The sequence below is a fragment of the Sphingobacterium multivorum genome (assembly GCF_039511225.1).
GTDB lineage: Bacteria > Bacteroidota > Bacteroidia > Sphingobacteriales > Sphingobacteriaceae > Sphingobacterium.
This window is the reverse complement of sequence record NZ_CP154261.1, coordinates 1,324,008-1,381,678: the sequence shown is the minus strand read 5'-3', so window position 1 is coordinate 1,381,678 and position 57,671 is coordinate 1,324,008. Positions and strand designations below refer to the sequence as shown.

At 38.7% G+C, this 57,671-nt stretch carries 53 protein-coding genes (1 of these 53 only partly in view); 23 read left to right on the top strand and 30 right to left on the bottom strand.

Annotated elements, in window-relative coordinates:
- Positions 1 to 42 precede the first annotated feature (42 nt).
- From AAH582_RS05700 to AAH582_RS05655, 10 genes are all read right to left on the bottom strand, one after another.
- Complete coding sequence (locus AAH582_RS05700; RefSeq protein WP_343321467.1) at positions 43 to 2,199, bottom strand: IPT/TIG domain-containing protein; 2,157 nt, start codon at positions 2,197 to 2,199, stop codon at positions 43 to 45.
- 61 nt (positions 2,200 to 2,260) lie between these two features.
- A complete protein-coding gene (locus AAH582_RS05695; RefSeq protein ID WP_343321466.1) occupies positions 2,261 to 5,512 on the bottom strand; it encodes a TonB-dependent receptor in 3,252 nt (1,083 codons plus the stop codon).
- Between the two features lie 100 nt (positions 5,513 to 5,612).
- The gene (locus AAH582_RS05690; protein WP_046671715.1) at positions 5,613 to 6,611 is read right to left on the bottom strand and encodes a fasciclin domain-containing protein; all 999 of its coding nucleotides are present in this window, start codon (positions 6,609 to 6,611) and stop codon (positions 5,613 to 5,615) included.
- Positions 6,612 to 6,614: 3 nt separating this feature from the next.
- The gene (locus AAH582_RS05685; RefSeq protein ID WP_343321465.1) at positions 6,615 to 7,958 is read right to left on the bottom strand and encodes a fasciclin domain-containing protein; all 1,344 of its coding nucleotides are present in this window, start codon (positions 7,956 to 7,958) and stop codon (positions 6,615 to 6,617) included.
- Positions 7,948 to 9,069, bottom strand: a complete 1,122-nt coding sequence (locus AAH582_RS05680) for a fasciclin domain-containing protein (RefSeq protein ID WP_343321464.1) — start codon at positions 9,067 to 9,069, stop codon at positions 7,948 to 7,950. Before AAH582_RS05680 ends, AAH582_RS05685 begins: the two co-directional genes overlap by 11 nt.
- A gap of 11 nt (positions 9,070 to 9,080) precedes the next feature.
- Complete coding sequence (locus tag AAH582_RS05675) at positions 9,081 to 10,286, bottom strand: hypothetical protein (RefSeq protein ID WP_343321463.1); 1,206 nt, start codon at positions 10,284 to 10,286, stop codon at positions 9,081 to 9,083.
- Complete coding sequence (locus tag AAH582_RS05670) at positions 10,286 to 12,019, bottom strand: DUF4397 domain-containing protein (protein WP_343321462.1); 1,734 nt, start codon at positions 12,017 to 12,019, stop codon at positions 10,286 to 10,288. Before AAH582_RS05670 ends, AAH582_RS05675 begins: the two co-directional genes overlap by 1 nt.
- A gap of 4 nt (positions 12,020 to 12,023) precedes the next feature.
- On the bottom strand, positions 12,024 to 15,488 hold the full coding sequence (locus AAH582_RS05665) for a TonB-dependent receptor (RefSeq protein ID WP_343321461.1): 3,465 nt from the start codon (positions 15,486 to 15,488) through the stop codon (positions 12,024 to 12,026).
- A 131-nt stretch (positions 15,489 to 15,619) separates the two neighbouring features.
- Entirely contained in the window at positions 15,620 to 16,813 is a 1,194-nt protein-coding gene (locus AAH582_RS05660) for a FecR family protein (protein ID WP_343321460.1), read from the bottom strand.
- A 60-nt stretch (positions 16,814 to 16,873) separates the two neighbouring features.
- Complete coding sequence (locus tag AAH582_RS05655; protein ID WP_343321459.1) at positions 16,874 to 17,494, bottom strand: RNA polymerase sigma factor; 621 nt, start codon at positions 17,492 to 17,494, stop codon at positions 16,874 to 16,876.
- A 198-nt stretch (positions 17,495 to 17,692) separates the two neighbouring features.
- On the opposite strand from AAH582_RS05655, the gene AAH582_RS05650 reads away from it, so the two are divergent.
- A complete protein-coding gene (locus AAH582_RS05650) occupies positions 17,693 to 18,166 on the top strand; it encodes a DinB family protein (RefSeq protein ID WP_046671722.1) in 474 nt (157 codons plus the stop codon).
- Positions 18,167 to 18,170: 4 nt separating this feature from the next.
- On the opposite strand, the gene AAH582_RS05645 is transcribed toward AAH582_RS05650, so the two are convergent.
- Positions 18,171 to 18,557, bottom strand: a complete 387-nt coding sequence (locus AAH582_RS05645) for a winged helix-turn-helix transcriptional regulator (protein WP_046671739.1) — start codon at positions 18,555 to 18,557, stop codon at positions 18,171 to 18,173.
- 167 nt (positions 18,558 to 18,724) lie between these two features.
- Between AAH582_RS05645 and AAH582_RS05640 the strand changes: the two genes are divergently transcribed.
- From AAH582_RS05640 to AAH582_RS05615, 6 genes are all read left to right on the top strand, one after another.
- On the top strand, positions 18,725 to 19,717 hold the full coding sequence (locus AAH582_RS05640; protein ID WP_343321458.1) for an NADP-dependent oxidoreductase: 993 nt from the start codon (positions 18,725 to 18,727) through the stop codon (positions 19,715 to 19,717).
- Positions 19,714 to 20,181 (top strand): cupin domain-containing protein, encoded by a 468-nt coding sequence (locus tag AAH582_RS05635; RefSeq protein WP_112373615.1) that lies wholly within the window; start codon positions 19,714 to 19,716, stop codon positions 20,179 to 20,181. The genes AAH582_RS05640 and AAH582_RS05635 overlap by 4 nt, the downstream gene beginning before the upstream one ends.
- A 102-nt stretch (positions 20,182 to 20,283) precedes the next feature.
- Entirely contained in the window at positions 20,284 to 20,850 is a 567-nt protein-coding gene (locus AAH582_RS05630; RefSeq protein WP_343321457.1) for a Crp/Fnr family transcriptional regulator, read from the top strand.
- 58 nt (positions 20,851 to 20,908) lie between these two features.
- Positions 20,909 to 21,490 (top strand): NAD(P)H-dependent oxidoreductase, encoded by a 582-nt coding sequence (locus tag AAH582_RS05625; RefSeq protein ID WP_046671726.1) that lies wholly within the window; start codon positions 20,909 to 20,911, stop codon positions 21,488 to 21,490.
- A 122-nt stretch (positions 21,491 to 21,612) separates the two neighbouring features.
- Positions 21,613 to 22,887, top strand: a complete 1,275-nt coding sequence (locus AAH582_RS05620) for an adenylosuccinate synthase (protein ID WP_343321456.1) — start codon at positions 21,613 to 21,615, stop codon at positions 22,885 to 22,887.
- 12 nt (positions 22,888 to 22,899) lie between these two features.
- Positions 22,900 to 23,466 (top strand): Crp/Fnr family transcriptional regulator, encoded by a 567-nt coding sequence (locus tag AAH582_RS05615; RefSeq protein ID WP_070565150.1) that lies wholly within the window; start codon positions 22,900 to 22,902, stop codon positions 23,464 to 23,466.
- Positions 23,467 to 23,579: 113 nt separating this feature from the next.
- Here AAH582_RS05615 and AAH582_RS05610 read toward each other — a convergent pair whose 3' ends face one another.
- The 8 genes from AAH582_RS05610 to serS all read right to left on the bottom strand — a co-directional run bounded on the left by AAH582_RS05610 (position 23,580) and on the right by serS (position 42,616).
- A complete protein-coding gene (locus tag AAH582_RS05610; protein ID WP_343321455.1) occupies positions 23,580 to 24,815 on the bottom strand; it encodes a porin in 1,236 nt (411 codons plus the stop codon).
- A gap of 302 nt (positions 24,816 to 25,117) precedes the next feature.
- A complete protein-coding gene (locus AAH582_RS05605) occupies positions 25,118 to 26,659 on the bottom strand; it encodes a RagB/SusD family nutrient uptake outer membrane protein (RefSeq protein ID WP_343321454.1) in 1,542 nt (513 codons plus the stop codon).
- 3 nt (positions 26,660 to 26,662) lie between these two features.
- Positions 26,663 to 29,896 carry a SusC/RagA family TonB-linked outer membrane protein gene (locus AAH582_RS05600; protein ID WP_343321453.1) on the bottom strand — a complete coding sequence of 1,078 codons (3,234 nt, stop codon included), beginning with the start codon at positions 29,894 to 29,896 and terminating at the stop codon, positions 26,663 to 26,665.
- Between the two features lie 476 nt (positions 29,897 to 30,372).
- Entirely contained in the window at positions 30,373 to 31,923 is a 1,551-nt protein-coding gene (locus AAH582_RS05595; RefSeq protein ID WP_343321452.1) for a SusD/RagB family nutrient-binding outer membrane lipoprotein, read from the bottom strand.
- Positions 31,895 to 35,032, bottom strand: coding sequence for a SusC/RagA family TonB-linked outer membrane protein (locus tag AAH582_RS05590; RefSeq protein ID WP_343321451.1), 3,138 nt, complete (start codon positions 35,030 to 35,032; stop codon positions 31,895 to 31,897). The genes AAH582_RS05595 and AAH582_RS05590 overlap by 29 nt, the downstream gene beginning before the upstream one ends.
- Positions 35,033 to 35,992: 960 nt before the next feature.
- Complete coding sequence (locus AAH582_RS05585; protein ID WP_046674014.1) at positions 35,993 to 37,453, bottom strand: SusD/RagB family nutrient-binding outer membrane lipoprotein; 1,461 nt, start codon at positions 37,451 to 37,453, stop codon at positions 35,993 to 35,995.
- 13 nt (positions 37,454 to 37,466) lie between these two features.
- The gene (locus AAH582_RS05580; RefSeq protein ID WP_046674013.1) at positions 37,467 to 40,697 is read right to left on the bottom strand and encodes a SusC/RagA family TonB-linked outer membrane protein; all 3,231 of its coding nucleotides are present in this window, start codon (positions 40,695 to 40,697) and stop codon (positions 37,467 to 37,469) included.
- A 647-nt stretch (positions 40,698 to 41,344) separates the two neighbouring features.
- A complete protein-coding gene (gene serS / locus AAH582_RS05575; RefSeq protein ID WP_046674012.1) occupies positions 41,345 to 42,616 on the bottom strand; it encodes a serine--tRNA ligase in 1,272 nt (423 codons plus the stop codon).
- Positions 42,617 to 43,141: 525 nt separating this feature from the next.
- Here serS and AAH582_RS05570 point away from each other — a divergent pair.
- From AAH582_RS05570 to AAH582_RS05510, 13 genes are all read left to right on the top strand, one after another.
- Positions 43,142 to 43,561 (top strand): helix-turn-helix domain-containing protein, encoded by a 420-nt coding sequence (locus AAH582_RS05570; protein ID WP_343321449.1) that lies wholly within the window; start codon positions 43,142 to 43,144, stop codon positions 43,559 to 43,561.
- Entirely contained in the window at positions 43,561 to 43,797 is a 237-nt protein-coding gene (locus tag AAH582_RS05565) for a hypothetical protein (protein WP_343321448.1), read from the top strand. Before AAH582_RS05570 ends, AAH582_RS05565 begins: the two co-directional genes overlap by 1 nt.
- Positions 43,798 to 43,814: 17 nt before the next feature.
- Positions 43,815 to 45,335 carry an A1S_2505 family phage non-structural protein gene (locus tag AAH582_RS05560; RefSeq protein WP_343321447.1) on the top strand — a complete coding sequence of 507 codons (1,521 nt, stop codon included), beginning with the start codon at positions 43,815 to 43,817 and terminating at the stop codon, positions 45,333 to 45,335.
- A gap of 45 nt (positions 45,336 to 45,380) precedes the next feature.
- A complete protein-coding gene (locus AAH582_RS05555; protein ID WP_343321446.1) occupies positions 45,381 to 45,635 on the top strand; it encodes a hypothetical protein in 255 nt (84 codons plus the stop codon).
- Between the two features lie 2 nt (positions 45,636 to 45,637).
- A complete protein-coding gene (locus tag AAH582_RS05550) occupies positions 45,638 to 46,312 on the top strand; it encodes a hypothetical protein (protein ID WP_343321445.1) in 675 nt (224 codons plus the stop codon).
- A 98-nt stretch (positions 46,313 to 46,410) separates the two neighbouring features.
- Positions 46,411 to 46,596, top strand: a complete 186-nt coding sequence (locus AAH582_RS05545) for a hypothetical protein (protein ID WP_343321444.1) — start codon at positions 46,411 to 46,413, stop codon at positions 46,594 to 46,596.
- On the top strand, positions 46,589 to 47,053 hold the full coding sequence (locus AAH582_RS05540) for a YopX family protein (RefSeq protein ID WP_343321443.1): 465 nt from the start codon (positions 46,589 to 46,591) through the stop codon (positions 47,051 to 47,053). The genes AAH582_RS05545 and AAH582_RS05540 overlap by 8 nt, the downstream gene beginning before the upstream one ends.
- Before the next feature lie 132 nt (positions 47,054 to 47,185).
- Complete coding sequence (locus tag AAH582_RS05535) at positions 47,186 to 47,371, top strand: hypothetical protein (RefSeq protein ID WP_343321442.1); 186 nt, start codon at positions 47,186 to 47,188, stop codon at positions 47,369 to 47,371.
- Between the two features lie 217 nt (positions 47,372 to 47,588).
- Positions 47,589 to 47,843, top strand: coding sequence for a hypothetical protein (locus AAH582_RS05530; RefSeq protein WP_343321441.1), 255 nt, complete (start codon positions 47,589 to 47,591; stop codon positions 47,841 to 47,843).
- A 151-nt stretch (positions 47,844 to 47,994) separates the two neighbouring features.
- Positions 47,995 to 48,357: a hypothetical protein gene (locus tag AAH582_RS05525; protein ID WP_343321440.1), complete on the top strand. Its 363-nt coding sequence runs from the start codon at positions 47,995 to 47,997 to the stop codon at positions 48,355 to 48,357.
- 1 nt (position 48,358) lies between these two features.
- Positions 48,359 to 48,685 (top strand): hypothetical protein, encoded by a 327-nt coding sequence (locus tag AAH582_RS05520; protein ID WP_343321439.1) that lies wholly within the window; start codon positions 48,359 to 48,361, stop codon positions 48,683 to 48,685.
- Positions 48,682 to 48,879 carry a hypothetical protein gene (locus AAH582_RS05515; protein ID WP_343321438.1) on the top strand — a complete coding sequence of 66 codons (198 nt, stop codon included), beginning with the start codon at positions 48,682 to 48,684 and terminating at the stop codon, positions 48,877 to 48,879. Before AAH582_RS05520 ends, AAH582_RS05515 begins: the two co-directional genes overlap by 4 nt.
- 320 nt (positions 48,880 to 49,199) lie before the next feature.
- Positions 49,200 to 49,559: an HNH endonuclease gene (locus AAH582_RS05510; protein WP_343321437.1), complete on the top strand. Its 360-nt coding sequence runs from the start codon at positions 49,200 to 49,202 to the stop codon at positions 49,557 to 49,559.
- On the opposite strand, the gene AAH582_RS05505 is transcribed toward AAH582_RS05510, so the two are convergent.
- The 3 genes from AAH582_RS05505 to AAH582_RS05495 form a co-directional block, all read right to left on the bottom strand.
- The gene (locus tag AAH582_RS05505) at positions 49,556 to 49,753 is read right to left on the bottom strand and encodes a hypothetical protein (protein WP_343321436.1); all 198 of its coding nucleotides are present in this window, start codon (positions 49,751 to 49,753) and stop codon (positions 49,556 to 49,558) included. The genes AAH582_RS05510 and AAH582_RS05505 overlap by 4 nt on opposite strands.
- A gap of 83 nt (positions 49,754 to 49,836) precedes the next feature.
- The gene (locus tag AAH582_RS05500) at positions 49,837 to 50,259 is read right to left on the bottom strand and encodes a hypothetical protein (RefSeq protein WP_343321435.1); all 423 of its coding nucleotides are present in this window, start codon (positions 50,257 to 50,259) and stop codon (positions 49,837 to 49,839) included.
- Entirely contained in the window at positions 50,256 to 50,531 is a 276-nt protein-coding gene (locus AAH582_RS05495) for a hypothetical protein (RefSeq protein WP_343321434.1), read from the bottom strand. Before AAH582_RS05495 ends, AAH582_RS05500 begins: the two co-directional genes overlap by 4 nt.
- Positions 50,532 to 50,564: 33 nt before the next feature.
- Here AAH582_RS05495 and AAH582_RS05490 point away from each other — a divergent pair, with 33 nt between their 5' ends.
- Positions 50,565 to 51,251, top strand: a complete 687-nt coding sequence (locus tag AAH582_RS05490) for an SOS response-associated peptidase (RefSeq protein WP_343321433.1) — start codon at positions 50,565 to 50,567, stop codon at positions 51,249 to 51,251.
- Here the strand turns inward: AAH582_RS05490 and AAH582_RS05485 are convergent.
- On the bottom strand, positions 51,244 to 51,429 hold the full coding sequence (locus AAH582_RS05485; protein ID WP_343321432.1) for a hypothetical protein: 186 nt from the start codon (positions 51,427 to 51,429) through the stop codon (positions 51,244 to 51,246). The two genes, AAH582_RS05490 and AAH582_RS05485, sit on opposite strands and share 8 nt — an antisense overlap.
- A 132-nt stretch (positions 51,430 to 51,561) precedes the next feature.
- Between AAH582_RS05485 and AAH582_RS05480 the strand changes: the two genes are divergently transcribed.
- The gene (locus tag AAH582_RS05480) at positions 51,562 to 51,954 is read left to right on the top strand and encodes a hypothetical protein (protein ID WP_343321431.1); all 393 of its coding nucleotides are present in this window, start codon (positions 51,562 to 51,564) and stop codon (positions 51,952 to 51,954) included.
- A complete protein-coding gene (locus AAH582_RS05475) occupies positions 51,951 to 52,175 on the top strand; it encodes a hypothetical protein (protein WP_343321430.1) in 225 nt (74 codons plus the stop codon). Before AAH582_RS05480 ends, AAH582_RS05475 begins: the two co-directional genes overlap by 4 nt.
- A gap of 515 nt (positions 52,176 to 52,690) precedes the next feature.
- Here the strand turns inward: AAH582_RS05475 and AAH582_RS05470 are convergent.
- The 7 genes in view from AAH582_RS05470 to AAH582_RS05440 are tightly spaced (at most 48 nt apart) and all read right to left on the bottom strand, a layout consistent with a single transcriptional unit that may run on beyond the window.
- Complete coding sequence (locus AAH582_RS05470; RefSeq protein WP_343321429.1) at positions 52,691 to 52,870, bottom strand: hypothetical protein; 180 nt, start codon at positions 52,868 to 52,870, stop codon at positions 52,691 to 52,693.
- A gap of 48 nt (positions 52,871 to 52,918) precedes the next feature.
- Positions 52,919 to 53,545: a hypothetical protein gene (locus tag AAH582_RS05465; RefSeq protein WP_343321428.1), complete on the bottom strand. Its 627-nt coding sequence runs from the start codon at positions 53,543 to 53,545 to the stop codon at positions 52,919 to 52,921.
- Positions 53,529 to 53,684 (bottom strand): hypothetical protein, encoded by a 156-nt coding sequence (locus AAH582_RS05460; RefSeq protein WP_343321427.1) that lies wholly within the window; start codon positions 53,682 to 53,684, stop codon positions 53,529 to 53,531. The genes AAH582_RS05465 and AAH582_RS05460 overlap by 17 nt, the downstream gene beginning before the upstream one ends.
- Before the next feature lie 5 nt (positions 53,685 to 53,689).
- Positions 53,690 to 54,001, bottom strand: a complete 312-nt coding sequence (locus AAH582_RS05455; RefSeq protein ID WP_343321426.1) for a hypothetical protein — start codon at positions 53,999 to 54,001, stop codon at positions 53,690 to 53,692.
- Complete coding sequence (locus AAH582_RS05450) at positions 54,001 to 54,618, bottom strand: glycoside hydrolase family 19 protein (RefSeq protein ID WP_343321425.1); 618 nt, start codon at positions 54,616 to 54,618, stop codon at positions 54,001 to 54,003. The genes AAH582_RS05455 and AAH582_RS05450 overlap by 1 nt, the downstream gene beginning before the upstream one ends.
- Positions 54,619 to 54,639: 21 nt before the next feature.
- Positions 54,640 to 57,588 (bottom strand): SGNH/GDSL hydrolase family protein, encoded by a 2,949-nt coding sequence (locus AAH582_RS05445; protein ID WP_343321424.1) that lies wholly within the window; start codon positions 57,586 to 57,588, stop codon positions 54,640 to 54,642.
- 16 nt (positions 57,589 to 57,604) lie between these two features.
- Positions 57,605 to 57,671: the final stretch of a hypothetical protein gene (locus AAH582_RS05440; protein WP_343321423.1), read on the bottom strand. It continues 2,159 nt past the right edge of the window; the window shows 67 of its 2,226 coding nt (coding positions 2,160–2,226); the start codon falls outside the window, past its right edge; its stop codon occupies positions 57,605 to 57,607.

Below are 57,671 nucleotides of genomic sequence, written 5' to 3'. Positions count from 1 at the left end.
TCCTAAAAAACAATACGGTTGCATCGGGGATTTGTATAGTTATTATTTCAGAAACAGTTTCCGAATAGCTTTATTACCAACATCCAGAAGATAGATATTACCATCCTTATCTACGACTATATCTTTTATCAGACCAAACCGCGCTGTAGACAAAGTTCCATCCACATATCCATTCGTTCCCTTTATCAAAGTAGTCACTTCCCGTGTTGACATATTGACCTCCCGAATAGCATAGTTGTAGTTATCAGCAACAATCAATCTGTTATTTAATCCTGCTGTGATACCGCCTATTCCGTTGAAATATGTGTTCGTTCCAATCCCATCTTGATAACCTGCATCCGAACCTCCTACCCAACGTTCCCCACGTGTAACACCCGGTCTTACAATTTCAATCCCGTTATTGCTGCTCGTATTCTGATCCGAATAATACAAAACTCCTTGACTATCCACAAAGGGCTTTGCCATTACCCAACTAGGTCCAGGTACCTTAGTATAACCTCCAGCCAGGTTGACTTTGTTTATTCCCTGCGCAAAACCAGCTACTGCCACATATAAATTCCCTGACAGATCTAAACACATTGCACCCGGAGAAAATCCTTTTGCGTGTATAGTGCGTTTGCCCGCAGCTGTAATTTTAAAAATCTGATTTGATCGCTGATCGCTGACATAAATATTATTTTGCGTGTCAACAACTATTCCTGTAGGATAGTCGAATACAGCATTGGCACCATCTACCTGCAAAATAGATACACTTCCAGTCGGAGATACCTTTTTAACTTGTTTATTCTCTGGATCTGCGACATATAAATTTCCCTGCGCATCTATCGCCATTCCAGCTAGGTTATTGCCGAATACCGTACTTCCTGCCCCCCCTACGAATGTCATTACACCTGCGCGACGGAACGGTTGCGGTGCTAAAGCATCCTGACCGCCAACGATTACCTTCACCTCGCCTGTTGCAACACCCTGTGGTGCCTCCATAACCAACTTATTCTCACTAGCACTTGTCACAGGGGCCAAAACACCGTTGAAATAAACCCTATTTTCGGCAGCATTTGTACTAAATCCAGTGCCCAATAACGTTACACTTGTTCCCGCCAAACCATTGTCCGGACTTATAGAACGAATACCAAGCGTCTGATCTTTAAACTGTGGTCCTTCCACGGATTGATCGTTGACTACAACCCTTACCTTTCCAGATCCAGTTCCGCCAGGAATGATCAACTTCAGTTGATTTTCACTACTTGAAGAAATAGCAACTTGCTTCCCATTTATAAAAACCTGATTTTCGTCAAGTTCTTTACTAAATAATAGCCCGCTTATTGTCATTTCAGCCCCTTTAGGGCCACTCAAAGGAGAGACAGCACCGATTTCAGGCTTGCCTACAACCGTAAATTTCGGACCCGAAATCTTCTGTTCATTGATATTCACGGATAGAGGTCCGGTACTGACACCAGCTGGAGCCACTACCACAATTTTTTCAGGACTAGACTCCAATACGACCGCGATCTTTCCATTGAAATCAACGATATTCCCCGAACTGACTTTTTCGAAGCCTTCACCCATTAGGGTAACTTTGGTTCCCGCCCCACCTGTTAATGGTTTAATACTGCGGACGACCTGATAAGTAAAATTCTGTCCTTGAGACTTTTTACCATCCACACGAACTTCTACAGCACCATACCCCGCATCTTCTGGAATTTCTGCAACGATTAATTTATCTGTAACACTCACAACCAAAGCTTTTTTGCTATTAACATAGACTTCTGCAGGTTTATCTGTACTACCAAACCCCTCCCCATCAATCCGTAGCTGGGTGCCGCCTGTACCATTTGTCGGAAAAATTTTTGAGACTGAAAGATCTTGATAGGTATACGTACCGACATCAAAATTATTACTTCCATACTTCAAGACAATTCCGCCACTTTTGTCCCCTTTTGGCACACGTAAAACAACCGATGTTGAAGTAGCGCTAATGACCTCTGCTGCCCCCCCTGCAACTGTTGCAGAAAATTCTGTAATTGCCCCGCTGAAGCCCTGTCCTTCAATCGTAACTAGTGTGCCAGCTTTACCAGAATTGGGGTAATAACTATCCACTTTAGCCGGAATTTTATCGACCAATTCTTCCTTTTTACTGCAACTGATCGTCGCAATAGCCATCCAAATAGATATGATGACTAGATTAATTGTATTTTTCATTGGAATAATTTCTTATAACTATATATCCGCTATCCTTTTAGGTTTTTCCCAAATGACCAAACTAGAATGTATATCGAACCCCACATTGTATTTGTGCTCTTGAGTTAAAATAATCGATGCTATAAGGCTGCCCAGGATCACTAAAGGTAAATACGGGCCAGCTATCAGCATTTTGCCTCGGCGGAAATAATGATGGGGTAAGCCCCACACTACTCGTCGAATTAAATGTATTGGGCGAAAAATATTGAATACCCCATTTCTTGGAGATTAGATTAGTCAAGTTCATAACATCCACCGAAAATGTTATAAATTGTTTCTTTGACTTCTGAAGAAAGAGATCATGCGCAATTCGTAGATCTGCCTGTACATTCCATGGCGTACGTCCCATATTACGCTCTGTAAAATCTCCTCTACGAGAGCTCAGATAATCATTACCATCAATGAACCGATTAAAAGCATCTGCTTGCTGCTGAGCAGAAAGACCATTTGCAAGATCTTTAAAGTAATGAATTGTTTCCGTCTGTCTTGGAATATAAACCAAACTTACTTGTTGTGGCAAGCCTTGTATGCTATTATTGACGATACCATAGGTAAATGGACTTCCAGATTGCGCACTGATATACAAGGTAAAATTCGTACGTCCTGCATTACGCCAAATTTGTTCGTAATTTATACTCGAAACGATACGGTGACGGATATCGAAATTACTGTAAGCTAACTTTGGATTATTAGGAATAAGTGACTGATTCAGTTGCCAGTTACTTTCCATAGAATTACGTACGCCATTACTTAAATCCTTCGATTCTCCATAGGTATAACTCAGCGTAGCATTCATTTTTTCTTTGATCGTTTTTCCAATGGTCCCTGTTATACTGTAGCGGTAGCCTTGATTGGTATTACTCAGAAGATATACATTCGAGAAACGATTATCCACAGTACCGCTATAAACAGGTTGTTGTTTATTGACGTCATATCCATACCATAATGGGTTATCCTTGTTGTTCAGCTGCTGAAATAGAACATCTTTAATATTCTTTGTATAAATACCTTCAACCGTAAATTTCCAGCTTTCAACCTTGTAATCTATACCCAAGCTGGACCGCAGCACCTGCGGCAGTACAAAATTGTTATCGACCAGATCAACCTGCGTTTTTCCGGTACTTGGATCATTAATGACAGCGCCATTCTGCGCTATAAACTCACCTATTCCAATCGGACTTGGCTTTATAGGGTCAGACCCAGGTGCAAATGGTTTCTGATCTGTTTTTTGATCGAAAGCGCCGTAACTGTTCCCCGTATTATAGTATGCATAAGCCAGCCAAGCAAATGGTATACGCCCTGTAAACAAACCGGCACCACCCCGGACAGTCAGTTGTTTATCGTCCATTGCCTCCCATCGAAAGCCAATTCTCGGAGACAACTGTATCCTATTTAGAAACTCATTTCTTAACCGATTCGGTGGTGTATAGGTGTAGGTTGTACCAAAAGTGGGGTCAGACCACATGTCATTGACTTTATCACTTCGTGTCGGCATTGTTGGCAAAGCTGCCAAATCCGCACGGAGTCCAGGTATGATTTGGAAACGATCATTTATACGGATTTCATCCTGAATGTAGAGACTATACATATTAACAGAGAAGTTAGCCGCGGGATGATCCAAAATGTAAGAGTGTGAATTATCCTTATAGTTGTAACTTCCTCTTACGCGATACGGAACATTCGCGACGAAATCGGCAATACTATTGTAATCAACCCGGCCATTCCAGCTGTTAACAAACCCATACCGAATGCGATAAAGCTCATTATGTGTTCCAAATAACAATTTATGCCTGCCTTTTGTCCAATTTAGATTGGCCGTAATCTCCCAGGTACCTTGTCGCATGTTAAATATACTAGCTTCACGATCAGTTCCAAGATAAATTGTTGTGCCCGGTGTACGCCCTTGTATCTGTACCTGAGGTAAGGAAGGATCACTTAAAGGGTCGCGTCGATCATTTACCTGTGTATATCCCAACACAATATTGGAAGAAAGATTATTACTAAATCTACTTTTCAATTCTGCAACGGTACTTGTTTGGTTGTTCTCTTGTTCAAAGGCCATACTACTGAACCGAAAATCCTGTTGATCCCGATCCATATGAGTTGCCTTACTAAAGATTGTATTGTTACGGATTGCCAACTGATGTTTGGCATTTATATTCCAGTCTAAACGATTGAAAAACTTGGTTGACCGGGACCAATTTGTATAATTACCTGCGGTTCCAATATTAAAAATATCACCATAGCGAGAACGAGCGGCTTCGGCTATTGCTTCTACATCGCGCTGCTCCAAAATATGAGCTGTTTCGATAGTCCCAACACGCAACTGCGTAGGATCTTGACGCCTGGTAAACTCCTCATTACTGAAAAAGAATAATTTATCTTTTATTAAAGGAAACCCTATTCGGAAACCTGTTTGATAATCATAAAAATCTTTATTCATTTTCCCCAAAGTTCCCACCCGGTCCTTACCCGTTAACGCGGCATTCCGTCCATAGGCGTAAACCGATCCTTCAACTTGGTTTGTACCACTTCGCGTGACAGCATTGACCGAACCGCCTGTAAAATTTCCGATCTTGACATCGTAGGGAGCCAAATATACTTGCATATCCTGAATGGCGTCTATTGATATGGGGTTTGTTCTTGTACTGCTCCCTGCCATTCCTGAGGTCCCGGTTTGTCCGCCAAGAGAGGGGCTAAAACCTATTGCATCATTATTGATGGCACCGTCTATCGTGACATTATTATACCTAAAGTTTGTACCACCGAAACTATTATCGCGACTTCCTTGCGGTGTAAGCCGAGTTACATCGGTAATCGAACGGTTGACTGTAGGCATATTCCTTACTTGCGTGCCACTGAAATGATTTCCTGTCCCTACTGTCCCAGCCCTTGTATCACCTTTCCGGCTAGTGACAACGACCTCACTAAGTGTTTCATTACGCTGTTGCATAATAAAATCCGTCTGCAAGGTTTCTCCCAAACGCACAAATATATTTTCTTTACGTTCTGTTTGTAATCCAATGCTACTTACATCAACTGTATATGGACCGCCAATACGAATATTATTTAAAGTAAAACGTCCATCTTTATCAGTCGATTGCACATAACGGGTCCCTGTTGGTGTGTGTATCACAGTAACGGTCGCCTTCTCCACAAGAGTTCCACTGCTACTTTGCACCTTTCCGTTAATTGTACCCGAAGTTTCCTGCGCAAAAGAATTGAGCGCTTGCAAAAGAAACAAAAAGAGTAAAATTAGCTTTAGTATTGACATTATAGGATAGAAAGTCATGGTTGATCTTCCTATGCATATACTGTCATTTTGATATCTATTCATTGCTATGTTTCATTAATTCGTTAGATAAATCTTCTTATTACTGTGTTAGCCGGAGCCCCTGATCAACAATATGTAGTACCCCATCTCCGGTAAGGATATCCTGTTTCTGTAATAAGACATCATTTGTATTCCCCAAACCCCGAAGTGTTATGCCGCTAAAAGAGCCCGGAGAACTGGTATTTGGAACCAACTTAATGTCAACACTGTTACCATCTAGCATGGTTTGCTTAGACATATTTGTATTACCCGTACTCAAGATATAGTCGTACACAAAACGACGGTCATGGAGAATATGATAGCGGACTATTTTTTTCAGATCGTCTAAATTGGCCAGCTCCACATCCTGCACGGATTGAAATCCCAGCAGATTCATAGCAGCATTATTCGGTGCAAAAACCGTATAGGCTCCCTGATTTGTTTTTTCAGATAAAATGCCGGTCCTTTTTATAGCACGAGCAAATATGCTGATACTCGCATCTGCGTTGATAGCATCGACAATCTTATCATGTACATAGGGGGTCATAACGCGGTCGAGCACTTGAATCAGTCCATTAGATGCAGGCAAATTTTGTGTCAATATACGTGCTCCATTCAGCGTCAGTACTGTATCGGCTCCTTTGACCCAGTGTGTGGCATAGACCTTACCGCGACGTGTTTTCAATTCTTGATTAAACAGAAAAGGAAGCTTATTGAGCTCATATTTTCCATCCAGTATGTGATAATTAGCGATATTAGAAACTATTGCTGCGCGTTCAGACAGCATGCTCACCACAGTTGGATAACCCGCCTTTCCAAAGGCATTGTCGGATGGAGCAAGCAAAGTATAGGGACCTTCGCCCTTTTGCAGCTCTTTATCCATATTACTGACGCGCAATGCAGCATTAAATACCGATAAATTAAAATTATCGGCAACGACCAAGTTGACCTTATTATTGTCAAAATTCGTCGTGTTTTCTTCCTTTTTACAAGCAAATAATAGATTGATCGTCAGCAAAAATAGGCTACACTTGCTATAACTAAAATTATGTCGTCTCATCTTTTATTTAAGTTTAAATCCTTTTGGAAGCAGTAGGTTATCAACAACGTGGATCGGTCCATTAACCGTATTGATATCTGTCTCAATAATATTTATCGGTGCTTGCTCGGCTTCTTTGATTTTCATTTGGATCTGGTTTCCATTTTTAGAAAAAGCTAAAGGCATCTTATAAGCGTATCGAACCTGACTACTCCCCCCTATATTCACATAATAATCGTTTAACAAGGCAGGATCCAGATCATTACTATAAAAGACTGTATTATTGGACATCGCTATGCCATAAGCAGGATCCTCAGTTGCAAACACTCTGCCCCAATTGCGATGAAAACTGAATAAAGTATCTGTCGGATATGATCCACGTGGTTCAAAATACAAGTCGTCGTATCTTACATCTCCCCGTTTAGCATTAAAAGCTAGAATATCGGCCACGCTATTAAACCCTGCTTTTCGAAAGGCATCATCTGTTGGTGCAAATGTGGCTGTCAGGTTGAGATTAGGTAACTCATTGTAAAATGGATCCCTATCGATATCCCATCCTCGTTGATAGGAAACTCTGGCCTCTGGATAATAGCTCAAAAACTCCTCTTTACTCATACGATATCCCCATAGAGGCTCAATATCATCCAACATTTTTTCATAAAACATTTCCTCGGATAAACGTTGGGATTCCACAAGGAAAGTAAACCTTCCGTCAGCTATTAGCGCCTCCAATATGGTCATAGTAGGCTTTTCGATCACTTTTTCCAACATATAGATACCGCCATTTGTCGCGGGCTCATAAGCTAATTTTCCTTTAGACTTACCATTGACTAGCAAATCGCCATCTTTCAAAGCGAGATAATGACGATAAGCATAGATGTCGTAACGTCTGCCGACTGGCTCGGTATTATCATAAAAAGGTACTCGATAATTTTGATTTTTTAACATCGATCGAACCATGAGACTATATTTACCAAGTTTAATTTGGTTAAGTTCCCCTAAAAAACTGTAAAATTGAACGAAATCGGCAGCTTCCTCAGTAGTCATTTTTTGAATAGTCTCTAGTGTTATTCCAACTTGCTTTAACGCATTATCGGTTGGCACCAATACGGTCACTTTTGTATTGACTCCAGCAGCCTTAATCAGTGCTACAATGTTACTTTTCTGCCATGCTGCTAAAAAAACTTTTGCTTCGTTATGCTTTGTCAATAGTTGCGTAACATCCTGTGAAGCTTCGTTTTTATAGAGAACTTCCTCCCCCACAAGCTCCGGCATAAACTCAGTTTTTTGGCAAGATAGCAGTACAAACACAGCAGTAGTACATAACAATAGCATATACCAAACGGCATTTATTGATTTATTTTTCATCTTTTCCTTTTTTTATCGCTTGATCTGGGCTTACCAGCCCTTGATCTAAATCATGTACCAGACCATTACTACACAAATAGTCCATTTTAGCGCCGACAGCATACGTTACATCAGCGAGTATAATCGAATAGAAAGTATCATTGTCCCGGAGTCTCATATTATAACTCAATTTCCAAGTCGGATAGACTTCATTGGCAAAATATTCCATATAATGTACTTTATCTTTCAAGTGGTATTTGTAATTACCGTTCGAATTAATGATCGTAAAAACCTGTGAATCCGATATAAAAAAATGTTTATCGTACATGATGTAGGCACCAAACAATACCTCAGGGACGTAATTCTGTGGAACAGCACTATCCAAAAATTCCATCGTAATCCCTCTCTTTTCTAGGGCCTCATTTGTTGGTGCAAATACTGTAAAAGGGCCTTTTCCAGCAAACTGATCCCACAGACCAAATTTCTTCAGTCCAGCCACAAAAACGGTATAGTCTTTCTTGTCACTGAGCCAATCCTGAATATTTTTTTCAAATTGTGGTTTCATAACCTTATCCAGCACATGCAACACCCCGTTGGATAAAACCACGTCTTTGCGGATCGCTTTCGCTCCGCTAAAAAACAGCATATTCACGGGATTAGTAGCCCCAGGTGAGACAGAACCGATTGAGGCATACAATTCGGAACCTTCCAGTGTTGCATACCTAAAGTCCACCGAATTGCTCGGAATATCGCTCACATAAAGACGCCTTGGGAGAATATGATAAGAAATCAGTCTCCGCAAGCTATCCTTATTCATTCGATCAAAATCGGTTGGACGAAACACACCGATCTCATTAAAAGCGAGATCGTTTGGAACGAGAACTGTAAATGGCCCCTTGCCATTTAGTTCGACATTCAGACCAGTTTTCTCCAACGCTGCATCAAAGAGGCGCATTTCATAATTATTACGAATAAAATCGGCCGCCGGTCGTATATTTTCATTAGGTTGGGGCACCATGAGATTATCATGTTTGCAGCCTTGTAGCAACAAAATAAATAAGCACGCAGAAAACCAGCCCATAGTATGAAGCAGTGAAACCTTCTGTTCTATTTTGCTATTATATTGAATCATTTCTGCTAATTTTAGTAAATAGGTGGAGCATATTTTCGTTGTATGGTCGTTAGGTAGACGCGACCATTGACAATTTCGATCGTATTCACCGTTGCGAAAGTGCGTGGATTATCCTTTCCCGAATGTACATTGACCAACAAATTTGGAAGAAGTGTTCCGTTTTCATTACTGGTCAATCCTACTTTTCCGTTTAGGAGACAATTAAGTACAGCCCAGTTGCCACCGGTATTTGTCTCACTGTCATAAAATGGATTCGCGACGGGATCCATTCCAGGTGTAAAAAAGTCAAATCGTTGCCAAATAGGTGTGCGGATACCGTTGGATTTACTACTCGCCCATAACGGAAAACTTGCATAGGCGTTCACTTCATTTGAACTTGTATTACGTTTAACGGTCGTCAAAAAACGCCCTTGGTAACCATTTACTTTCGCAGCATAATGGCTAAGCTCTTCCTGACTTTCATAAAGTGACAAAAATACATTCATATCATCCTTAACACCATTTTTGAAGCTTTTCAACCGATAATCATCATCTTTTAAGCTTGCATCGGCTTCCCAGAACCCTTTTGCACTCATATTGTAAAAGTTTACGTACACCAATGAATCTGATAAAGGGAGTTTATAGAAATTTTCATGTCTCAATAAGACTCCATGATCCTTCTTTAAAAAATCCCTTTGCAAAAGATGGAGTGTATAAACTTCTTTGCTTTGAAGATTGATCACCGTGTCAATCAGAATGTCATTTTTCAAACGATCTTCCAATTCGAAGAAGGGTACCGTATTTTTTGGACGATACGCAAATACGACCCTTACTTCGCCTGAAGGCACCTGAGCCCAGCTACTTAAGTCAAATCCATTTAGAATGGGACCGACTAGGACATTTTCCTTTCCTGGATATTCGGGATTGCTTGGGTCTGTACTGTTCCCGATGTGAGAAGGATACGGTGGAGCATAAGGATCTCGTTTATCCAAGAAATCACCTATAATTTCCGCTCCTGTAAATTTTCCATCAGAACCTATTTTTGGATTGATAAGCATACAGAAATAGGGTACTTTATCATCTTTGCTACCCATAGTCTGTACGTAATTGACATTATTAAAAACACGTAGATAAGCCGGCTCGGCAATTTGTGTATATTCAATTTTCGTACAGGAAGCAAGCAATAGTATAAAAATGGCCAGTAGCCAAATACGACTTGATATATTTTTCTTTTTCATTATTTATTATGTTTGATAATGATCATTCGCGCTTTTTCTTTATCGGACGATCCCGAACCACTTTTTCCAATCAACGCTACAGTATAAATCCCTGGCTCAAATGCTGGCAGAGGCCTTCCAATGGTTGTATACAGCGATTTATTTGCTATAAACTCCGTCGATTGCAATACGTCAATATCGTCGGCCCAAACACCTGGTATGACGTCTGGTTTAGAACGATAAGCCATTATTGCGTAGGGATTTGTCATAATATTTACATTGGTATAAGGCATATTAATCGAAGGGATCCCAGGTTGCAGATTTACATTGCCACTGTTTCCGAAAGGCTGTCCGTTAGGTAGCGTAAAGGTGATATAAGGATTGCTTGCCGATAGATTTAAAAAGCGATTAAAGAAGAAGAATTTAAAAGCTAGCCGGCTGTATGTCCCATCGTCTTCAGCCGGTAAAGGAAGCGTACCACTCAGATCATTGGAAATGAGAAGCAACTGAGCCTTTCCATTTCCATCAGGATAGAGCCATAACGTATAATTTTGATTGCTCCGCAATTCCTGTTTAATCGTCGCAAGTACGTTTCCAGTTGCATCTATAGCCTCAATATCATATTGCTTCTGGGTAAACACACTATAATTACTTCCTTTTCCAAATCCGATACCACTGGCAATAACCTTTCCATCGACCCTAACCCCTATCGATTGATCCATATATGCATTTACACCTTGTATCCTCAAATAACTTTGATTCGTTGGCGCAGCAATATCTGTAATGATCTGAAACGAATTTTGATAGGCTGAAACTGTCTCATTCAGCTCATTGGAGAAATAATTAAATCGCTGTGGGGTGACTACGATCGTATAAACACCACCAGGTTGAAAATCCTGAATCGGAGCATAAGTAAAATTAGTAGACTTCGCATAATCTTTTGGGATGGTGGAAGTCGTTAAATCAATGAGCCCGTACTCAAACCGACCTGAGCCCAAAGAAGGAAGGGGTCTTCCATCTGCCAGCAATATCTTGAATTGATAAGTCCCATAAGGCAACTCGATGTAATCAGAACTAATCTGAGAAGCTGCTATTGCACTGGTTTTTTGATTCACCAATGTACCATCGGCATAGGCTAAAGAAATTGGACCAACGAGATTTTCTTGCGGACCATTCATTCCAATAGCTGGATTTTTAATTGTCCCACCGAGATTAACAATGCGGATTTTAAAATGGTCTGGCTTAGTGGGACTAGTCATAGCACGCGTTAGTGCAACAACTTCCGGTTGACCATTCATGAATAAGGAAGGAAGCAAAAAATAATCCTTAGGTTGCTCATAACTATTGTCAACCTTGACTTTAAAATCATGGTTCAAACCAAAACCCTGATAAAAGCGAGCTGCAAACGTAAGGTCTGCCTCTTCTTTCTGATCAAAAAGATCTCGTGGAACTGTCCATATCTTTGTCAAACGTCCGTCTGTTGGGAAATATGAGGTTCCAGGATATTTATGATTCCCCGGATTTAACGGATGCAACACAACAAAACTTGTCAAGCTGTCGCCATTAGCAATAACCTGATTAAAGTCAGATAGATTAACAATTCTAGTATTTGAATTTGGCCGGTTTTCAGTTACAGGACGATTGTCATTAATCACATCCAGTTTTTCCTTTTTACAAGAAACAAAGGATAAAAAACATAAAGCTGTAACAGCAAAAAACCGACAACTCACGCGTTTACACATACTGATTTTCATTAGATTAAAATAAGTTATAGGTAAAACCGATCATAATTTCCGCACCGCGCTTATAACTTCTGTTGATATACTCATTTCCATACCACTTTCCTCCGGTTTGCGGATTAGCATAAACAGTTTTAATAGCAGGATTCATTATATTTTTGGCATAGCCTTTAAACAAGATCCGTTTATTTAGCTTTTGGAAAAAAACAAAATCAAGGTAAGGCACGGGCTGTGTATACAGATCCGGTTCCCCTGTCAGATTAATTTGGACTAAGCGTTCCCCAACCATATTAAAGGTCACAGTGAGATCGGTTCCTGATTTGTCGTTATCATAGTTTAACCAAGCATTAATCGAATAAGGAGCCTGTTCAAACAACGGACTATTTTTTGGGGTATATCTATCCAGTGAACGATTTGCTTCATAACGCTCCGCAGATTTTTTAATTTCACTTTGTGCCAATAAAAGATTGGTACCCAAAAACAAGTGTTTTAAAGGATCATATAAGGTTCCCAAATTCTTGACAACTTCAAATTCCAATCCCCATACCTTACCAATATTACCGTCATTCTGAAATTGGATGGTTGGAAATTCAGGATAAGTAGCAGCTAACCCTTGGGTTTTTAGATTAAAGACCTTAACCAATTGATTTTCTATACGCTTTCCAAAAGCCGACACGGCAATAACCTCTCCTTTAGCGGGAAACCATTCCCATCGAAAATCCGCATTTTGGGTATATTGATTTTTCAAATTGGGATTACCAACAACTAAGCCCATTTGAAAGGCATCAAATTCAAATACATTGGTAATCTCACGCAATTCGGGTCTCGCCAGAGTCGTGTTGAAGGCCCCACGAAAATTCATATTGTCATTCAACGTATAGGTTGCATTGACAGAATAGAATGGTTTATATTTTGTTTTATAGACAGAATTGGGATTAATCGGATCCAGTGGAATACGTGTACCATCTGGAGATGTTGCGGTCAGTGCAGGGTCTAAAAATACATTCGCAGTATCCACTGTCGAACCAATATTTGTCATCTCAAACCGAACTCCTCCGGCCATGCGGAATCGTTCAGCAATCTTGAGATCCAGCATACCATATAATGCATTGGTTTCAAAATAACCTTTGTAGTTATTTGGCGATTTTTGGCTATTGTATAGAAAACCACCTACTGGCATCATACCTTCACCCTGCCCCGCTTTTGGTAATACAACACCTACAATTTCATTGCTTACCAAACGGTCTAAATTACCCTGAACATCATATAATGGAATTGATTTATTTCCAGTGAAATTAGACCCTGGCAGAAACAGCTGGTTTTCTGTAAATTTACGATCTCTAAATAAATAATTGAATCCCGTTTTAAACAACTGCTTTTCACCCAATAGCCTGAAAGGAAAACTCAGATCAGCTTTAGCATTAAAATTATCTTCGTTCAAATTTCGCCATCTCCGACCATTAGGTTCAGCTTGAATAATACCATAATTTCCGAATCCGTTTACATAGCCCGATGTAAGCGCATAGAGATGTTCAGAATATACATAGTCATCAAAATGAGCCTGCTCACTTATAATGGGACGCCGATACCATCCTCCACCCCGAGGTTTGTAGTCTACAAGACTAGCAAATCTAAAATCCGGATCATTCTGTGTGGACTTTGAAGTTGCAACATTATAACTCAAACGAGGCGACAACTCATTTTTCAAAAACTTATGTTCACCCTGCAGATTAAAGGTATTCAGATTACGGAAAGTCTGTTTAAGCGAATGAATAGTACTTCTGACTTCGCCAGGCAAGCCCGAATACTCATAGCGTCCATTTAAATTTGTTGCGATAGACTCTCCTCCCCAGCTTCCCAAATATTGCATACTGACCTCATGCTGTGGATTAAAACGGTAGGTGACCCCTACAAGTGTACCATAGTTTAGTGTTTCGGTTCCTGTATTTTCACGATAAGTTTGATACTTCCCCATAAAAAGACTATTCGGTGTAATATAATTAGGGATATTTCTAAAACTAAAAATATCAGGGTTACCAGTCACTATCCCTTGATAGATGCTATACTGGGTCAGTTCGCCCTGATAAATATCAGCGGTTCTTCTATAATAATTTCCTCCGACAACAAGCCCCAGTTTGTGTTTTCCAAAAACATCATAACTATTACCGAATGTTGCCGAGTAAAGTTGATTCATGGGCGCGCGGCGGTAACGAGTTGTCATAACGGGATCAAACCCTTTCATAATCGTATTAACCCGGTTTACCTCCTGGTATCCTGAGGGACTATAGTTGCTATTGGCAATCATATCCTGGATAGAACTTAATCCATTGGGATATTGCGTTGCAAGATTTAGAAAATCCGAGGAAAGGTCTTTTTTATTGATTCGTGTTCCCAATAATCCAATCTCACTGTTCCAAAAGCTGTTGTAATTTCCTCCCAAACCAATGTTCGAATTGAGCCCCGTTTGAGCGATAAGCTCAAATGTCATTTTCTCAGGTACAGATTTCGTTTTCAGCTCAACGATACCCGAAGCAGCATCGGCAGGTTTATCTGGTGTTACTGTTTTATAAACGGTAATATTATCCAATAAGGAAGCCGGAACAAGATCCAATGGGATGGCACTACGGTCAGGATCAGAAGAAGCCAATCTTACGCCGTTCAGCTGACCGATCACAGATCGATCACCTAGCCCTCTTACCGCAATATATTTATCGTCAGTCACCGTAACACCAGTAACGCGCTGTAACGCCTGTGTAGTTGTGATACTGGCCGTACGCTCAATCAATTCGGCCGAAATAGCATCCTGTACAATCGAAGCGCGTTTACGTTCTTCCAGCACGGCCGTTTCAGTGTTCATTTTACGCCTTGCCTGAACGGTGACCTCTTCCAATGCTGTAGCAAGAGGGCTCAACCCAATAACAAGGTTTTCCTTCACATCATTAATTTCAATCTCCTTGGTCTGATAGCCTAGATAGGAAAGAACGAGGACAGTAGGAATTTTAGAAATCGATATCGAAAAGTTTCCATTTGCATCAGAATTCGTTCCTCCAGATGTCCCTTTAACACGAATAGAAACACTGGCCAGTGTCCTTTTTGTCTGTTGATCAATAACTCGACCAACCAAGCTCTGCTGCAATACATCGGCGGGCTTTTCCAGCGCAGTCCGAAGCGCCGTAACAACAACCAGTTTATTTTTCACAACATAACCGAACGGTTGTCCTGCAAAACATATATTCAATGCTTCTTCAACAGTTGCATTGTTTAGATTGACATTAACGGGTTTTGCTCGGTTAAAGAGCCCATTATCGTAAAAAAAGTCATAACCGCTCTGCTGCCTTATTTCTTTTAAAATAGCTGGGATATGACTATTTTGTTTGTTAAGTGTAATACGTTGACCGTAAGTAAACGCACTGACTTTCACCAACAAACAAGTTAAAAATACCATGGTGATTTTCATAACACGCATGCATTGATAAAAACTCATATATTTGTTGTTGTTAATATTATTTGATGATCATTGAATCGCAACATGATCGATAAGCTTAACACATTGACCAAAGGTGTTACCAGCACCTTTGGTTGTTTTTATCCGGCTTATCGTAAAAATTAGATAGGTCAATCTATCACAATAAGCCTCCTTCCATTTAGCGTTAATTTTACTTTTCCTGTTGTTTGCAACATATCAATAATGGTAGATAGCGGCTGAGAACGCGATACCATACCATCAAATTTCAGCTTTTCAAGTCGTTCGGGACATGCTACATCCACGTTGTACCACCTTGAAACTTTACGCAACAGACTTATCAACTCCTCTCCTTTAAAAACAAAGTCGCCATTTATCCAAGCTACTTCCTGAGAAATATCAACATTTTCTACACGCAGGGCTTCCCTTAACAAGGCCCGCTGTCCTGGTTTTAAGAGCACCGATTCATTTCTTTTTTTCGAACTAACGCGTACAACTCCCTCCAATAAAGTTGTTGTTGTATAAGGTTCATCCTCATATGCATTGACATTAAAATGCGTACCAAGCACCTCGATTTTTTGATTTACTGTCTCCACGTAAAAAGGAATTCGCCCTCCCATTCCCGTCTCAATTTTTGCAATTTCAAAGTAAACCTCTCCGGTCATGTGAACATGCCGTTCGTTTTCACTAAATTTCAAAGGATATGTCAGGGTTGAATTTGCATTGAGAAAAGCTTTGGATCCGTCGGGCAATATAATTTGATATTGGTTTCCGCGATTGGTCGTTATTTTATTCACAGCAGTGCTGGCTGCTTCCCATTGTTCAACGGCTTTATAGACCAATTCACCGTCTTTATTCTTTTGTATTTCTACCCCGCCTTGAAGTGCTACCACACTTCCATTTTTTATATCAGCTAATGAAACAACGGAGCCATCTTTTAGTGTCAATAGGGCATCATCCTTTCCCGGAGCACCAATATGCTGCACGTTTTTTGGCTGTTCTTCAGCAAGCTGTTGTTTAAATAGAAACAGTGAGATAGCGCCAACAGCGACTATGAGCGCCGCAATTTTTAACCAGACAGCCATACCAATTGCTGTAAAGCGGTGTTGGTTAGCGCGCTTTTTTATTTGAGACTGCAAACGATCATAGTTTGTTTGAACGGATAGTTCACCCGCATAATGTCCCATTGCCACAATGGTCTCCTGCAACTCCGCTATGGACGCTTTATGTTCAGGATATTTTTGTAACCATTTTTCCCATTTTTCGATATCCTCTTTATTCGTTCCCTTGCAATAGTTCACAAAAGATTCGTCCAATAATAACGCTTGCAAATTAAGTTCGTTCATACCACTCTAATCGTAATTTATACAATAGAGTGGGCAGGGTCATTTTTTCACTACTCGTTTTTAAGAAAAAATCAACAAAAATGAAGAAAGTAGGCCTACGGCAACTTTAAGAAAGATTTCTTGTTCACTAGAAAGGTTATTTTTTATTTTTTCTAGGGATTTATAAATGGTATTATAGATCGTATGGATCGAAACCTGATTGGCATCAGCGATTTCCTGATAAGAAAGATCCAAAAAAAATCGTTGGTAAATCACCAGCCGTTGTTTTGTTCCTAATTGCTCCATATGCTCCTCAACCAACTGTGTTACCGTATTTGTTGTTACCGCACGTATATGTTGTTCTTCAACAGAGTGATGGATTGACGGATCATGGATTTCTTCCACAAAATCCAAATCTGTCAGTTGCAGTGTTTCCTTGCGAAAAAGTTTTTGAAAGAAAACCGTAATAATATAACTATGATGATTGCGTATTTTTTGATTGTCGGTCTTCTTTTCCCAAAGGTGTAGAAATACATCATTCACACTATCCTGAATACGCTGTACCGACATTTTCTTTTTCGTTCCCAAATAGGAAAGATAATGGTAATAATGTTTGTATAAAGCATAAAATGAATCTTCACACTCCTCTTTCACAAATTGGTCCCAAACATTTTTTAGATCTCTTCCGGTTAGTGTAAACATAGTTTCGTGGTAACAATGACTTTATACAAAAAAAGAAAAGTCTTATTAACAAGAGGTTAACTGAAGATGAAGAATCGGAAAATTGTATGTAAATTGGACAGATAGTCGATTATAATTCCTCAACGATGCTGTATAGTGTAAACGTATAATAAAACAAAAGCAGTAGAACAACTGATTATTAGAAAGATAAATTACAAAATGGAAAGACGTATATTTATTGCAGACAGGCTTCGCGAAGTTTTTTTGAATGGACGTTGGATTGCCAACACCAACTATCAGGAACAACTATTGAATACGACCTGGGAACAGGCCATATTCAAAATAAATGATCTGAATTCCATCGCTGCGCTAACCTATCATATCAATTATTACCTAGAAGGTCTACTAGCTGCATTTACGTATGGAAAATTGGAAATTAGTGATAAATACAGCTTTGATATCCCGCCTATCCAATCCAAAGCAGACTGGGATACACTAGTAGATCGATTCCTAAAAAACGCAGCCACATTTGCCAACAGCATTGCCCAATTTGAAGAAAACCTCTTCGATCAGCCATTTATTGATAAAAAGTATGGATCTTACCTCAGAAATATCGAAGCTGTAATCGAACATAGCTATTATCACCTTGGTCAGATTTCACTGATCAAAAAGTTAATTCTTCAATCGGAATAAATTGTTATTTCGTTAATGCAGCGAGTTCTTGTTTCACTTTCTCTCGGTATTCCAACCCCCAACTGACCAGTGATTCGGTAACGGGGAATACACTTTTACCATAGGCGGTAATTTTATAGAACACTTTCACGGGGTCTTCACTGGGCTGGCGGGCGACTAACAAGTTTAATTCAAGGTCTCGAAGTTCTTTTGTCAACACTTTTGCAGAAATTCCTTGAATCTCCCGTTCCATTTTTTTGAAATAGATTTCCTGCAACTCCCGATTAGCCAAATAACGCAATATCATCAATTTCCATTTTCCGCCCAAAATATCCAGCGCGTCACGTATAGCGCGCAATTCTTCTGTACAACTCGCCTCCCGCATTTGATTTCCGTTCAAAACTTGTCCCATATTGATTTCCAACGACTAGTTACCACTTGTTAACTACCAACAAATATATAGCAAACGAAAGGTAGATTTGTCATATCAACTATATAAGATGAAAGAATGCTGATATAACATACATTATTTCGGCAGGAATTTTTCATAGGGATGCCATCATTTAAATAAATAGCGATATGAACGCGGTTATACTGGATAAAGACAATCAATTGATAAATGCGGAGGTTGAGCTTCCTCAACTGAAGTCCAACGAAGTGAAAATTAAAATAATAGCTTCAGCACTCAACCCCATAGACTACCAGATGCGTGAAAACGAATTTGAACGACGTTATATATTTTCACCCATACTTGGTAGAGAAGGGGCAGGAATTGTCACAGATAAAGGTTCAGATGTAAGTGAATACGCAATTGGAGATGAAGTATTTTTTGCCTGTGGTAGCATGGGCAGTAACGGAACCTATGCAGCATACATTCAGTTACCAGCCGGCCTCGTTGCCCCTAAGCCAAAAAATATTTCGTTTGAGCAAGCAGCAGCACTTCCTACCGCTGGCATCACCGCATTGCAGGTTTTCGACCGAGTAGCAATTAATCCGCAAGATCATATTTTCCTAACCGGCGCGTCTGGAGGCGTGGGTCTTTTTGTATTAAAATTACTCCTGGCTAACGGCATTAAAAATATCGTTGCAACAGCAGGAAGTATGGGCAGTATTGAAAAATTATGCCAACTAGGACTGCAAAAAGACAGTATCATCAATTATCGAAATGAGAATTTAACGGAAATAATCAAGCTTAAAAGTAATCAGCAAGGTATTGACGTCGCTATTGATGCGGTGGGGCAGCATCTCTCGGAAGTTGCCGCCGCAGTATTAAAACCCTATGGAACTTATATCGACATCACACATTTTACGACCGCGGCAGCAAGAGACCAACTATTTAGTTCGGCCGCACAGATCATCAATATATCCAACTTCATCCACGCCCAAAGACTGAATTATCCCTATTTCAAAAATGGACTGGATCGAATCAGACACACTATTGAGCAAGAAATTATTCAACCCGCCCCTATTTATCTTATCGGTAACTTAAGCCCCGAAACAATCGAAAAAGGGCATCGAATACTGAAAAACAACCAGACTCAAGGCAATAAATTAATTATACAAAATCAATGAGAACTATACCTAGACGAATCGTGACAGGCATACGTGCCGGAAAATCCTTTATCGAAGCGGATGCATTGGTCGATAATGTATCAGAGCACTATCCCAATCTTGTTATTTCCGATATCTGGCAAACCAGCCAAATGCCGGCCAAGTTTGAGAAAGAGCATCCCATAGAAAACAGCGCTATACCCCAAGTCATCAAAAATGGCACGTACTTCCGCTATGTACAGATCCCACCCGATCGGGAACTTGGTATAGAAACAACGATTGGCACCCCTCATCCCCTCATGCATCAGACCGCTAGTTTGGATTACATCGTTATTCTTTCAGGAGAGATTTACTTGATTACAGACACAGAAGAAACGCTTTTACAAGCCGGCGATATTGTCATCCAACGCGGCACCAATCATGCTTGGAGTAATCGCTCCGATCAAATGTGCCTGCAATTGGCCATTCTAATTGATGCGAATTAAAAATCTACCCTGTTGCTCAATCGGCAAACTAAACATTGAGCCGATTAAAACACATCGAATTTATCTTGTAGGAACACCGCAATTTTTCTAAGTTTGGACTTCATGATAGCAACATATTTTCGGTCTTTGCGTCTGTTCGACGAAGAAGAGATCAATCAGATTGTTCAGCTTTTTGAATACAGAAAGCTGAACAAAAATGACTTTTTTGTTAAAGAGAATCAACCTTGTCATGAGGTTGCATTTATACAATCAGGGATCTTCCGTTCTTATTATAGCAGTGTAAATAGGGAGGATATTACCTATTGTTTCCGCTTTCCCAATACATGGATAGCGGCCTACTCCTCCTTTATTACAGGCGGGCCAAGTATGGAGACCATGCAGGCCATTACCCCTGCCGAACTGTGGACGATCAAAAAAAATATGATTGATAAGCTTGCTACGAATAGCCTAAAATGGACAAAATACCTTAAAATGATTGCCGAGGAACAATATCTTGAACTTGAAAAACGCGTCTTTCAATTACAAAAAGAAACCGCATCACAACGTTATGCCAATTTACTCAAAGATCATCCTGATTTTATCCAACAGCTTCCTTTACAATACCTCGCTTCCTATTTAGGCATTACACAACGTCATTTAAGTCGTATCCGCAGCGAAATTTCTTTTTAGACATTTGTCCTGTAAAGACGGTAAGCCTATCTCTATTTTTGTGATGTAATATAACATCATGCAGAAAAAAATACTGATTATCAATGGCCACCCGAATCGGGAGTCTTTCAATTTTGGCATCGCAAATGCCTATCAAGAAGCTGCGGCAGCGTCCGGAGCTACAGTACGAACAATCCATATTATTGACCTAGACTTCAATCCAAACCTTGAATTTGGTTATCGTAAACGGACAGAACTTGAGCAGGACCTACTTCTTGCCTGGGAAGACATCTTATGGGCCAATCATTTGGTCTGGATACATCCCGTTTGGTGGGGCGGTCTTCCAGCCTTGATGAAAGGCTTTATCGACAGACTTTTTTTACCTGGACGGGCTTTTCAATATCGCGAAAACTCTCTTTTTTGGGACAAATTACTCAAAGGAAAATCTGCCCGGATCATTACAACACTCGATCAACCAAGTTGGTATTATGCTTTAGTTTACGGCAGGCCAAGTGTTAATCAATTAAAAAGATCCACCCTTCAATTTTGTGGAATATCGCCGGTTAAAGTCACCTATATCGGAATTATCAAAACTTCCGATCCTATTAAACGGAATAAATGGCTACAAAAAGTACAACGGTTGGGACACAAACAAGCTTAAGTGCAATCCATACGCATTAAGACTGCTGGCCAAATGATAATGAGGAGCACTTTTTGCCAAATGGCAATTGTCCTCCGCTTTGCAAGCCCTAGCTTTGACCATAAATTCAAGACAAACGCAACATGGACATTCTAATTGGGCTCCAATGGGGAGACGAAGGTAAAGGAAAATTCATTGATCTGATCGGAAGCGACTATGACATTATCGCCCGTTTTAATGGCGGCGCAAATGCCGGACATAGTATTTACTATCAAGGTAACAAAGTTACGCTTAAACTACTCCCATCAGGCATCTTTTCACCGCGTGTCAAAAACATTATCGGCACCGGTGTGGTGGTTGACCCATTAGCATTTAAAGCAGAAATCGAAGAACTAGCGCACATTATGCCAGATCAAGATCTCGTTGATAGAATTTTGATATCCCAAAAAGCGCATCTCGTTTTACCGACCCATCGTTATTGGGATATCTACATGGAACAGTCCCCATTATATCGTACGATAGGAACAACCAAAAATGGAATTGCGCCAAGCTATTCCAATAAAATACTAAGACAGAATCTTCGCGTTGGTGATATTCACTCGGATAGTTTTGACACTGACATATATCAAATTTTAAACCGCCAATACAAAGAACTACAGTTTTTGGGACAAGAAATGCCTGCATTCGAAGAGCTCTACCACAATTTTATTCAAGGATGCACTTCCTTAAAACAAGTGCCAATTATAGATACTGAAATCTTTCTGAATAAGGCGATCCGAGATGGCAAGAAGGTATTGGCGGAAGGCGCGCAGGCAACTCTGCTTGATATCGACCATGGAAGTTATCCCTATGTGACCTCATCAAATACGATTGCCTCCGCAGCCTGTGTAAGCTTAGGTGTGTCGCCTAAACTGGTGGATAAAATTTATGGCGTTACAAAGGCCTATTGCACCCGTGTGGGGAATGGTATTTTCCCAACGGAGATCACAGGACAAGCTGCCAATGATTTACGGGAAAAGGGAGCTGAATTCGGTTCCAATACCAAACGGCCCCGTCGTGTCGGCTGGCTGGATATCCCAGCATTAAAATATGCCATTATGTTAAACGGAGTTACGGAACTCGTTCTTACGAAGGCCGACATTTTGAACGAAATGGCTGACATCCCCGTCTGTACCCATTATGAAATAGATGAACAAAAAATTTCTTTAGCATTTTCCCAATCTTCTGAACAAAAAATTAAACCGATCTGGAAATATTTAAAAGGTTGGAATACCGATTTCTGTAATATCAAGCAAGCAAACTTGCTTCCACAAACCTTGAGGACATTTATATCTTTTCTCGAAGAAGAATTAGAAGTTCCCATAAAGTATCTTTCAACAGGACCTCAACGTGAAGAATTGATTAAATTAGCTAAGTAATATAAAGGGAACATGGAGCAATTACTGGAATACATCCGAAAATTTGGACAGCTCGATTTGCGAGAAGAGAACTTAATTCGACAAGCATTCGAAAAAAAGAGTATTCCAAAGTCAAGCTATTTTGTCGCTTGCGGTAAAGTAAACAATAGCATTGCTTTTGTGGAATCGGGGGTATTCCGTTCGCTCTATTACAACAGTAAAGGCGACGATTTTACGCGTTATTTTATTTATGAAGGTCGTTTTATTGGGGATCTTCAGAGCTTCTTGGATCGAACACCTTCCAACGACTATATAGAATCCCTCACAGATAGTGAGATCTGGAGCCTTGATTTTGAGAATTTTACGCTTCTTGAAAAGGAAATTAAAGTTTGGCCGTTGTTGATGGCCAAACTTTATGCTTTTGTGGTGGAAAGTAAGCTAAAAACGGCAAATACCATGATGAATCTCGATGCCAAAGAACGCTATCTCCTGTTCTTAAAGCTTTACCCGGGTTTAGCCAATCGTGTTCCATTAGCCATGTTAGCGTCCTATTTAGGGATTACCGCATCATCACTGAGCCGGATTCGGAAAAACATCTAAGTGTCGGGAGATCTCTAAATCAAACGGCCTAAACAACCTACTATATTGGTCAAACTAAGTATTGATCCTCCCCCTCAACACCGATACTCGCGAAAAAACAGCACTGAGCCAATTTACCAACGATAAAGCAGCCTTGTAGTGAAAACATTATCTTTCAGATCAGCCGAAAAGTTTGGTAAACTTGTGGTTTCGTTCGTTACATGCTCATTATATACGGTCAGTTTTATCCTATTGTTAATTTGATATGCAAGACCATAGCCCAGCGTACTAAACTTAACATCGCCATCGGCCGTAAAATTATCAGGCATGCCGATTGTCATGCCACTTGCTTTCGTATTTGGATCATATACGTCATACGCTATCAATGCAGTAATACCGCTCTTCGCAATCTCCTGCGTAAACCAAAGATAATATCCATTAAATTTACGTTGATAAAGGTCTGTTGTCGGCTGGGTTGTAAAACTTCTGCTGGCGTAAGGTCCTTTAATATCGACACCACCGGCAACTCCAGGCTGGTCTCCTGCCACATATTCGGTTTTGAAACTGGATTTCCCGAAGCTATTATCAAACTCTACCTGTAAGTTTGCTCCATAATAGTTCCTGCCGATGGCTTTACCTTCATTCTCATCACTGGTATGCGCTGTATAACCATTGCTATTGGGCGTATAGTACGTTTTCGTATCATTACGCACTGAACCTTTATAGAACGAGCCGCCAAAGCCCAAATGAAGTTTTTTATCGGCTAAACTATCAAATTTAAAAGCAAGATTACCGATCAGATCCTTTTTAGAATCATAGTCCTTAGCAGAGTGACCACTACCGTTCACCAAGGCTAAATCTAAATTTAAGAATTTAACTTTACGCCCAGGATGATAACTTACCATCCCTCCAAGATCACGTTCGCGCGGCATCAACGTCTGGAATACACGTGCCCGCTCCGGAAAGTCACGATAGCCCGATGAGTATACAATGGAATATCCAAAAGGTCTATTGAAAAGTCCCGCAGTTAAACTAAGGCCTTTTTGACTTGGGTGACGCAATTGAATAAAGGCATCCATTAGTTGTACACCGTCTTGAGTAGCATCCAATTGAAAGACAATACTCGAGTAAGTATCCACCCGGTCAATTTTAAGGCGTCCCCTGCGGATCATAAATCTGTTATCCGAATTCTTTGAAAAATCCCCACCTGAAAAGGACGTAATTCCAGGAGATTGCGCCTTTTGAAACTGTGTTTGAAGGTACCCCGTAATCTTGATATCATGTGGATCATAGCTGGAGGGCGCATTATTATTTTGCGCGAGCGCTACGACAGGACCTATCAGGGCTAAGAGTAAAAGTGCTTTTTTCATGAGAATTTTAAATAAATTATCTTTTTTCGCTTGTGATGAAACGATACTAACAGAATCATTTTTCCTTCTTCTATTCCATCATCTTTCAACGGCGTAAAAATAGATTCTCAATATTAAGTTAATATTAATAAATTGTTAGTCTATTAATTTATATACATAAAATTAACGATTTAGTAATATATCACCTTGGAGGTCGTTTCCAGACATTGAGAACTCATACGATCTCGATTATATTTTAAAATAAAAATGGCCGATACATGAAATTCACGTATCGGCCATTCGACTTTGCCTTAATTCTAGAATTAATCAAGAAGGGTATTGAAATCAGTTTCTCTTGCCGGAGTAACAATCTTCCAATTGTTATTATCTGTTGGTTTGATAGTAGCTCCAAGTACTCCCTGGAAGTTACCACCTTGCTCAAAAGATTTTCTAGCGATACCATCACCCCAACGCTTCATATCGAAGAAATCAAATCCTTCACCCCAAAGTTCAATGGCTCTATAAAGCTTAATCTCGTTAAATAAATCCTGTCCGGTTTTGGTACACGAGTAATTAGGGTCTCTTCCAGACGTTTTAGTCAACTCATTCATTAATGCCTGAACGGAAGCAACATCTTTACCCTGTTTATATTTAGCTTCGGCCTCAATCAATAGCATTTCAGAAGATCGGAAGTTGTTGGTTTGCCCAACACCTGGCATTCCTGTTGCATTAAACTTGAATTGCATATAAGAATACGCCGTTGAGTTAGCAGGAATATCTTTGTAAATATTGCGGATATAAGCAAGTCCCGCAGCATTCCCCTGTCCAGTTAAACCATTAAAAGTTAATCCCGTTGTTGCTGGATCCAAAAATAAACCTTTTCTGATATCGGTTGTAGGGATTTTAGTATACAGATCCTTACTGATCGATCGAGGGTATGTTCTAACCAACGATGAAGTAGAATTGTATGCCATATAAGATTGAAACGAATAGAAATAAATTGTTTCTTGGTCGTTATCGAAAACAGACCAGATCCATTCCTTATTTACCGTTGAAAAACCAGCTTTATAATCCGTAGTAGACATTAAAGGATACTTCGCACGTGCTAAAGCTGCATATTTTTCAGCATTTGCATAATCTTCTTTATTCAACGCCGCACGCGCATAAATCGCATAAGCGACCTCTTTGTTTACCTCATAATTGTTTGCTGTATTGCGTTCGCCCTTACTGCTTTCATATAGACCAATGGCCGTATTCAAATCCCCATAGATCATCTCATACGTTTGACCTAAAGTTGATAAAGGCAAATCTTCAAAGCCTTCATGAGCACGTAAAATCACCGCAGCGGTCGCTCCATTATTCGAACTGGACCATCTGTCGCCATAGAGTTGCGCGAGCATCATATAGGAGTAAGCTCTAAATGTCAGGGCTTGTGCCTTAATAAAATCTCTTTCCTCTTGCGTACCCGGCGTAGAATCGATATTATCGATTAATGCATTTGCATTGGAGATAATAGTGTAATAATAGTACCAAGGATAGTACGTATACGTACTTTGTGGATTGGAAAAGTACTCAAAGTTAACAACGGAGCTCCAGCCCGTCATTGGAATCGAGAAATGGTTTCCAGCATAGTTACCATAATACATTTTGATTGTTCCTTCTCCATTAAAACCTTGCGAAGACAAATATTGTCTCTTCATTAAGCGCGACAAACCGTTAACCGCCATTTTGGCATTATTAATGGATTCAAAAACAGTCGAAGGGGACACCTGATCAGTAGGATTTTTTACCAAATAGTCCTTTTTACACCCGAAAAGAAGAAAAACTGCTGATGCTAAAACACCAATTTTATATATATATTTCATTTTTTATAAGCCTATAGTAACACCTAGTGAGAAAACTCTATATTGAACGAACTGATTATCACTTGTTCCATTGAAAGATTGCTGTGGATTGTATCCTTTGAGCGAAGTCAATGTGAACAGATTTTCTGCAGAGAAAACTACATTCGCGCGACGTAAATCAAGTTTAGTTAACAAATCCTTTGAAAGATTATAACTTAAAGCAACATTTTTCAAAGACAAATAAGAACTGTTTAAGATAAACCTATTGGACACAGTACTTACATTGTATTGACTATTGGAATAATTCACCTGTGGGATAGCGTCTCTGTTAATACGGTCTGGTGACGTTAAGGTCATACCTTCAGGTGCTTCTTTCCACGCGTTGGCCAAATCAGCATGCACTGAAGAAGGTGTACTGCTCAATCCCATTAAACTCGCATAAGAATAGTCAAACCCTTTGCCACCGATAGAATATGTAAACAAGGTCGATAAATTGAAGTTCTTATAATTGAATGTATTATTAAAACTTCCCATCAATTTAGGTATTGCACTGCCACTCCAATCACGAACAGCATAAGAAGCATTTCTAGTGTACATTTTACCGTTTACTTCAACCTGGAAAGGTGCCCATGCGCCGGTAGTTGACGTTGGGTCATATTTTTCTGTATCCGCAAAGTAAAGTGCCTGCCCAGTCATCATATCTACGCCAGCATATTGATACAAATAATAATCGTATACGTTATGTCCTTCTTTATAATTAAAGGGTGACGATAGCAATCCGGTTTCTTTGTACTCCGAAGGCATTTTAGTGATTTTGTTCTTTAGAACCGTTGTATTGGCACCAAAATTCCATTTAAAATTCTCATTTTTGATTAAGTCGATATCAAACGAGAATTCAAAACCTCTATTATAGAGCTGACCGATATTCCGTTTCACCGTGGCCTTACCAACTGTATTATCAACCGCTCCAACAGACAAAGGCAGATTAACATCAAAAATTAAATCCTTAGATGTTTTATTAAAATACTCTAAGGTGAAATTTAATTTATTAAACAATCTTCCTTCCAAGGCCGTAGAAGTAGATTGACTCGCTTCCCATTTTAATGCATCGTTTCCAATATTACTTTTATACAAGGCAGCGGCGTTGTTATTCTGCCCAATTGCATACAGATTCATAAAATCAAATTCGCTCAAACTTGCTAAGTTACCAACAACACCAGTGGCAGCTCTAAATTTTAACGTATTGATCCAATTGATATCCTTTATAAAGTTCTCTTTGGATAACATCCATGTTCCACCCAATGACCAAAAATTTTCCCAACGGTGGTCAGGAGATACCTGTGAAGAACCATCTCTTCTAAAGGATCCCTCTACATAATATTTTTCAGCATAGTTATATCGTACGCGAGAGAGGTAAGATTCGAATGTTCTCTCCACCTGATAATCAGTTAATGACGTAATTTCAGAGAAATTGATTAATTCAGGCTTACCTGCGAAAGTTTCATTTGTCTTGTAACCATAAAGGTAATTGTACCAATTTTTAAAATTTTCGTGACCAACAAATACATCCACATTATGTTTATCGTTAAATGTGTTGGTATAAGTCAACTGCTGCTGGAAGGTATAATTTTTATAATCATAAATCGTTCTCGATGCACGGCCTTTATTACCAGCTCCATCTCCTATGATAGCATTATTATAAGATTTAGTAACGTCATTTCTCAAATTGATATCGCCGACTACCTTAAAATCAAAATGCTTTAAGAATTTTAAATTGACATAAGCCTGGCTATTCAAGGTATTCCGAATTCCCTTATTAAGGTTTAATTCATTTTCCCAAATAAAGTGTCTACCTACATTTTGATTTCTAGATGTTTCACCACTATCATATACTTTGTTACCGTCTGCATCAAGCACATACTCTCCAGTAGTTGCATCATGCAAGTACACAGGGTAAATTGGTGCTATAGTTCTTGCAAATCCCCAAGGGTTGGTAAAGCCAGATCCAGAACCCGTAGTATTGTTGCTATTCTGATGACTTGCGTTCATCGAAAAACCTGCTGTTATCCACGATTTAGGTGTAACGGAAGCACTTAAACGACCTGAAAGACGGTCAAAATCTGAAGTTTTGATATAACCATCCTCTCCAAGATATCCCAAAGAGAACATATAATTTCCTTTTTCACTTCCACCTCTACCATTTAAGTTATAATCTCTTCTGTAACCGTTTCTAATAACTGGAGCAAACCAATCTAGATCTGATGCATAATCGCCTTTTATTTTTGCATTGGGAGACAGATTACCATTTGCGTCAAACAGTTGATCATCTGCCAAATCAAATATATTCAGTTTTAGTACGGTCGGGATTAAATTTTTGCTGGCTTGAGCATTTGCTTGTTCAACTGTCAATTTATTATTAGGTGCCCAAAGGTATTGATTTCTCAAGCCTTGCCAAGCAACTTCCATAAACCTTTTTGGATCTAAGCGATCATACTCAGGCATACCACGTGTAAAAAGGCCCTGATTTGTCGTAAAATTCAACTCAGTTGAACCAGCACCTCCTTTTTTAGTTGTAATAACAATAACCCCGTTAGACCCTCTATTACCATACAGCGCTGTTGAAGTAGCGTCCTTTAAAACAGATACTGATTCAATATCCGCCGGGTTCAAATCGGAAATATTTCCTTGAAACTCTACTCCATCTAAAACAATTGTTGGGCTAGCACTTGCGTTATTACCAGTAATCGTTGAGAAACCCCTTATACGGATACTTGGTGTAGATCCGGGTTCGCCATAAGAGTTGTTGACCATAATACCCGGCGCCGAACCTTCTAATACAGAAGTAACGGAGCTCACAGGTCTTTTTTCAATATCCTTAGCCGAAATGCTCGAAACAGCACCAACAATTGCTTCCTTGTTTTGTTTACCATAGGCAGTAACGATAACCTCGTCCAGACCTGTTGAACTAGCTTCAAGTTTAATATTTAAAACTTTAGCACCGTTTATGCTAACAGATTTGTCCGAATAACCGATCGAACGAAATAACAATTCGTCATTCGATTTTGCCGTAATCGTAAAATTACCGTACAAATCCGTTTGTGTTGCTTTGTTACCGTTTTTTACCAAAACAGTCACATTGGGAATACTTGCACCTGTCTCTGAAGTTACTTTACCTGTCACTCTGATTTCCTGAGCATACAAGGCCGAAGTAGACATCGCAGTAGACATGAGCACAAAACTGAGTAATTTGTGTTTCATATGTTATGTTTATTTAAATTAAGTAGCTTATTTGCATGTTAAATGGACGAAAGTCCTGTTGAACCTGTCAATATATGTTTTTCTAAAAATGATGAGTCTATTAGACTAATACAGTTAGTGTACAAAACCAGACATGAAATGTTAAGGTTTTGTTAAAAGCAAAGATAATTTAATTTTTAACATCTACAATACAAACCTTCTTTTTTTACCAATAAAACTTCTTTAAAAAAAATCACGTACAATGATGTAGTTTAAAAATCAAGTTTATAGTGATGAATACTGTGATTGATAATTAAACTGTTCAATCTTTTTTCAACAACTAGATAGTCCTGATTTCACCTTTTCAATTGCTTTACTAATAATAGCATTCTCGGTATTATAAAACACACTTCGTTCTGTAATTCGGCACAGTAACTTCTTTTAAAAAAAAAGCCGGAAGAAAACCTCCGGCTTTAAATTGATATAATATATTATTTTTAATCTACATCCCAAAAGATCTTATTCTTTTGAGGGTCAATATCTCCTTGGGCTTTTACATTTGCATTATTAAAACTATACTCATTTTGAGGATACATTAAACGCAAAGGAATTTTTCGAGTGCCAACGCTTGTGTTTTTAGAAAGAGGCACATCCTTAGGAAATCCTAGTCTTCTATAATCTACATAAGCTTCAAAATTATTTATACCTGGAAGGGATAAATATTTTTGATTTATAATCAATTCTAACTTATTTGCAGCTGTAGCCCAGTTCGCAGAGGGTGATAACAAAAATGCAGTTGATACCGTACTAGCATCAGTGACTTTCAACCATTTGAATGATTCTTTGACAGCATTTTCGTAAGCTGTTTTTGCATCGCCTGTTATCCAGCCCCGCTGAACAGCTTCGGCTTGTAAGAACAAGCTCTCTACCGACGTCATCAGCCATAGAGGCTGTGTTCCATCCTTCAAGATGCCCGTCCCTATTACAATTGATTCTTGAGAAGAAGATGCTCCTTTTACGTTTGTTGCTCCAAGATCTTTACCTACCCAACGATTATTAGGATCAACTGGATTTCTCGCTGGCAAGAATAGATATTGATAACGAATATCATTAGTATTCTTATATCTATTCAATAAATAATTGCTTACACGATTGAATCCATCAGCTAAGGTCCCGTTTTGATTAGCAACATAAGTCGAATAAACAGGATTTACCTGATTTGCTGCCATTGCAAAGGCAATAGTAAGATTTGCTGATTTATCAGCTTCAATAAAGCCACTTCCATCTGCAGTAATTTTTGCGATTTCAGCACTTGGATTTTTATTAAACTCGGATTGATGAATCAATAATTTCAAGGCTTGTGTATTGGCCAACTTACGCCACTTCGTCAGATCTCCACCAAACAGTACATCAGCATTTCTAATCTCATCACTAATCGCTGGTCCTTTTTTAAAAATAAGACGAGCAGAATCAAGCTGCACTAATAAATCCTTATATATATCTTCGCCTTTATCATATTTAGGAGCAACAGCTGCGTCTCCTCTCAAAGCGTCTGAATAAGGTACATTATTATACATATCGACCAAATACATAAAACCGATTGATTTCATAACTTTGGACACTCCAACATAAAATTCTTCGTTCGTCGCTTTTCCTTTTTTCTCCATAAAATCGGCATCAGTTAACACATCATACCATGACGTCGAACTATTAGCCCATTGGGTTTGTTGATATGAAGGTGTTATATCATAGTTCTCCAAAGGCAAGCTTGGACCAAAGTCACTACCTCTACCCCAATATCCTGACCAAGAAGCGGCCCAGCTGTACTCTGTACCCATACGAGATGCAGTTTGTTTCAATACCATAGGTAAAAGGTAGCTAGCCTTAACTGTAGGTTCCGTTGGATTGTTTGGGTTCTGATTAATATCGAAGAAACTATCTTTACACCCTGTCATTGCCAAGGCTGCCGAAAATAGCATTACTATAACTTTATTTTTCATTTTCAAATTCTTTTTGTCGTTAAAACTTAGCATTAATTGTAAATCCATAGTTTCTTACCGGTGGATTAGCATTTGAATCAACGTTTCCATAAGCATTTGGATAATCCGATGTCATGCTGTTGAAATCAGGGTCCATAAATTTATTTTCCTTAGGCAACCACAGTGCCAAATTACGTCCAACAACAGCTACGGATAGACCTTTGATTACTTTCTGGCGTGCCGCTAGCCAATCTGTTGGAACATCATAGGTTAAAGCGAGTTCACGTAATCTCCACTGATTTGCACTTACAATGAAATTAGAAGCAGCCCTTCTAAACTCTCCAGTATAATAATTATATATGGCTTCTTTCTCGCCAATTTTCACTGTCGTATTTTCAATATATTGACCCGGATTATTTGGATCTGCTATTACAGAATTTGGCAATACAAATGGCTCTCTGTTATTGTATGCAGTAGCCTCAGAAACACCAGTCCAAGCCATGTCAGAACCTAAACCAAAGAACGATACAACGTGTCCTCCTTTATGCTCGAACATCGCGGATAAGTTAAAGTTCTTCCAATTAACAGAAGGAGTTAGATTGACAATCCATTTCGGTAATGTACGTCCAAAATTAACGTTACTCGAAGAAATCGATGGTCTTCCAGTAGTTGAACTTACAATAATACGTCCTTGATCATCTCTTCGATAATCAGTTCCTCGCATTTGATATGCTGGTAATCCTTTGATTGCGTAATTCCCTGCAGCAACATAGCCTCCTACTGAAAGTTCATTCAATCCTAAACTCTCATCAATACTAGTTACTTTGGAATCATTCCACAAGAAACTTCCCTTAAAGTTAACACCACCGTTATTGAATTTAATAATAGGTGTAATATTAAAGCCAAAGTCTACCCCGTAACTATTAAATGAAGCAGCATTACGATAACTTCTTGAATAACCAGATGCTTCTGAAATGTTTACGCTAATAATTTGGTCTGTATTTTTATTATAGAAATAAGTAGCTTCTAAAGTCAAACGATTATTCCAAAGACCTGCTTCAAGACCAGCCTCGGTAGAAGTAATTCGCTCCGGTTTTAGATTAGGGTTGTAGGTCGTATTATTAGCAGTCAAGCCTGGGACCGAACCAAATGGAAATCCGCTCGAAGCTGGCTGAGAAAAAGTTGCTGCCAAGAAGTAAGGATCAATATCGGAATTGGCGGTTTTAGTCCATCCACCCCTAATTTTCAAATAATTGAAGGCGCTTGATTTCAATTCTGGAATTGCATCAGTCAAGATAACAGCTGCATTAACTCCCGGGTAAAAATATGAATTATTGCCCATAGCCAAAGTCGATGATTTATCCCAACGTCCTGTGACTTCAACATTTGCCCAATTCTTGTAATTTAACCCAGCACTTCCATAATAAGAGAAGAGACGAGTCCGATAGCCATTGGACGAGCCTGAAAGGATACCGATTCTGTTACTTAGATTATATAACTCAGATACAACTAAGTTATCAGCTCCAACACGAGTTACTCTCCAATCATTTTGTCGAACATATGTTCCTAGGATTCCTTTAAAAGTAAAATCTTCGTCAATCTTGGTATTCACATCAGCGAAAAAGTCCGATGTAAGGATAGTCTGATTATAGTTATATTCTTCAATTGCCCCTGCGATCGGATCTTTACCCCTATTAATCGCCCATTCCGACGGATTCACGCCTACTGTTTTATTTCTTTCAGCAATATTACGTGAAGTTAAAGAAGCACGATAAGTAAAATTCAACCAGTCTGTCGCTTTTAAACCCAAATCTAGATTTGTAATCAAATCTTGTTTCTTACCTTCTTTTCGCCAATTACCAATTGAAAAATATGGATTCAACCCATAATTGGTAAACCAATTTTCATAAGTTGAAAATTTATCGTTCTTATAATCTTTATATTTCGATAAAATAATATCAGCTGGCGTATTGATTAACTGACTAAATAATCCCGAATTCCCCCCCGTATTTTGAGCTGCGAAATAATCTGCTTGGGCGGTTTGATTATATAAATTGTAGTTTTGTTGCGTATAGTTAAAATTCACTCCAGCTTTAAAGATTCCAAATTCTTTCTGTGAATTTAACCGAATTCCTGTTCTTCTATTTTTATCATCCGGTACGATACCTTTTACCAAGGCATCTTCCAAACTCAAAAAGAAATCTTTCGCAGTCAAGGAGAGCCCAGTTTGATTTGTAACACCAGTATTATAGAATTTCTGACGCTCATCCGTGCCGCTGTAAATTGTAGTTTGTTGACTTCCATCCGGTAATTTAGGACCGATATCTATTGTAGAACCGTCAAATGCTGGACCCCAGTTCCAGTTTTCAACTGGATCAATAATACCATCGTAGCCCTGTCCAAATTGTTTCTGTAATTTTGGAAAAAATGACACATTTTGCCATTGCGTTGAATGACTTAAATTGACTATCGGGTTATCCGAACCTTTTTTGGTAGTAACCATGATTACACCATTTCTTGCATCCGGCCCATAAATAGCTGCAGCCGCGCCTCCTTTTAGAACAGAAACATTCTCCACATCATTTGGATTAAGAGAGGATAAATATTTGATATCCATCTGAATTCCATCTAATACCAATAGTGGTTCATTTTTACCTGTCAAAGAACGGATACCACGTAAGTTGATTTTTACATCTTCATTAACACCTGAACTCGTTGTTGTAACATTCAAACCTGCCACTTTACCTTGAAGTCCGTTTGCTAAATTTACTGCACTCGCTTGATTAACTGTTTTCGAGGATACTTGCTCTGCAGAATATCCTAATTCTCTTTTTTCTCTTTTTACGCCTAGCGCTGTTACAACAACCTCCTCCAAAGAGTTATCGGAATTATCCAAGGTAATATTAAACGCAGATTGCCCTTCCTTGACAATTAAAGTTTTATCAGAATAGCCTACCGAACGAAATACGATAACTTTTCCTGTCGGAACGGATAAGGAATAATTTCCATTCCCATCTGTTTGAGTAGCCAAATTTGATCCTTGAACAGCGATAGTAACACCAGCCAAAGGTTTACCATCGGCACCTGTTACACGACCACTGATTTTTTTCTCTTGCGCAAATGCAACAGAAGTAAGAATCATACTACCCACGAAAAAACTGAGTAATTTGTGTTTCATATGTTTACGTTTATTAAATGTTTATTTTGACAAAAATTTGGTTAGTAATATACTTTTCAAAAATTTACATGTCTATAGTTAGCAACATTTTTCTCACTTAATTGTTTGTTGATGTTAAAAAATGTTAAATACAAATTTATTACTTTTTTTATCTTTTGCAATGCATGCATAATTTTGTGATAACATTTATTTAATAACAAATAACAAAAATCTGATAATCAGACAATTAATTTTCATCATAAACGTAACAAACCAAAAAATCTTGAATAGAAAATATTGTCTACATAATTTTATGGAATTTGCATTACGATAAGTATAATTTATGGCGATAGCAGTACAATTCCTTCAGAAACAAAATAGAAAAGGCAATTTCGAATACTTGACAGGAACAGAAAACACCTATAGCTAAGGAACATATTCAAATTTACATTTATTGCATAAATATTTCCTCAACTAACTTCTTTGTTTTTTACCTAAAAATTAAAAAAACCTTGTATTAACATGTTTTCAGAAATACGCGTTGTGCTAAACCCGTTAAACATATATACCATGCGATCTCACTGAATTGGTATTAAATATTTTTACCACAGTCGAGTCATTGCCTAAAAGCTATCAAAATTCGATAAATATTTCTATTTTAGAAAATTGGCATCATCTAGCAGAGCCTCTTACCATTGTCGTTCTTATAATAAAGATATAGTATTCTTACTCTTTTTCATAAACCTCAAAAATTATCAATTCATGTACACCAAACACAGTATAAGTGATACTAAAAGATACACTAGCGGTTCAAATAATACCTAACGATTATACTGAACAATAAAGGAGAAATGTGAAGTATCTACAAGAATTTGAGCGGGTGTGTAAATTACAGCCAGAATAAATTGTCTTAATATTTAACACAAAAAGCGGCAATTTCTTTCGAAATTGCCGCTTTTATAAGCATATAAATCTAAGAGATTACTTAACGTCCCACCACACCGGTGTATAGATTACCACGTTACCTGGATAATTTACATTCGAGGTCGCTTCACTGTTGGCGTAAGGCATACGCAATGGCATTCTTCCTGCACCTAAAGTTGATGCGATAGAAGTCGTAAAGAAAGTTGGATAACCTGTTCTTCTCCACTCAGTCCATGATTCAAAACCTTGGAAACCACACATCGCATAATATTTCTGTGTAATGATAGCTTTGACTTTTGCTTCAACATCACCTGCGAATTTCGCATCTGGTGCTTCCGCTATGTATTTAGCCGCATCATTAGCATTACCCGTAGCTGTAAAACTTGTTATAATACCAGATTCAAACAATGCTTTCGCATCACCTGTTCCCCAACCTTTCACTGCAGCCTCAGCTTGCAAGAATTTGCTTTCTGCAGCTGAAAATAATTTCACAGGCGCGGTTGCTGATGTAGGATCAACAGCACGACCACCAACAAGAGGTGAAGGAGAAGAAACTAATTTTGCTGAATTTGCATTAAAATCACCTTGAAGGATAAATGCAATTGTATCTTGTCCGCTCACTTTATTGAAGAAAGAAAATCTTCTTGGATCACTGTTCTTTACGAATGCTTGAACCACAGTTCCGCTCGCCACAACATTTTGTGTTTTACCTAAACCCACCATCTCATTGTAGAATGGGTTCTCGTTACCACCTGTCGTTGTGTAAGTTATTGAAGCGTCTTGATCTAAAAATTTGGCATTTTTTGCATAAAGTGCTTTAATACCTGCTGCAGCTTTATTCGCATCCACATTTGAAATGCGCAAATACGCTCTCAATTTCAATGTATTTGCAAAAGCTTTCCATTTATCTAGGTCGCCATTGAAAATCATATCCTGGGTCGAAACAGGAACAGCTTGTGGCGTTGCCAATAAAGCCAAGCCTTTATCAATATAATTGAATACTGAATCGTATACAACAGCTTGAGCTTCGTATTTAGGATTAAGATTTCCGTTCGCTTTTAACGCCTCTGACAATGGAATATCTCCAAAAGCATCTGTTGCTACTTGAAATGTATAAGCCTTTAATAAGTAAGCAATACCTTTATAATTATCGTTCGCCGCTACATTTGAATTAATGATCAATTCCGCATTGTTCAATGCGCTACGGTACAAAATCAACCACGATCTATCCATGGCTGTATTCAATACTTGATATCTGTCGATAGAACGATATTGAGAAGATGTAGGATTTTGCGTCCAATATTGTCCCCAGATATTACCATATACCTGAAAACCGTTCCCTACAACTTGGCTGATCGCAGCTTCTACTGTAGGTAGTAATAAACTAGGAGTAGCTGTTTCTGGATTGTTTGGGTTTTCATTCACATCCAAAAATTTATTACAGCTAGTCAACCCTAGTGTGCCAACTAAAGCTAAAACTAAAAGCTTCTTAGCATTTTTAAAATTTATAGTTTTCATACTTTACTTGCTCTTAAAATGAAACTTTAACATTGATACCATAATTTCGTAATGAAGGTTGAGCTGTAAAGTCAAAACCTTGTGCATTACCAGCACCAGATGAATTCACCTCTGGATCAGCGTATTTATTTTCGCTTGGCGTCCAAATAAACAGGTTATTTCCAAACACTCCGATAGAAGCCGCTCCAAATGGTGTGTTTTTCAACATGTTTTTTGAGAATTTATACGTGAATGTAAGGTTACGCAATTTGATATATGTCGCATCAACAACATTTACCCCCGCTTCCATATTTGGATAATAATCGATCTTATCATAAGTCGCAGATGTATTAACGACTGAATTTCCTGAAGCGTCCAAATAAACAGAATTTGGGAAAATCTGACCTATACGATCGCCACCTGACTCAGCTGAGGTACCAACAAATCCCATGATGTCTTTTGTTCTAGAGTAGAACACACCGCCTTGTTTCGTATCAAATAACGCGCTCATTGACCAGTTTTTATAGCTCAAACTTGTACCCAATGAAGCTTGGAAATCTGGATTATACGTACCTAAATATTCTGGTTTAGAAGAGGCAATGGGTAAGCCTGTTTTTTGATCAACAATAGTACGGCCTTGTGCATCAGTCGCATTTGTAACACCATAAAACTCTCCATAAGGGCGTCCTACGGCAGCTACGATACTCATTCCCGAGAAGCCTCCAACTGATACTTGTTGTACTCCATCCATCAATTCAACAACTTTACTGTTGTTCTTAGTGAATGTTCCAAACAATTCCCATGTCAAGTTTTCTGTTTTCACAGGAGTTCCTCTTAATGTTAATTCCACACCATTATTTTGGACCTTACCTGCATTTACCAAACTAAGCCCGTAACCCGTAGAAAGTGGAATAGGAATGCTTAATATTTGATTTTTCGAATTGTTCTTGTAGTAAGTAAAATCAGCAGATAAACGATTATTGAAGAAGCCCAATTCAGTTCCAACCTCAAACGAAGTTGTGATCTCAGGCTTTAAGTTCAAATTTCCGATAGTATTACCCGACATTAATGCGGATACGTTTCCGAAAGGGAAAGTAGTAGAACCGAACCCTCCAGCAATTGTACTTCTAGAAAAAGTTGAAATCAATTGATAAGGATCTGTATCAGAACCTACTTGCGCCCAGTTAGCGCGGATTTTTGCATAACTGAACTTACTCTTCAATTCAGGAGAGAATAATTCTGATGCAACAAATGATCCACTAACACTTGGATAAAAGAATGAATTATTTTTCTTAGGTAATGTCGATGACCAATCGTTACGTGCTGTAGCTTGTAAATATGCTATGTTTTTATAAGAAACATTTAAATCACCATAAACACCAACCAAACGACGGTTTGTCCAAGTATCTTCAATCAGGTCCAAGGGACCGTTAGAATTCGCAAGATTATACCATCCTGGTACAACAAGCCCACCGCTTGAATTTGTCGCTGTGCTATTCGAAGTCGTTTTGCGTTGACGAATGTTATTTCCAACCATGAATGACGCTTCCCAATCTTCATTGAAGGTATGCTTAGCTGTCGCCATGAAATCGTGTACAATTTCATTCACGTTAAATTGGTCGATACGGTATTGTCCTGGATCAGTCTGAATATTACCATCAGAATAATTACCAGTGGTATTATCTATTGGCAAGTAGCTGTATTTGGGAGATTCCGAACGTCTGCGGTCACTGTAGTTATCCAATCCAATGCGTTCTTGGAAAGTCAACCATTCTGTAGGCTTATAATTCACATTGAAGTTCCCCATAATACGGTTCACATCATTGAAATTATTATAGTTAGCCAATACCCAATATGGATTCATGGTATAAGCTCCGTAATAACCATAAACATCATTATGAGCTACACCATTTTCATCTATATAACCATATCCGTTATAAGGATTGGACAAGTCTTTTAAACCGACTACATCGATATCTCTCGGCGTTTGTAATAAGTTGTTATAAACAGAGCCGCCCCCTTGTCCACCACCAACATTATTACTGTTGATTCGACTATAATTTACAGCAATACCAGCACTAAATTTATTTGAGAACTCTGTTGTTCCATTAAATCTAACACCGTATTTGTTGTAGTTATCTTTTTTACCAGGATAAACACCATTGGAATTCAACGCGTTCAATCCTAAATAAAAAGTGGATTTATCCGAACCACCGGAAAAGCTAAGATTGTTGTCAGAAGCAATACCAAGGTCAAAGAAATCACGTACGTTGTCTTTCACAGCAGAATATGCTTTTTTCTGACGAACGCCATTTACTGCTTGTCCCCATTCTTGTACCTCTCCAGTGAATGGTGCTCCCCAAGACCAGTTTTCTTTCGGATCGTTTGTATAAATCAAATCACCTGCTTTATTGTAGCCAGATGCACCTTGCCCATATTGATTTTGAAATTCTGGCAATTTCAAAATTGATGACAATGTGTTCGTCGAGCTAAATGTGATTTCATTTTTTGCTCCTTTTTTACCACTCTTCGTTGTAATGATTAATGCACCATTGGATGCTCTTGACCCATACAATGCAGCAGCAGCAGGTCCTTTCAGAACGGTTACAGAAGCGATATCATCTGGATTAATATCATTACCACGGTTACCAAAATCTACACTTGATAAATCACTGGCTCCCCCCATTTTACTTGTGTTATCAATCGGAGTACCATCAACAACGATCAACGCTTGATTATTACCTGAAATAGATGAACCACCACGCAATACGACACGAGATGAACTACCTGGAGAATTAGATGTAGAGGTAATGTTTACCCCCGCTACTTTACCAGCTAAAGAGTTGATCGCGCTCGAATTACGGCCTTCTGTCAATTCATCGCTCTTAATTGTAGGCGCAGAATATCCCAAAGAACGTTTTTCTCTCTTAATTGCATTTGCTGTAACAACAACTTCTTCCAAAGCATTGTCATGATTTACTAAAGAGACATTGAATACAGAACTGTTGTTGTTAACAATAATAGTTTTATCATCAAAACCAACGGAACGGAATACGACAACCTTACCTGCCGGCACATTCAATGAATAATTACCATCAGTATCAGTCTGCGTTGCCTGATTAGTACCTTGTACAACTACTGTCACCCCTGGTATTGCTTTACCGTCAGCAGATGTAACACGACCACTAATCTTTTTTTCTTGAGCGAATGCAACCGAAGTCAGAATCATACCGCCAACAAGAAAACTTAGTAATGTTTGTTTCATGTTTTAGTTAGTTAATTTTATTATTTTTCTAATCCTATATATTGATATAAATTATATCCGTTATCATAACCGTCTAAACATAAATTGCTTAGACAATAAACAGCAAAAAAGCATAACATGCTATTGCAGTTCATTTAGAAACAGTTGAAAATATTATTGGAAAAGCGGGCCCTAGGTAGATATAGGGTCAGTCCTTAGATAAATATCCAGCTGTAAAATTTGCTCTTTTCAGCATTTACAGTAAATAATAGTTAGTGCGATTTTTATTAGCGGTGTCAAATATAGAAAGCCAAAGTTGCTTTTACAAGTTTTTTAACATAATCTATCGATAGCAGGAAATACCGCAATAATAAGTTCACAATTTTACAAATTGTTACAAAAGAAGCATTATAGAATAAAAAGTCATCAAACAATTTCCGGACAGAATTTTATACGGAATGAACCATAATTAACAAAACATTAACAATGTTATAAGAAAACATTAACATGCTATTCTATTATTTTTCATAGGAAAATTATAGTTAATTTATAATGATTCTAAACATCTAAAAATCGAGTTATAACAAAAAAAGACGCTCTACCTTCTCAGGCTGAGCGTCTTTCATGATGTTATTAAATAAGTCTAAAGATGACTTATTTATTGAAACTTAATCGATATACTCAAACTTAGTGTACGGTACCAAAACCGCGGGAACCTTAATTCCTTTTTCTGTTTGGTTATTCTCCAATATCGCTGCGACGATACGCGGTAAAGCCAATGCAGAACCGTTCAACGTATGTGCCAGTTGCATCTTGCCGTCAGCATTCTTAAAACGTACTTTCAAACGATTCGCCTGATAAGTTTCAAAATTGGAAACGGAAGATACCTCCAACCAACGTTTCTGAGCAGAGCTATATACTTCCATATCATAGGTCAATGCAGAAGTGAAACTCATATCTCCACCACAAAGGCGCAATACACGATAAGGCAGCTCCAATTTCTGCAACAGCCCTTGTACATATAAACTCATTTCTTCCAGCACATCATAGGACTTTTCAGGATGTACAATCTGCACCGTCTCTACTTTGTCAAATTGATGTAGTCTATTTAATCCGCGTACATGTGCCCCATAAGAGCCTGCTTCACGACGGAAACATGGTGTATAAGCGCAATGTTTGATTGGAAACTGCGCTTCTTTCACAATCTCGTCTCTATAAATATTGGTGACCGGAACTTCAGCTGTAGGAATCAAATACAGGTTGTCGTTACCCACATAGTACATTTGTCCTTCTTTATCCGGTAATTGTCCCGTAGCAAATGCAGAATCTTCATTGACCAAAATGGGCACCTGTACTTCTTCGTATCCTTCTTCTGCAGCCTGATCCAAAAAGAAATTGATCAAGGCGCGTTGCAATTTAGCTCCTTTACCTTTATAGATAGGAAAACCTGCACCGGCAACCTTTACGCCAAGCTCTAAATCAACAATATCATATTTGTTCAACAATTCCCAATGCGGCAATGCGTCGTCCGACAAAGCCGGGATTTCGCCATGGCTCAAAACAACTTCGTTGTCCTCAGCACTTACACCTGCTGGAACCGATTGATGCGGTAAATTAGGTAATTGTACGATTTTATCGTTCAATTCTGCCTCAATTGTACCCAATTGATCCAAAAGTTGCTTCACTTGCTCTTTATATCCCGAGGATTTGGATTTAACGGTTTCAGCTTCTTCTTTTTTACCTTGGCGCATCAGATCTCCAATCTGTTTTGCTGCCGCATTAGCCTCTGCCGAAAGTGCGTCCGATTCCGATTGGATCTTACGGCGATCTTCATCTAAACTGATGATTTCGTCGACCAATCCAATTTCCTTGAAATGCTTGACAGCCAATCTTTCGATTACCGTATCCCTGTTCTCACGGATATAATTCAATTGCAACATAATAAATAAAATGTTATATAAACTTGATAATTAGTGAATTACAAAATTTTATAAATTCACTGTAATACATATGTAATACTTTGTTCAGAAAAATATTTTTATACTACATTTTGTAGTATAAAAAATGTTTTTTATGTTTGTCTCAGTAACCACAAAGAGACATGACAAATATAAGTATTCAAAACGATTATTTAGCCTTCCGTCAGACGGTATGTGCTAATTGCAGGGAACTACTTCCCCAGGAACAAGTGATTGTTGTCATTGACCAAGAAATGACTTATACCAATCCTCAGGAGTCACATCTAGAATGTCCTCATTGTCATAGAGAGTGTGAGCTTGATTTTGAAACCGAACAAGAATTCTATTTAGCCGTAGCGTAATGAAACGTAATCTTTTTAAGCACCAAGCTGAGGAAATTCAGTTTCGTGCAGAGTTGATGCGCTCTTTATTGGCATTCTTATACATTATTGTGTTCGGGGTAGGCTTCATTTATTTATTAGTAAGAATCATTTTAACATTAGGATCATGACACGTCAAGAAATTTATCACGGTATCATAAAATTAAGAAATGAAGGTAATTCATTTATGAAAATAGGAAAAGAGCTCAATATATCTGAAACTACAGCTAGTAGATGGTTTAACAATGGACTTCCCTCAAAAGGTAAAGCAAGTATTATAAATCTAAAATCATATAGAAAGGCTAAAGCACCAAAAGAATCAAATGTTGACTCTGTAAATAAGGGTTTAGCAAAAATTGGTGTAAAAGAAAAAGTATTCAAGAATATTAAAAGAAATCCAGCCGATTACAGAATGGTCAGTATGATGGATTCAAAAAATACTGTGTTGGAGTTTCATAAAGATGATGCTCGGTTAAATGATATACCTGCAATACGTGCAGAGTGGAGGTTGAAACAAGAAAATAAACTTAAAAATCTATCCGCATAATGATTATCACACCAGAATATCTACAAAAAAAAGCTGAGGTCAACGGTGTTGATTTTGAGCTAACAAGTAATGGTATCTTTTTCAGTGTAACTGCTCGAAAAGGTGGAGCCACATACCATGTACAGGATTTCGTCCACAAGTTTCAGGACGAATACGCTCATGAGGTCCTTGAATTCATTAATAAACATGATGCTAAGATCAAGTATCTGCCAGTATCAAATTCTCTAACAGCATAAATAAAAAATAACCACAAATGAAAACAACACCATCAAACATCACAAAATTAGAAGAGAACCAAGTATTTGTTTTTGGTTCTAACATGAACGGCAACCATGCAGGCGGTGCCGCAAGAACAGCAGTAAAAAAATTTGGAGCTATTGAAGGTCAAGCTATAGGACTTCAAGGTAAAAGCTATGCTATTCCTACGCTTGACACTGATATGGAAAAGATAGCTTATAGTGAGTTAAGAAACCACGTTGATCAATTCCTCTGCTTTGCAAAAGATAACCCTGACAAACATTTTTTGGTAACATCAATAGGAACCGGTATTGCTGGATGGGCGGTTGAGCCTATAGCATCACTTTTCGTTGAAGCATGGGACTTTGAAAATCTTTCGTTACCTGCTGAATTTCAAGAAATAAAGGGATATAAGGGTTTCAATAAAGATATGAAATGCCGTGACTTTCAATATGAGGAAGGAAAAGAGTATGTACATGAGGGAAAAGCTGTGGCATGCGGAAGTGGTTTCCATTATTGCGAACACCCTTTGAATACTTTCGGTTACTACAGTCCAGGACAATCGGTTTATCATGAAGTAATTGGAAGTGGACAAGCATCTAAAGAGCGTGATGGCGACACCAAAGTCGCTGTTTCTCATCTAAAAATAGGTTTAAAGTTAAGTTTTTCAAGTCTTACGGAAGCTGCTATAAAATTTGTTTTTGACCGCGCAAAGTGGTCAAAAAGCGATCGTGCTACTGGCCGTTATGGTGCTGCAAGTGCTACTGGCGATCAAGGTGCTGCAAGTGCTACTGGCCGTTATGGCGCTGCAAGTGCTACTGGCGATCAAGGCGCTGCAAGTGCTACTGGCGATCAAGGCGCTGCAAGTGCTACTGGCTATCAAGGCGCTGCAAGTGCTACTGGCGATCAAGGCGCTGCAAGTGCTACTGGCTATCAAGGCGCTGCAAGTGCTACTGGCGATCAAGGCGCTGCAAGTGCTACTGGCGATCAAGGTGCTGCAAGTGCTACTGGCGATCAAGGTGCTGCAAGTGCTACTGGCCGTTATGGCGCTGCAAGTGCTACTGGCCGTTATGGCGCTGCAAGTGCTACTGGCGATCAAGGCGCTGCAAGTGCTACTGGCTATCAAGGCGCTGCAAGTGCTACTGGCGATCAAGGTGCTGCAAGTGCTACTGGCCGTTATGGCGCTGCAAGTGCTACTGGCCGTTATGGCGCTGCAAGTGCTACTGGCGATCAAGGCGCTGCAAGTGCTACTGGCTATCAAGGCGCTGCAAGTGCTACTGGCCGTTATGGCGCTGCAAGTGCTACTGGCGATCAAGGCGCTGCAAGTGCTACTGGCGATCAAGGCGCTGCAGTAGCATTAGGTATTGAAGGTAAAGCAATGGCAGATATTGACGGGTTCATCACAGTAGCAGAGTGGAAGTACTATGACAACGAAGGATGGAAGCGTATCGATGTTCAATCTGCTAAAGTAGATGGTGAAAAGATAAAAGCTAATACTTGGTATATGTTAGTTGATGGTGTCTTTACTGAGGCTTAGTTTTTAACCAATGGCGCCTTACTGGCGCCTTTAAAAGAAAAGAAGATGGAAAATACCCCACAAGAAAAAGCAAAGGAACTTGTTGAAAAATATATGAATATGGATTTCGACAACCATGATAGTGGTCTAGGTGGTACTTACTATAATATCAGCAAAGGTGATGCTATAGAATGTGCTTTAGTTACCACAAGAGAAGTTATTAACACATTGGAATCTGCTCAATATCTAAAAGACAGAAGCAACATTTTGGAATTACGGAGATACTGGCAATCTGTATTAACAGAACTTCAAAACCTATAACCATGAAAATGTACGGAAGTGAACCAATCGAAATAGCAACAGATGTTGTTGTCGATAACGATCAAATGTATTTTTATCAATATTTACCTATTAAGTTGGCTGGATTTACAGATAGTATCGCCTTACCTAAACAGCTTGATAGGTTAAACCTTATAATAGAAAAAGTTGTAAAGGACTTTCAAAGTAAAGTCTTGAAGCCTAAGTATGGCGTTACTTATAAATCTTTAAATGAGTATAGAGACCACTACATCTACCTAACAGCAAAATGCCTTTACATAAAAAGTGGCGAAAATCTCAATCGCTTGGGATGGCATTGTGATGGGTTTATGAGCGATGACATAAATTACATTTGGTGTGATTGCATCCCTACGGAATACGTTATAGGAACTTTTGAATTGATACAAGATCATAGAGAAAGCATTGAGCAGATGAATAGATTATTCTACAATTCTGAACCACTTAAATGCAAACCAAACAGCATTTATAGGCTTGACGAAACAGTCATTCACCGTTGTGATTACAATCATTCAAAAGATGCTGTATTAAGGCATTTTGTTAAAGTGTCATTTAGTAAAGAGAAGTACAATCTCAAAGGAAATTCCCATAACTACTTATTGGACTACAATTGGGAAATGAAAGACCGTGATTATAGCAGAAACCATCCAGTTAAATCTTAAAACAATGAACACACCAAGCCCAGATGTATTGGTAGCCTTAGCGGTATCAGTAATAATGCTAATAGCAATTAAAGTAATAACTAAAAGAGACGAAAGAAATGGAAAATATTAAAAACCACTGTTGCCATATTGATTGCAATCAAAACGCAACAAGAACAATTATTTATTCGGGTAAACCTGATGATTATACTGAATTATGCGATCAGCATCTTGTTCAGTATTTGCCTAATAACTATGCTGTTACTGTTGCGCCTATTGACGGAAAGGAGGTGTACGGTGAATAACGAAAAGAAAGCGCCAGTAAGGCAAATTAAGTTCCGAGCTAAGCAATTACATGGTGTTCGAAAAGGTGCATGGCGGCATGGATACTTTTCAAAAGATACCACTGGCACAGCCTATATCACCACCTTAGATGGTGTTGACACAGTGATTGTTGATGAATATACTTTAGGCCAGTTCACCGGATTACTCGACACGAATGGTAAAGAGATATATGAAGGAGATTGTGTCTTAATTCTCTATACCGATTGGCCAAGTAATACAGATGATAATGTGTCATTAGAAGATTATATGGACTCTTTGTCTAAAAAAGGCACAGTTGTATTTTCTCAAAATTCTTGGAATTTGGAAATGATAGATAGGTATGACGAATCATATCTATCATCAATAGAACCTGGCAGGCATGGACGTATAAAAGTTATCGGCAACATTCACAAAGAAAGCGAGGTAACCAATGGCTAATCTATTTACCAATCGACTTCCCTAATTCTTCAATTAGGTATGGAACTAAAAACAATGCGTTAGCAATCATAATAATAGTTCCAAGTAGGTAAATAATTGTATGCCTTTTCATAGCACCAAAATAATAAAAAAATGACACCACAGGAAATAGGCGAACTAATCGAATTAATAATAGGCGATATACTCACATTGGAAGAAGCAGCGTCGATAGAGTGTGTTGATCCGAGAGATCTTTCCCGTGTGATTGATGAGGTGATGACATTTCGATCTAGGTACTCTCGTAATAATTCGGTTGTTGTTCAGACCTCATTAGTTTAGAAAGGAGAAAAACGATGAATACATTAATCAAAAGAACAACAAGAAATAATCGTCGCTATTTTCTGCATAAGCAGTTAAAAGGAAGTATAGAAATTCTCGTCAGAAAGCGACTTGTGCAAATTTCAGATGAAATAATTAACAGTCTGGACGATGAAAAGAAACTTTATCTTTTCGAGCTCCGGGATGTATTCGGTTACAACCTTCAATACATAATACAATGAAAAAGTTTGAGGTTACAAATATCCTATCGCTGAATAATGGCGACAGGTTTTATTCCAAAACAGATAAGGCTAAAAAGACATATTGCCTTTTGAAAAGTGAAGGAAGGACTTATAAAATCAACTCCGATCAAGCAGATAGATTGAAAACGGTAGAGCGATGTATGGTTTATGCTATTGAGGTGAAGCGCCCCATTGAAGTTGTTTTCCTTCGCAGTACTGAATTGCCTTATGCGCAAGTATCAATGTTTTAGAAAGGAGAAAGGGAATGAACTATCACATCGGCGAATATTATAGATACCCAAACACCGGATCACGATTTAAACTAGTGTCTGTCAAAGGTTTTATTTTCCGGTTCGAATGTGGTCACTGGTGTACAGACATTGTATTTAGGGATTTAATAAGATGCAAAACAGAAATACAGGTATACAAAGACAATCAACTAAAACTAGAGTTTTAAACCCCTCCCCTTCTAATCGGGGGATAAAAGAAAAGAAGATGATCAAGCAATTTATAAAGAAAAGCAATAAACCATTAGATGGTATTCAGCTTACAGAATTTAATAGAAAAGATGTTATGGAATGGCTTTCAGGAGCTGGTAAAGAAGGTCCCGACGGATCAATATTACTTAAAACACCTGAGTCAGGAGAAGGAACCCAAATTGTTCATACAGGTAAGTTTATTCTAAAGGGGTTTACTGAGCAATTAGGCTGGCACTTTTGGCCTGTTGATGAAAGTTATATGAACGAAAATTACATGGAGGTTTAATATGAAAAATTTCGAAGATGTTAGAAATGAGTATTTCATAGAATTAGGATTTAAAAACCCTGAATCTGCAATATTCGATATGTCAATTGGGTGTTCTAAACTGGAATCAGCAATTAAGATTGAGCGACACTACACTGAAATAGGAAAACGCTTCGCCATCGAAGTAGCCAAAGAAGCATTAAGGAATGCAGCGGAGAATGCAACAATGAAATACCATTGTGGCCACTTCAAAACTGACACACCCACAAAGCATCATCAACAAGGCGCTGACAATATTCAAATTGACAAAAGATCAATTCTATCAGAAAGTAACATACCAAAGCTATGACAATAAAACAATTAAAGCAGGCTATTGCCGATCTTCCTGACCACATGGATGTGTTTATCGAAGAAGGAGAAACAGGATTTCAATTTGCACCTGTAAACGATGCAAGAGTTGAGGAAATCAATTTTAAAGAAGATCCCGACGGTGAAACTTTGGCAAGGAATAAGGTATTAATTCTTAGCGAGGATTGTTTATGAAATACCGGTATTACCATTCCTACTTCAACTGTAGATGGTCAAAAAGGAAGTTTCATCGCTCTGACAATTGGATAATATTAGGTATTCAGCAGAGATGGGTATCTACTGATACATTTTTATTGACTTTAGGATTATTCGGTTTTGATTGGACAATATGGGTTAAAGAAAAGAATAGCAAGACATGATATGAGAACAGACGAATATGTAAAACTTAAAATTACCTCTTTGGCGGATGAGCTTAAACGATGCCTTAAAATACAGCGTCAGCAACGTTTAGAAATAGGTATTAGGCTGCTGAGAAATAAAATTAGGCGACATTTATGAAACTCTCCAAACCCCAAAGAGAAGCGCTCCGACTAAAGTATTCGGGGCGCTGCACTTATTGCGGATGTGAACTCGGTGAACGCTGGTGTGCGGATCACATTCAACCGATAGTTCGCGATTGGGTAAACGGTGGATGCCAATACCCCGAACGCGATACATTTGAAAACCTAGCCCCAGCCTGCCCAAGTTGCAATACCATAAAAGGCAGCTTATCACTTGAAAGCTTCCGCAAGACAATAGCAGGCTTTATCCGCTCATTAAATAGGGATAGCACTCAATACAGGTTTGCCAAAAAGTATGGGCTTTTAGAGGAAAAACAGGTTGAAGTTAGGTTTTACTTTGAGGAGGTTGACTAGGGCTTTACAAGTTTCATTAATTCCATGAATTCTGATAATCCTGAAATTTGATCACCATCCAAATAATACCTAATATCCTCTTGGAAAGGAAATTTTTTACTACTACCGAAAGACTTAACTTCTAAGACTCGCCCGTCTTTCAAAGAGTGTTGCTCTAAGCAAGACCCTTGATTTTCATCATTGTTATTTATCATATAATTTCTTAATTAGTATGCCCTAAAGATACAAAATATAAAAGATGCTTTTCTGATAGGGTACTTAAGCCTAGACTAACAATCTAGGCTTTTACTATTGGATCAACCCAATAAACCACGTGATCAGTTAAGTTAAGCACATCCATCGGTGAAACATTGCATTCAATTATATCCTCCAATCCATCGCCGAGTATAACCGACAAGTCCCCCACAGGTACCATCGAACCCCTCAATATCGTTCCCTCATCTAAAATATAAAGATCTGAAGTGATCACATTGACACGGTTCTTGGTTACCCATTCCCGAAACTCCTCCTTTGACATCTCTTTTATTCTCTTAGCCAATTCGCGCGATTCCTCCAATTCGGCGTCTGCAATATCTGGAAACTCTTCCATTACCGTAGATTCATACATATCCCACTTACCAGTGCGGATAGCTTCATTTCTCAAATATAGCTTTCGGCCATACTCACCTACTTCGTTATAATATTGTTGTAATGTCTTCATAATTTTTCCTCTATAAAAACGCTTCCTTTTAGGTCTTCTTCCTTAATATTATTCAAAGCATCCTGAATGACCAGGATATTTGGTTCTTCAAACGGGACAGCTGTAATGCCTTCACAATCTAAAGCGACCAACCATTCAAAAACATTCGGCACTGTTATGGCCTTCCATGTTATATTTTCGCTATCCTCACAATTAGATGGAGCAATAAGAACATTATACCCCATGCTCTGAAGCTCTTTCAGTACTGAATGATTTAGCTTTGCAAATCGCATTTTATTTGTACTTTTAAGTAAATATAATCAAATATGTGTTATCATACTTCCACTCCAAGCACTAAGCAACTAGTAGACGCTTTACAAGGCAAGAATGTTCATTATCAAAATGAAGAAATCTTTCATGTCAGCGGATTTACTCGTCCATACCTTCCTGTTACTCTAAATGAGGACCAAGATAGTGTGGTGCCTGCCCGATGGAAGCTTATTCCTTTTTGGGTAAAGACCGAACAAGATGCTGCCAAATATGCTAATACATTAAATGCTGAATCGGAATCAATCTTTGAGAAAGCATCATATAAGAATTCCATACTCAAAACGCGTGGACTTCTCTACGTGAATGGTTTTTACGAACCCCATAAAGTCGCTGGGCAAAAGGACACTGAAAATTACTACATATACACACCAACTAAGGAAATTTTCACTATCGGTGTTGTCTATGCTAATTTCAAGGACTACGAAACTAACAACGTATACCCGACTTTCTCCGTTATCACTACGGCTGCCAATCCTCTATTGGAAGAAATACACAATGAGAAAAAGCGTATGCCTTTGATCATACCTCCATCCAATAGGGATGCTTGGCTAAACGCTACCAAAAAAGAAGATATTCAACAGCTCATGATCCCCTATGAAGGCGAACTTGGAGCACACAAAGTTTTCCGTGTAACCGGAGCCAAAGGTGATACCAATCGTCCCGATATCCAAGACGCTATTTAAGTTTCTTCCTTTCCATTACCACCCATTTTATCGCGGCATCCAGTTCGTCTGGCCACGCTTTTAATCCATCCTCCAATATCTTTGCGCCAGTCTCTATGCCAACATTTTGAGCGCCAAGTAAGGCCGATTCTCTGACATGATTTACATATCCTTCAGGGGGTTGTTTGCTTAGTTTCATAAATCAAATTTAAAATTTATCTTGATATTTTGCTAATAATGTTAGTAATTTTACATTATGAAACCTCTTGAAGTCTTTTGCCGAAATCGTGTTTTGTATGTTCAGATAAGCATACAGGATAAAAGTATGGGCATGAAGGACTACTACCTTTATAACAAAAACGGTCATACTTTTTACGTTTTCAGGAAGTCTCAAGGGTTTTGGGAATTGGCCTATGGCGAACTTGCCGAAGATATAAAAGAAGCTTGTATTGACGCTTTAATTATCAGGTTTGATAACGATGTGCCTGAGCTATTCTACCACCAAGGTAAGCGCCAGGTAGTCGAAGTTCGCGCGAAGAAATATAGCCTTTGGCATATCTATCTCAATAACGCCTATGTTGGCAGTATCGATTATGATAAATTTTCAAAGGCTTTCGACTATCATATTGAGGACGAACGCTTATTGACCGATGATCATATCCAAAAATACATAGGCATGATCCAACGGGGTGAATTAAAGTGGATAAAGGATGATATTCGATGAAAAAGTTTGTGACATTCGAATGCGAGGTAGACGGTCAAAAGCAAGTTGTTCAGGCATCAGTATTGCATGGTGGTGGATCAATTCAGGTTCTTATCAACAAATTTTTTATCATGTCTATTGCTTATAGAGGAGACCAATGGGTAATGCTTTGTAATAACGATAGCTGGCTAACAACAGATGAGCTCACAATATTTCTTGAAGAATTGGGATGGGAGGAATAGGAAAGGCCGATATTCTTAATATTAATTTGTTTTTGCATTCTCATTTTTGAAATGAAAATTGCTATTATTTTTTTGTTTGTATAAAACTTTATATATTTGGCACTGAACATTACATCAAATACTATTTCACGAGTCTTTTAAACAATTAATTATTTTACAATTAAAAATGTGAGAAAGCCATGTGAAGAAAAAATTTGCCTCGACCACTCGAGAAGGTCGGGGCTTTTTTAGGTCATCTCGAATTCATCGAGTAATCCCCTCCCTTTGGGAGAAACAAATAGGGATAGAGGGCTGAAAAAGGCAGCCCCGACTAAAAATATCTCATGAAATGAGTAGTAATGTTCAAAAAAACGAAGATCAAGAGTATATTTATCGCCCGTACATTGTAAAGAATGGCGTTAGGATTTATCCTAAAAAAGCGAAAGTCTTCAAGATACCCGTCAAGAAGTAGTATGCTTATGAACTAAGTCAATTGAAGCCGAAAATTATGACCTAGAGTTAGTAGGCTTCTTTTGTTATAACCTTTCTACTAATTTTATGTAAAACCCGTCGTTAATCTCAAACTTTACATCAATCCAGGTAATGATATCAATCATTTTATCATTAAACCAGTTGGTACCTTTGACTTCATTTGTGTCTTCATTGAACCAACAACGGAAACCGTAAAGTTCCGCTAAATGTGTATAACTATTCATAAGGATCGCAAAGTTACTACTAATTAAACAAATATTATTCCAAAAGGTTTAAATAACTCCTTTCTTTCTTAAAAAAAGAAATCCAATCACGAAGACTAAAGCGCCTATTCCTAACCAAATCAGCATAGAACCTTTTGGCTCCTTTTGTATATCCTCGATTTTAGTCGATTCCTTTTGCCGCTGTTCATGACTTACAGCAACTTGTTTTTGGACCTGTTCAGATCCTTTCTTTTCGTTGGACTCCTTCTTATTATTATATTCAGATTTCCTTTCCTTTTTGTTTTCGGTCTTTTCTTCCGATGGAGCTTCTGACTTTATGGAAAGACGATTATTTACACTATCCAATATCGCTGATATACGGAAGCCAGCCGAATCCTTCAATAGCATCTCCTCACCTGATTTCAATTTGTCTAAATCAACAGACGCGTTTAATTTACCACCAGGTTTCTTTGTTATGGTAGTCGTTTCCGTTTCAGTAATAGTTATGCCTTGATCAGTCTTAATCGTTCTTTGTATACTGTCTTTTTGCGTTTTCTCAGACAAAGAGCTATCGCGCTTACTGACCACTTCCAAAGTAGATTTTTCAACATGCTTAGTTGACTTTCGAAATAGACCACAGGAAGCAAAGGCGGCCACTATGACCACCATTGCCAAAACCTTACTTAATCTTCCCATCCAGTACAGCGTTTACACTATCCAAATGATTATTCCATTTTACAACGAACTCGGGCGGCAAAGCCTTTTTCTTGCCCTGGTTGTAGCTTGATGCTATTACACCGAATAACAACAGCAATATCATAATAAGTCTTTTCATAGCGACTATTCTTTGTTTATTACTTTATTCAATACGGTATCCAGTTTTTGCATACCCTGTTCAACTCCTTCTTTCATTGGTTGTACGGCATTCTCAACAGCTTTTGGCAGATCCCGTGATACTTTGGAGTCAACGGCTGGATTAACTTGTTTACGGACTTCTTCGACAATAGTGGAATTTAAGTCCCTATTATCTACGTATTGGTAAATATTGAAAGCAACAGACACAATGAGCATAACTTTAACTGAGTCCAACTTTGCTAATTTGACAATACCGTCAATTTTTCTGTCTAATACGTCTTTGCTTTCCTCTGCCATTACTTCATCATATTATAAAATTGCTTAACCAATGGAATAACTTTGTCTATTCCGATCAATCCCCCATTTACCCGGCGACGGATCACCTTGATATCATCATCGCTTACTGACTTAACCAGGTTCCACAATCGCTTTTGATTGAACATGAAAACAGCAGATTCTAATGGATATTTAGTAGCGACAAGATCCGGATTAGCAACACAGTCATCACCAATCCATTTGCTAAATAACGCGTACATTTCCTTTCCGGTTAACTGCATCCATCCACGTCCACGGTACTTATAGCCTTCACCTTTGCCATTGCCCATTCGGTTATCGTAAACGAAGTTGCCAAGCTTCTCAGGTTGACGTAAATATTGCTCGGCCAATGCATCACTGGTAAAGCGTGACGGCCATGTGTTACGGAGAGCGCGTACTGTCGTGTATCGCATATCCTCAATAACTATCGAAAAATCTCCGCTTTCGTGTACCAGGTTGCCGAAGAATTGAGCGGTCATAGCTTTAGTTGGTATACCGAAATTACACTGAAACTTAGTCAATGTCTCGTTACCAAGTATGCCGTCGGGATGCGCCCCGACGACTCTTTGGATATATTGTATTGATTCTTTCTTTGTCATCTTATTTTTGATTTTATATTTCTAAGCTTTCCATTTTAAGAATCCACAGTAATCATCTGCAATCTGTTTTGTACCATCATCATTCGGATGGACACCATTTGTCTGGTATTTTACCAATTCAGTCCCTGTATATCTTGCGTTTGGCTTTTGCATGACATAAGGAAAGTTATATAGTGTATCTAAATTTGCATGAATAGGGACAACATAAATATTATTAGACCTCATAGTCGCATTATCAAAAGTATCAAGTACTTTTTTCTGCCATGTAACAAGGCCTGTTTTTACATACATTTCCCTTGTCTGTCCTAAATTGTAGTTTGCTCCAAAGCCATCTTGTGTTGAAGGAAATACTGTGACAGCAACAACAGCATTTATTCCAGGATTGTACGCATGAACACTTGCAATCATTTCTGTTAATTGCGTAGCCATTGTATTGGCTTTTAACTGAGCAGCTGATAAGTCAGTAATACCGAACATGTCATTTATGCCTAACTGGAAAGGTACAGTGTCACCAGCTGTCATTGTTAAGCCATTGTTTGTCACACCATATCCATAGTCAAATTCACCTGTAGCTGGGTTTCTCCATGGGTTGCTGGAATCAACAGTCATTGTTGTATAGTTGATAGGGGTCTGACCTCCTCCACTAACTAAAACCAATGTTCCTGTTGCAGTTGGGGCTACTCCAGTTACGATTGACAAAGAAAAGTACCCATCACCTGTAGATGAATCAAAGTTAACTTCCTCTACCTTATAAGTCGATGATCCTTGTGAGTATACGCTATTTAAAGAAGGTACTATTGTAATACCGTTAACGAATATCTTATAGTATGGGATATTGTTGTTTCCGTAGTACCAATCGATTGTGCGGCCCGCACGTCCATCGTGTTTATTAGTTCCGCTTCCCACAGTTCCTTCAAGGCGTACTTTAAAACCGTCACTGGCAAAATTATCAAGTATGAATTGAGTTAATTTACCTGGAGCTACAAGACTGTCACCAATGACATTAAGTCCCCTTGTGATACCATTACCTTTATTAGTGGCAGACGATAATATCCTTTGGGTTCCGGTCAATAATGTTTGCCTGCCTTTCCTCACAACAATTGAAATATTGTAATCCAAATTTCCAGCCTTAGCTCCGGTGGTTCTAAATCCTCTGTTAAACTGCGAACCCACATCAGGGCCATTCCAGTCTATAACATAATTCTCATCAGAATCCCCATATGCTGTCACCAAAATATTTCTATTGAAAGCGTTCTTCTCAGCTCCTGGATATACATAATTTTCCTGAGTAAGCAATAATATTGGATCAGGAAACGTACCATCAATAGCATCTTTAACCTGTTGTACCGCACTGTCAGAAAGAGACTTTTTAAACGCACCCTTACCTAGTTCAAAATACATTACAGCTTTTTTATTTGATGCTGATGCTGTCAAAGTAATTGAACCTTTGGTTGTACTGTACATAACTACATGCGCAGCGTCTTGATCTGATGCCTGATTTGCTCCTAACAAAGCTATATATCCGTCTGCTGTTACCTGCATAAAAAGATTTTTAGTAAGATCTATTCCAGGTACTAAAACCAAAACTTTAGTATTTGTATTTACAGTGAAACTTTGCGTAATAGTCTTATCGAACATTATAGCGCCTGAGGGGCCGCCATCTCGAATAATAAACCTTGCATACGTGGGCATGTTTGCTGAATCGTAAGGCCTTATCATGAATCCGACTTGACCAAGATCAGGCACTAACCCTACTAAATGACCCCATGAACAAAATGGCGCTCCTGTAGCGTAAATTACATCTAAACCACCCCTTACATCGTAACTTGTCGGTACAAATGAGTCCTTGGTAATATCGCCGAGTCCTGTTTTAATTGGGTAAACTTCTTTACCGGCAACCGCTTTAGTTTCAGTTTGTGTAACCAATCCTACAGCAGCACCTTTACCCAAGACCTCGTTCGATAATTCAGTGCCAGCAACAAGTTCACCAGATACACCATAAAAAGTTAAAAATGTCTCCCTTGTTTCATTGCTTGTAGATGGCACACTGGACTGAGCGAAGTTCGTATCTATGGCACCATTTGTTTTATATAATATTTTTCTAGGAGTGGTCATTGCAGTATTTGACCTCGGTAATGACATATTACCGTTTGCATAGTATTCTACCCAAATGACTTTACCTGAAGTATTTTTGATAACAGTCCCTAGATCTACATCAATGTAGTTTGTCTGTCCATTTGGAATAGATATAGAAACCTGACCCTCAAAAAGAACCGCTCCATTAACATCTGTTTCACAAATGCGTACTTTTAAAATTGTTGCATTGGTATCCCTTGCTTGATGATAAATACGTATTTTAGAGAAGTTCTTAACAACACCGTAGGTATTTCCAAATCCCGAAAATGTACTTGTATTAAATGCCCATTGATAAAATCCCCCAAAGTCCTGAATCAATATCAATGTAGAATCATCTACAAACTTATCCTTTATAGGTTCTACAGCAATAAAGACAGCATTACCACTTGTAGCCTTTGTATTGCCTGATTCTACCACACCATCTGCTACTGCTACCGGCAAAGGAACACTGCTTCCTAAGCTCCAGGTATTGGCCGCGAAGTTAAGTACCCCCATCTTACCTGCCGGTACCACAACATTAGCTTGTCCGGCGCGTGTATATGTTCCCTCAGGTACAATTGAATAACCAACAGTTGCTGTAGGTGTTGGTAATACTGTTCCTGTAATGGCAACATATTGCCCCTGATCATAAGCAATCCAAAACGGTAAATCAGCAAATTTCTTGGTCCCGTCGCCTATCTTAAAGTTTATAGGCTGACCACCATCATCAACTACAAATGCCTGTTCGCCATCCAATAGGATGAGCTCATTTGCTTCCCATTTTGCTAGTGTGTCTTTCTTTTGGCGGACTCTGGCATCTAATACCTTCCCCTCTAAATCTAAATCCTCTGCCATCGTATAATGTATAATGTTATTTTTGCTTCTTCTCGCTCGGTAAATGAACTATGTTTAGTTCTAAATCCGAATCGTTTCTTCCC

Coding starts and splice junctions, on each gene's coding strand:
- AAH582_RS05700 (WP_343321467.1), bottom strand. CDS start 2,199: ATGAAAAATACAATTAATCTAGTCATCATATCTATTTGGATGGCTATT.
- AAH582_RS05695 (WP_343321466.1), bottom strand. CDS start 5,512: ATGTCAATACTAAAGCTAATTTTACTCTTTTTGTTTCTTTTGCAAGCG.
- AAH582_RS05690 (WP_046671715.1), bottom strand. CDS start 6,611: ATGAGACGACATAATTTTAGTTATAGCAAGTGTAGCCTATTTTTGCTG.
- AAH582_RS05685 (WP_343321465.1), bottom strand. CDS start 7,958: ATGAAAAATAAATCAATAAATGCCGTTTGGTATATGCTATTGTTATGT.
- AAH582_RS05680 (WP_343321464.1), bottom strand. CDS start 9,069: ATGATTCAATATAATAGCAAAATAGAACAGAAGGTTTCACTGCTTCAT.
- AAH582_RS05675 (WP_343321463.1), bottom strand. CDS start 10,286: ATGAAAAAGAAAAATATATCAAGTCGTATTTGGCTACTGGCCATTTTT.
- AAH582_RS05670 (WP_343321462.1), bottom strand. CDS start 12,019: ATGAAAATCAGTATGTGTAAACGCGTGAGTTGTCGGTTTTTTGCTGTT.
- AAH582_RS05665 (WP_343321461.1), bottom strand. CDS start 15,488: ATGAGTTTTTATCAATGCATGCGTGTTATGAAAATCACCATGGTATTT.
- AAH582_RS05660 (WP_343321460.1), bottom strand. CDS start 16,813: ATGAACGAACTTAATTTGCAAGCGTTATTATTGGACGAATCTTTTGTG.
- AAH582_RS05655 (WP_343321459.1), bottom strand. CDS start 17,494: ATGTTTACACTAACCGGAAGAGATCTAAAAAATGTTTGGGACCAATTT.
- AAH582_RS05650 (WP_046671722.1), top strand. CDS start 17,693: ATGGAAAGACGTATATTTATTGCAGACAGGCTTCGCGAAGTTTTTTTG.
- AAH582_RS05645 (WP_046671739.1), bottom strand. CDS start 18,557: ATGGGACAAGTTTTGAACGGAAATCAAATGCGGGAGGCGAGTTGTACA.
- AAH582_RS05640 (WP_343321458.1), top strand. CDS start 18,725: ATGAACGCGGTTATACTGGATAAAGACAATCAATTGATAAATGCGGAG.
- AAH582_RS05635 (WP_112373615.1), top strand. CDS start 19,714: ATGAGAACTATACCTAGACGAATCGTGACAGGCATACGTGCCGGAAAA.
- AAH582_RS05630 (WP_343321457.1), top strand. CDS start 20,284: ATGATAGCAACATATTTTCGGTCTTTGCGTCTGTTCGACGAAGAAGAG.
- AAH582_RS05625 (WP_046671726.1), top strand. CDS start 20,909: ATGCAGAAAAAAATACTGATTATCAATGGCCACCCGAATCGGGAGTCT.
- AAH582_RS05620 (WP_343321456.1), top strand. CDS start 21,613: ATGGACATTCTAATTGGGCTCCAATGGGGAGACGAAGGTAAAGGAAAA.
- AAH582_RS05615 (WP_070565150.1), top strand. CDS start 22,900: ATGGAGCAATTACTGGAATACATCCGAAAATTTGGACAGCTCGATTTG.
- AAH582_RS05610 (WP_343321455.1), bottom strand. CDS start 24,815: ATGAAAAAAGCACTTTTACTCTTAGCCCTGATAGGTCCTGTCGTAGCG.
- AAH582_RS05605 (WP_343321454.1), bottom strand. CDS start 26,659: ATGAAATATATATATAAAATTGGTGTTTTAGCATCAGCAGTTTTTCTT.
- AAH582_RS05600 (WP_343321453.1), bottom strand. CDS start 29,896: ATGAAACACAAATTACTCAGTTTTGTGCTCATGTCTACTGCGATGTCT.
- AAH582_RS05595 (WP_343321452.1), bottom strand. CDS start 31,923: ATGGATTTACAATTAATGCTAAGTTTTAACGACAAAAAGAATTTGAAA.
- AAH582_RS05590 (WP_343321451.1), bottom strand. CDS start 35,032: ATGAAACACAAATTACTCAGTTTTTTCGTGGGTAGTATGATTCTTACT.
- AAH582_RS05585 (WP_046674014.1), bottom strand. CDS start 37,453: ATGAAAACTATAAATTTTAAAAATGCTAAGAAGCTTTTAGTTTTAGCT.
- AAH582_RS05580 (WP_046674013.1), bottom strand. CDS start 40,697: ATGAAACAAACATTACTAAGTTTTCTTGTTGGCGGTATGATTCTGACT.
- serS (WP_046674012.1), bottom strand. CDS start 42,616: ATGTTGCAATTGAATTATATCCGTGAGAACAGGGATACGGTAATCGAA.
- AAH582_RS05570 (WP_343321449.1), top strand. CDS start 43,142: ATGACACGTCAAGAAATTTATCACGGTATCATAAAATTAAGAAATGAA.
- AAH582_RS05565 (WP_343321448.1), top strand. CDS start 43,561: ATGATTATCACACCAGAATATCTACAAAAAAAAGCTGAGGTCAACGGT.
- AAH582_RS05560 (WP_343321447.1), top strand. CDS start 43,815: ATGAAAACAACACCATCAAACATCACAAAATTAGAAGAGAACCAAGTA.
- AAH582_RS05555 (WP_343321446.1), top strand. CDS start 45,381: ATGGAAAATACCCCACAAGAAAAAGCAAAGGAACTTGTTGAAAAATAT.
- AAH582_RS05550 (WP_343321445.1), top strand. CDS start 45,638: ATGAAAATGTACGGAAGTGAACCAATCGAAATAGCAACAGATGTTGTT.
- AAH582_RS05545 (WP_343321444.1), top strand. CDS start 46,411: ATGGAAAATATTAAAAACCACTGTTGCCATATTGATTGCAATCAAAAC.
- AAH582_RS05535 (WP_343321442.1), top strand. CDS start 47,186: ATGACACCACAGGAAATAGGCGAACTAATCGAATTAATAATAGGCGAT.
- AAH582_RS05530 (WP_343321441.1), top strand. CDS start 47,589: ATGAAAAAGTTTGAGGTTACAAATATCCTATCGCTGAATAATGGCGAC.
- AAH582_RS05525 (WP_343321440.1), top strand. CDS start 47,995: ATGCAAAACAGAAATACAGGTATACAAAGACAATCAACTAAAACTAGA.
- AAH582_RS05520 (WP_343321439.1), top strand. CDS start 48,359: ATGAAAAATTTCGAAGATGTTAGAAATGAGTATTTCATAGAATTAGGA.
- AAH582_RS05515 (WP_343321438.1), top strand. CDS start 48,682: ATGACAATAAAACAATTAAAGCAGGCTATTGCCGATCTTCCTGACCAC.
- AAH582_RS05510 (WP_343321437.1), top strand. CDS start 49,200: ATGAAACTCTCCAAACCCCAAAGAGAAGCGCTCCGACTAAAGTATTCG.
- AAH582_RS05505 (WP_343321436.1), bottom strand. CDS start 49,753: ATGATAAATAACAATGATGAAAATCAAGGGTCTTGCTTAGAGCAACAC.
- AAH582_RS05500 (WP_343321435.1), bottom strand. CDS start 50,259: ATGAAGACATTACAACAATATTATAACGAAGTAGGTGAGTATGGCCGA.
- AAH582_RS05495 (WP_343321434.1), bottom strand. CDS start 50,531: ATGCGATTTGCAAAGCTAAATCATTCAGTACTGAAAGAGCTTCAGAGC.
- AAH582_RS05490 (WP_343321433.1), top strand. CDS start 50,565: ATGTGTTATCATACTTCCACTCCAAGCACTAAGCAACTAGTAGACGCT.
- AAH582_RS05485 (WP_343321432.1), bottom strand. CDS start 51,429: ATGAAACTAAGCAAACAACCCCCTGAAGGATATGTAAATCATGTCAGA.
- AAH582_RS05480 (WP_343321431.1), top strand. CDS start 51,562: ATGAAGGACTACTACCTTTATAACAAAAACGGTCATACTTTTTACGTT.
- AAH582_RS05475 (WP_343321430.1), top strand. CDS start 51,951: ATGAAAAAGTTTGTGACATTCGAATGCGAGGTAGACGGTCAAAAGCAA.
- AAH582_RS05470 (WP_343321429.1), bottom strand. CDS start 52,870: ATGAATAGTTATACACATTTAGCGGAACTTTACGGTTTCCGTTGTTGG.
- AAH582_RS05465 (WP_343321428.1), bottom strand. CDS start 53,545: ATGGGAAGATTAAGTAAGGTTTTGGCAATGGTGGTCATAGTGGCCGCC.
- AAH582_RS05460 (WP_343321427.1), bottom strand. CDS start 53,684: ATGAAAAGACTTATTATGATATTGCTGTTGTTATTCGGTGTAATAGCA.
- AAH582_RS05455 (WP_343321426.1), bottom strand. CDS start 54,001: ATGGCAGAGGAAAGCAAAGACGTATTAGACAGAAAAATTGACGGTATT.
- AAH582_RS05450 (WP_343321425.1), bottom strand. CDS start 54,618: ATGACAAAGAAAGAATCAATACAATATATCCAAAGAGTCGTCGGGGCG.
- AAH582_RS05445 (WP_343321424.1), bottom strand. CDS start 57,588: ATGGCAGAGGATTTAGATTTAGAGGGGAAGGTATTAGATGCCAGAGTC.